The 55,507-nt window shown below is 59.7% G+C and carries 58 protein-coding genes and 2 tRNA genes (1 of these 60 cut by a window edge); 34 read left to right on the plus strand and 26 right to left on the minus strand.

Annotated elements, in window-relative coordinates; all coding sequences use genetic code 11:
• Positions 1–997 precede the first annotated feature (997 nt).
• Both fdxA and mutS read right to left on the minus strand, forming a co-directional pair.
• Complete coding sequence (gene fdxA / locus PMI32_RS13420; RefSeq protein ID WP_007908827.1) at positions 998–1,321, minus strand: ferredoxin FdxA; 324 nt, start codon at positions 1,319–1,321, stop codon at positions 998–1,000.
• Positions 1,322–1,463: 142 nt separating this feature from the next.
• Complete coding sequence (mutS, locus tag PMI32_RS13415) at positions 1,464–4,043, minus strand: DNA mismatch repair protein MutS (protein ID WP_008029969.1); 2,580 nt, start codon at positions 4,041–4,043, stop codon at positions 1,464–1,466.
• Between the two features lie 201 nt (positions 4,044–4,244).
• Here mutS and PMI32_RS13410 point away from each other — a divergent pair, with 201 nt between their 5' ends.
• From PMI32_RS13410 to recX, 23 genes are all read left to right on the plus strand, one after another.
• The gene (locus PMI32_RS13410; RefSeq protein WP_008029972.1) at positions 4,245–4,979 is read left to right on the plus strand and encodes an XRE family transcriptional regulator; all 735 of its coding nucleotides are present in this window, start codon (positions 4,245–4,247) and stop codon (positions 4,977–4,979) included.
• Between the two features lie 518 nt (positions 4,980–5,497).
• A complete protein-coding gene (locus tag PMI32_RS13405; protein ID WP_008029974.1) occupies positions 5,498–6,073 on the plus strand; it encodes a DUF642 domain-containing protein in 576 nt (191 codons plus the stop codon).
• A 70-nt stretch (positions 6,074–6,143) separates the two neighbouring features.
• Positions 6,144–6,491 carry a phage holin family protein gene (locus PMI32_RS13400; RefSeq protein ID WP_008029976.1) on the plus strand — a complete coding sequence of 116 codons (348 nt, stop codon included), beginning with the start codon at positions 6,144–6,146 and terminating at the stop codon, positions 6,489–6,491.
• Positions 6,492–6,578: 87 nt separating this feature from the next.
• Positions 6,579–7,103 carry a hypothetical protein gene (locus PMI32_RS13395; protein ID WP_008029979.1) on the plus strand — a complete coding sequence of 175 codons (525 nt, stop codon included), beginning with the start codon at positions 6,579–6,581 and terminating at the stop codon, positions 7,101–7,103.
• A 3-nt stretch (positions 7,104–7,106) separates the two neighbouring features.
• Positions 7,107–7,718: a phage baseplate assembly protein V gene (locus tag PMI32_RS13390; protein ID WP_008029980.1), complete on the plus strand. Its 612-nt coding sequence runs from the start codon at positions 7,107–7,109 to the stop codon at positions 7,716–7,718.
• A gap of 10 nt (positions 7,719–7,728) precedes the next feature.
• Positions 7,729–8,061 carry a hypothetical protein gene (locus PMI32_RS13385; protein WP_008029983.1) on the plus strand — a complete coding sequence of 111 codons (333 nt, stop codon included), beginning with the start codon at positions 7,729–7,731 and terminating at the stop codon, positions 8,059–8,061.
• Positions 8,058–9,053 carry a baseplate J/gp47 family protein gene (locus tag PMI32_RS13380; protein ID WP_008029985.1) on the plus strand — a complete coding sequence of 332 codons (996 nt, stop codon included), beginning with the start codon at positions 8,058–8,060 and terminating at the stop codon, positions 9,051–9,053. The genes PMI32_RS13385 and PMI32_RS13380 overlap by 4 nt, the downstream gene beginning before the upstream one ends.
• A complete protein-coding gene (locus PMI32_RS13375; RefSeq protein WP_008029987.1) occupies positions 9,050–9,685 on the plus strand; it encodes a phage tail protein I in 636 nt (211 codons plus the stop codon). The genes PMI32_RS13380 and PMI32_RS13375 overlap by 4 nt, the downstream gene beginning before the upstream one ends.
• Positions 9,686–11,548: a phage tail-collar fiber domain-containing protein gene (locus PMI32_RS13370; RefSeq protein WP_008029988.1), complete on the plus strand. Its 1,863-nt coding sequence runs from the start codon at positions 9,686–9,688 to the stop codon at positions 11,546–11,548. It begins immediately after the preceding gene.
• A gap of 8 nt (positions 11,549–11,556) precedes the next feature.
• Positions 11,557–11,994 carry a phage tail assembly chaperone gene (locus PMI32_RS0128880; protein ID WP_008029990.1) on the plus strand — a complete coding sequence of 146 codons (438 nt, stop codon included), beginning with the start codon at positions 11,557–11,559 and terminating at the stop codon, positions 11,992–11,994.
• 102 nt (positions 11,995–12,096) lie between these two features.
• Entirely contained in the window at positions 12,097–12,306 is a 210-nt protein-coding gene (locus tag PMI32_RS13365; protein WP_008029992.1) for a hypothetical protein, read from the plus strand.
• A 2-nt stretch (positions 12,307–12,308) separates the two neighbouring features.
• Positions 12,309–13,475 carry a phage tail sheath protein gene (locus tag PMI32_RS13360; protein WP_008029994.1) on the plus strand — a complete coding sequence of 389 codons (1,167 nt, stop codon included), beginning with the start codon at positions 12,309–12,311 and terminating at the stop codon, positions 13,473–13,475.
• A complete protein-coding gene (locus PMI32_RS13355) occupies positions 13,475–13,981 on the plus strand; it encodes a phage major tail tube protein (protein ID WP_008029995.1) in 507 nt (168 codons plus the stop codon). Before PMI32_RS13360 ends, PMI32_RS13355 begins: the two co-directional genes overlap by 1 nt.
• A 164-nt stretch (positions 13,982–14,145) precedes the next feature.
• Positions 14,146–14,730, plus strand: a complete 585-nt coding sequence (locus tag PMI32_RS13350) for a phage tail assembly protein (protein WP_008029996.1) — start codon at positions 14,146–14,148, stop codon at positions 14,728–14,730.
• A 128-nt stretch (positions 14,731–14,858) separates the two neighbouring features.
• Positions 14,859–16,337: a hypothetical protein gene (locus tag PMI32_RS13345; protein ID WP_008029998.1), complete on the plus strand. Its 1,479-nt coding sequence runs from the start codon at positions 14,859–14,861 to the stop codon at positions 16,335–16,337.
• Positions 16,337–16,720, plus strand: coding sequence for a phage tail protein (locus PMI32_RS13340; RefSeq protein ID WP_008030000.1), 384 nt, complete (start codon positions 16,337–16,339; stop codon positions 16,718–16,720). Before PMI32_RS13345 ends, PMI32_RS13340 begins: the two co-directional genes overlap by 1 nt.
• Positions 16,713–16,925 (plus strand): tail protein X, encoded by a 213-nt coding sequence (locus PMI32_RS13335; protein WP_008030003.1) that lies wholly within the window; start codon positions 16,713–16,715, stop codon positions 16,923–16,925. The genes PMI32_RS13340 and PMI32_RS13335 overlap by 8 nt, the downstream gene beginning before the upstream one ends.
• Before the next feature lie 9 nt (positions 16,926–16,934).
• On the plus strand, positions 16,935–17,948 hold the full coding sequence (locus PMI32_RS13330) for a hypothetical protein (protein ID WP_008030004.1): 1,014 nt from the start codon (positions 16,935–16,937) through the stop codon (positions 17,946–17,948).
• A 60-nt stretch (positions 17,949–18,008) separates the two neighbouring features.
• Positions 18,009–18,572, plus strand: coding sequence for a glycoside hydrolase family 19 protein (locus PMI32_RS13325; protein WP_008030005.1), 564 nt, complete (start codon positions 18,009–18,011; stop codon positions 18,570–18,572).
• Positions 18,554–19,090: a lysis system spanin subunit gene (locus PMI32_RS13320; protein ID WP_008030007.1), complete on the plus strand. Its 537-nt coding sequence runs from the start codon at positions 18,554–18,556 to the stop codon at positions 19,088–19,090. Before PMI32_RS13325 ends, PMI32_RS13320 begins: the two co-directional genes overlap by 19 nt.
• A gap of 79 nt (positions 19,091–19,169) precedes the next feature.
• Positions 19,170–19,670, plus strand: coding sequence for a CinA family protein (locus PMI32_RS13315; protein ID WP_008030009.1), 501 nt, complete (start codon positions 19,170–19,172; stop codon positions 19,668–19,670).
• An 83-nt stretch (positions 19,671–19,753) separates the two neighbouring features.
• Positions 19,754–20,812, plus strand: a complete 1,059-nt coding sequence (gene recA, locus PMI32_RS13310) for a recombinase RecA (RefSeq protein WP_008030012.1) — start codon at positions 19,754–19,756, stop codon at positions 20,810–20,812.
• 8 nt (positions 20,813–20,820) lie between these two features.
• Positions 20,821–21,288, plus strand: coding sequence for a recombination regulator RecX (gene recX / locus PMI32_RS13305; protein ID WP_008030014.1), 468 nt, complete (start codon positions 20,821–20,823; stop codon positions 21,286–21,288).
• 214 nt (positions 21,289–21,502) lie between these two features.
• Here recX and PMI32_RS13300 read toward each other — a convergent pair whose 3' ends face one another.
• Positions 21,503–22,621: an LOG family protein gene (locus tag PMI32_RS13300; RefSeq protein WP_008030016.1), complete on the minus strand. Its 1,119-nt coding sequence runs from the start codon at positions 22,619–22,621 to the stop codon at positions 21,503–21,505.
• A gap of 132 nt (positions 22,622–22,753) precedes the next feature.
• Between PMI32_RS13300 and PMI32_RS30875 the strand changes: the two genes are divergently transcribed.
• Positions 22,754–22,879 (plus strand): hypothetical protein, encoded by a 126-nt coding sequence (locus tag PMI32_RS30875; protein WP_259331695.1) that lies wholly within the window; start codon positions 22,754–22,756, stop codon positions 22,877–22,879.
• A 108-nt stretch (positions 22,880–22,987) separates the two neighbouring features.
• On the plus strand, positions 22,988–23,182 hold the full coding sequence (locus PMI32_RS13295) for a hypothetical protein (RefSeq protein WP_008030018.1): 195 nt from the start codon (positions 22,988–22,990) through the stop codon (positions 23,180–23,182).
• Here the strand turns inward: PMI32_RS13295 and PMI32_RS13290 are convergent, their stop codons facing one another.
• Complete coding sequence (locus PMI32_RS13290; RefSeq protein ID WP_008030019.1) at positions 23,183–23,611, minus strand: PA3611 family quorum-sensing-regulated virulence factor; 429 nt, start codon at positions 23,609–23,611, stop codon at positions 23,183–23,185.
• 186 nt (positions 23,612–23,797) lie between these two features.
• On the opposite strand from PMI32_RS13290, the gene PMI32_RS13285 reads away from it, so the two are divergent.
• From PMI32_RS13285 to PMI32_RS13275, 3 genes are all read left to right on the plus strand, one after another.
• Positions 23,798–24,541 carry a tRNA-uridine aminocarboxypropyltransferase gene (locus PMI32_RS13285; RefSeq protein ID WP_008030022.1) on the plus strand — a complete coding sequence of 248 codons (744 nt, stop codon included), beginning with the start codon at positions 23,798–23,800 and terminating at the stop codon, positions 24,539–24,541.
• Positions 24,542–24,750: 209 nt separating this feature from the next.
• Complete coding sequence (gene erdR / locus PMI32_RS13280; RefSeq protein ID WP_008030024.1) at positions 24,751–25,401, plus strand: response regulator transcription factor ErdR; 651 nt, start codon at positions 24,751–24,753, stop codon at positions 25,399–25,401.
• A 75-nt stretch (positions 25,402–25,476) separates the two neighbouring features.
• Complete coding sequence (locus tag PMI32_RS13275; RefSeq protein WP_008030027.1) at positions 25,477–25,839, plus strand: diacylglycerol kinase; 363 nt, start codon at positions 25,477–25,479, stop codon at positions 25,837–25,839.
• On the opposite strand, the gene PMI32_RS13270 is transcribed toward PMI32_RS13275, so the two are convergent.
• On the minus strand, positions 25,836–26,762 hold the full coding sequence (locus PMI32_RS13270; protein WP_008030029.1) for a LysR family transcriptional regulator: 927 nt from the start codon (positions 26,760–26,762) through the stop codon (positions 25,836–25,838). The genes PMI32_RS13275 and PMI32_RS13270 overlap by 4 nt on opposite strands.
• A 122-nt stretch (positions 26,763–26,884) precedes the next feature.
• Here PMI32_RS13270 and fpr point away from each other — a divergent pair, with 122 nt between their 5' ends.
• The gene (fpr, locus tag PMI32_RS13265) at positions 26,885–27,664 is read left to right on the plus strand and encodes a ferredoxin-NADP reductase (RefSeq protein WP_003443014.1); all 780 of its coding nucleotides are present in this window, start codon (positions 26,885–26,887) and stop codon (positions 27,662–27,664) included.
• A gap of 185 nt (positions 27,665–27,849) precedes the next feature.
• Here fpr and tsaA read toward each other — a convergent pair whose 3' ends face one another.
• The 6 genes from tsaA to rimO all read right to left on the minus strand — a co-directional run bounded on the left by tsaA (position 27,850) and on the right by rimO (position 33,074).
• Entirely contained in the window at positions 27,850–28,548 is a 699-nt protein-coding gene (tsaA, locus tag PMI32_RS13260; protein WP_008030030.1) for a tRNA (N6-threonylcarbamoyladenosine(37)-N6)-methyltransferase TrmO, read from the minus strand.
• A 186-nt stretch (positions 28,549–28,734) separates the two neighbouring features.
• Complete coding sequence (locus PMI32_RS13255) at positions 28,735–29,505, minus strand: SDR family oxidoreductase (RefSeq protein WP_008030032.1); 771 nt, start codon at positions 29,503–29,505, stop codon at positions 28,735–28,737.
• 190 nt (positions 29,506–29,695) lie between these two features.
• A complete protein-coding gene (locus tag PMI32_RS13250; RefSeq protein ID WP_008030033.1) occupies positions 29,696–30,166 on the minus strand; it encodes a YehS family protein in 471 nt (156 codons plus the stop codon).
• Positions 30,167–30,241: 75 nt separating this feature from the next.
• Positions 30,242–30,952, minus strand: a complete 711-nt coding sequence (locus PMI32_RS13245; RefSeq protein WP_008030035.1) for an rRNA pseudouridine synthase — start codon at positions 30,950–30,952, stop codon at positions 30,242–30,244.
• A gap of 197 nt (positions 30,953–31,149) precedes the next feature.
• On the minus strand, positions 31,150–31,623 hold the full coding sequence (locus tag PMI32_RS13240; RefSeq protein ID WP_008030037.1) for a GNAT family N-acetyltransferase: 474 nt from the start codon (positions 31,621–31,623) through the stop codon (positions 31,150–31,152).
• Positions 31,624–31,736: 113 nt separating this feature from the next.
• Positions 31,737–33,074 carry a 30S ribosomal protein S12 methylthiotransferase RimO gene (gene rimO, locus PMI32_RS13235; protein ID WP_008030039.1) on the minus strand — a complete coding sequence of 446 codons (1,338 nt, stop codon included), beginning with the start codon at positions 33,072–33,074 and terminating at the stop codon, positions 31,737–31,739.
• Between the two features lie 287 nt (positions 33,075–33,361).
• Here rimO and PMI32_RS13230 point away from each other — a divergent pair, with 287 nt between their 5' ends.
• Entirely contained in the window at positions 33,362–35,263 is a 1,902-nt protein-coding gene (locus PMI32_RS13230; protein WP_008030040.1) for a potassium transporter Kup, read from the plus strand.
• Positions 35,264–35,795: 532 nt separating this feature from the next.
• On the opposite strand, the gene PMI32_RS13225 is transcribed toward PMI32_RS13230, so the two are convergent.
• From PMI32_RS13225 to PMI32_RS13210, 4 genes are all read right to left on the minus strand, one after another.
• Positions 35,796–37,091 (minus strand): virulence factor family protein, encoded by a 1,296-nt coding sequence (locus PMI32_RS13225; protein ID WP_008030041.1) that lies wholly within the window; start codon positions 37,089–37,091, stop codon positions 35,796–35,798.
• Complete coding sequence (gene mprF / locus PMI32_RS13220; protein ID WP_008030043.1) at positions 37,091–39,733, minus strand: bifunctional lysylphosphatidylglycerol flippase/synthetase MprF; 2,643 nt, start codon at positions 39,731–39,733, stop codon at positions 37,091–37,093. Before mprF ends, PMI32_RS13225 begins: the two co-directional genes overlap by 1 nt.
• A gap of 278 nt (positions 39,734–40,011) precedes the next feature.
• A tRNA-Met gene (locus tag PMI32_RS13215) sits at positions 40,012–40,088 on the minus strand.
• 394 nt (positions 40,089–40,482) lie between these two features.
• Positions 40,483–40,559, minus strand: a tRNA-Met gene (locus PMI32_RS13210).
• Between the two features lie 301 nt (positions 40,560–40,860).
• On the opposite strand from PMI32_RS13210, the gene dinB reads away from it, so the two are divergent.
• Positions 40,861–41,922: a DNA polymerase IV gene (gene dinB, locus PMI32_RS13205; protein ID WP_008030047.1), complete on the plus strand. Its 1,062-nt coding sequence runs from the start codon at positions 40,861–40,863 to the stop codon at positions 41,920–41,922.
• Positions 41,923–42,016: 94 nt separating this feature from the next.
• On the opposite strand, the gene PMI32_RS13200 is transcribed toward dinB, so the two are convergent.
• The 4 genes from PMI32_RS13200 to PMI32_RS13185 all read right to left on the minus strand — a co-directional run bounded on the left by PMI32_RS13200 (position 42,017) and on the right by PMI32_RS13185 (position 46,790).
• Positions 42,017–42,970, minus strand: a complete 954-nt coding sequence (locus tag PMI32_RS13200; RefSeq protein ID WP_008030049.1) for a hypothetical protein — start codon at positions 42,968–42,970, stop codon at positions 42,017–42,019.
• Positions 42,971–42,987: 17 nt separating this feature from the next.
• Complete coding sequence (locus PMI32_RS13195) at positions 42,988–44,703, minus strand: proline--tRNA ligase (RefSeq protein ID WP_008030050.1); 1,716 nt, start codon at positions 44,701–44,703, stop codon at positions 42,988–42,990.
• Positions 44,704–44,833: 130 nt separating this feature from the next.
• Entirely contained in the window at positions 44,834–46,393 is a 1,560-nt protein-coding gene (locus PMI32_RS13190) for an AmpG family muropeptide MFS transporter (protein ID WP_008030052.1), read from the minus strand.
• 43 nt (positions 46,394–46,436) lie between these two features.
• On the minus strand, positions 46,437–46,790 hold the full coding sequence (locus PMI32_RS13185; RefSeq protein WP_008030054.1) for an MGMT family protein: 354 nt from the start codon (positions 46,788–46,790) through the stop codon (positions 46,437–46,439).
• A gap of 253 nt (positions 46,791–47,043) precedes the next feature.
• Between PMI32_RS13185 and PMI32_RS13180 the strand changes: the two genes are divergently transcribed.
• Complete coding sequence (locus PMI32_RS13180) at positions 47,044–48,051, plus strand: DUF481 domain-containing protein (protein ID WP_008030056.1); 1,008 nt, start codon at positions 47,044–47,046, stop codon at positions 48,049–48,051.
• Between the two features lie 110 nt (positions 48,052–48,161).
• On the opposite strand, the gene PMI32_RS13175 is transcribed toward PMI32_RS13180, so the two are convergent.
• Positions 48,162–48,371: a cold-shock protein gene (locus PMI32_RS13175; RefSeq protein WP_002554837.1), complete on the minus strand. Its 210-nt coding sequence runs from the start codon at positions 48,369–48,371 to the stop codon at positions 48,162–48,164.
• Positions 48,372–48,724: 353 nt separating this feature from the next.
• On the opposite strand from PMI32_RS13175, the gene dcd reads away from it, so the two are divergent.
• Positions 48,725–49,291, plus strand: coding sequence for a dCTP deaminase (gene dcd, locus PMI32_RS13170; RefSeq protein WP_008030058.1), 567 nt, complete (start codon positions 48,725–48,727; stop codon positions 49,289–49,291).
• A gap of 107 nt (positions 49,292–49,398) precedes the next feature.
• Entirely contained in the window at positions 49,399–49,608 is a 210-nt protein-coding gene (locus tag PMI32_RS13165; RefSeq protein WP_008030060.1) for a hypothetical protein, read from the plus strand.
• Between the two features lie 103 nt (positions 49,609–49,711).
• Here PMI32_RS13165 and PMI32_RS13160 read toward each other — a convergent pair whose 3' ends face one another.
• The 6 genes from PMI32_RS13160 to PMI32_RS13135 form a co-directional block, all read right to left on the minus strand.
• The gene (locus tag PMI32_RS13160) at positions 49,712–50,476 is read right to left on the minus strand and encodes an ABC transporter ATP-binding protein (protein WP_008030062.1); all 765 of its coding nucleotides are present in this window, start codon (positions 50,474–50,476) and stop codon (positions 49,712–49,714) included.
• Positions 50,477–50,489: 13 nt separating this feature from the next.
• Complete coding sequence (locus tag PMI32_RS13155) at positions 50,490–51,608, minus strand: succinylglutamate desuccinylase/aspartoacylase family protein (protein ID WP_008030064.1); 1,119 nt, start codon at positions 51,606–51,608, stop codon at positions 50,490–50,492.
• Between the two features lie 12 nt (positions 51,609–51,620).
• The gene (locus tag PMI32_RS13150; RefSeq protein WP_008030066.1) at positions 51,621–52,331 is read right to left on the minus strand and encodes an ABC transporter permease; all 711 of its coding nucleotides are present in this window, start codon (positions 52,329–52,331) and stop codon (positions 51,621–51,623) included.
• Positions 52,328–53,056, minus strand: coding sequence for an ABC transporter permease (locus PMI32_RS13145; protein WP_008030068.1), 729 nt, complete (start codon positions 53,054–53,056; stop codon positions 52,328–52,330). Before PMI32_RS13145 ends, PMI32_RS13150 begins: the two co-directional genes overlap by 4 nt.
• Positions 53,057–53,112: 56 nt before the next feature.
• Positions 53,113–53,895 (minus strand): transporter substrate-binding domain-containing protein, encoded by a 783-nt coding sequence (locus PMI32_RS13140; RefSeq protein WP_008030070.1) that lies wholly within the window; start codon positions 53,893–53,895, stop codon positions 53,113–53,115.
• Positions 53,896–54,215: 320 nt separating this feature from the next.
• Positions 54,216–55,507, minus strand: partial view of an ATP-dependent DNA ligase gene (locus tag PMI32_RS13135; RefSeq protein WP_008030072.1) — the 3' portion only. The gene runs 397 nt beyond the window's last position; the window shows 1,292 of its 1,689 coding nt (coding positions 398–1,689); the start codon falls outside the window, past its right edge; its stop codon occupies positions 54,216–54,218.

Raw genomic sequence — 55,507 nt, forward strand, 5'->3', positions numbered from 1 at the left:
ACTGCGCAGAACCTCCACTCGGCCTCTCGAGGGGGCGCTCAGATCAAAAGCTGAAGGCGAGCTAACGCTCGGCCTGATGAGTGGTGAGAATCAAAAGCGTACGTGCCCCTCTGTAGGAGCTGGCTTGCCAGCGATCATCGTCAACGATAACGCGTGCTGTCTGGATAGACGCGGCGTACTTGAATCCATCGCCAGCAAGCTGGCTCCTACAGGGGGGGGCGTGATCCCGGTTCTGTCTCACGACACAGAATCTGCAGGAGCTGGCTTGCTGGCGATGGTCGTCAACGATAACGCGTGCTGCCTGGATAGACGCGGCGCACTTGAATCCATCGCCAGCAGGCAGGCTCCTACAGGGGGGGCGTGATCCCGGTTCTGTCTCACGACACAGAATCTGTAGGAGCTGGCTTGCCGGCGATGGTGGTCAACGATAACGCGTGCTGCCTGGATAGACGCGGCGCACTTGAATCCATCGTCAGTAGGCTGGCTCCTACAGGAGTGGCGTGATCCCGGTTCTCTCTCACGACACAGAATCTGCAGGAGCTGGCTTGCCAGCGATCATCGTCAACGATAACGCGTGCTGTCTGGATAGACGCGGCGCACTTGAATCCATCGCCAGCAGGCTGGCTCCTACAGGAGTGGCGTGATTCCGGTTCTGTCTCACGACACAGAATCTGCAGGAGCTGGCTTGCCAGCGATGGTCGTCAACGATAACGCGTGCTGTCTGGATAGACGCGGCGCACTTGAATCTATCGCCAGTAGTCTGGCTCCTACAGGGGTGGCGTGATCCCGGTTCTGTCTCACGACACAGAATCTGTAGGAGCTGGCTTGCCAGCGATGGTCGTCAACGATAACGCGTGCTGCCTGGATAGACTCGGCGCGGCGCACTTGAATCCATCGCCAGCAGGCTGGCTCCTACAGGTTTTTGCGTTATCTAACTTTTTTGCCTGTAGAAAAGCAAAAAGGCCCGCAAGGGGCCTTTTCGGGAACGCAGGGTCAATCAGCGTTCGAGATCTTTGATCTTGCCTTTGACGCCATCCCACTCTTCGGCATCGGGCAACGATTCTTTCTTCTCGGTGATGTTCGGCCAGATTTCGGCCAACTCAACGTTCAGCTGAATGAATTCCTGCATCTCTTCCGGGACTTCATCTTCGGAGAAGATGGCCACGGCAGGGCATTCTGGTTCGCACAGTGCGCAGTCGATGCACTCATCCGGGTGAATCACCAGGAAATTCGGGCCTTCGTAAAAGCAGTCCACCGGACAGACTTCTACGCAGTCGGTGTACTTGCACTTGATGCAGTTGTCGGTGACGACGAAGGTCATTTCTAATTTTCTCCTCAGGCGGCGGCAGCGGAGCCCCTTCACGTTGGGGTCGCCAGGTTTGGGAGCGATAGTCTGCAGGCCAGGCTATTAGCCTGCAGCATCCCAAACCGCGCGAGATTCTAACAGCTTGCAGGCAAGTGCGTTAGATCCGTGTCTTTAGTGTATAGAGCATTTCTAGTGCACGACGCGGTGTCAGGTCGTCCAGATCCAGTTTGGCCAGCTCTTCGAGTACCGGATGCGGGAGGCTGGCGAACATGTCGCTTTGCTGCGGCGCGGCCGATTTACCTTTGGCGGCCTTGGGTACTTCATGCGGCAGCGCGGTGGCTTCCAGTCGACCCAGATGCTCGCGAGCGCGCACGATCACTTCGCTCGGCACGCCGGCCAGTTGTGCAACGGCCAGACCATAACTCTGGCTGGCAGGCCCGGGCAGCACGTGGTGCAGGAACACAATGCGCTCGTTGTGCTCAGTGGCATTGAGGTGCACGTTGGCCACCAGCGGTTGCGCTTCCGGTAGCACCGTCAGTTCAAAATAGTGCGTGGCGAACAGCGTGTAAGCCCGCAGCTGCGCCAGGCGTTCAGCCGCAGCCCATGCCAGGGACAGACCGTCGAAGGTGCTGGTGCCGCGACCGACTTCGTCCATCAGCACCAGGCTGCGCTCGGTGGCGTTGTGCAAAATGTTGGCGGTTTCGCTCATTTCGACCATGAAGGTCGAACGTCCACCGGCCAGGTCGTCGCTGGAACCGATCCGGGTAAAGATCCGGTCCACCAGCGACAATTCGCAACTGGCCGCCGGCACGAAGCTGCCGATGTGCGCCAGCAGTACGATCAACGCGGTCTGGCGCATGTAGGTGGATTTACCGCCCATGTTCGGACCGGTGATCACCAACATGCGTGTGTTGTCGTCGAGACTCAGGTCGTTGGCGACGAACGGCGTGGTCAGAACTTGCTCGACCACCGGGTGACGACCCTGGCTGATGCGCATGCACGGCTCGTCGACGAAGCGCGGGCAGTTCAGGTCGAGGTTCAGCGCGCGTTCGGCGAGGTTGCTCAGCACGTCCAGCTCGGCCAGGGCTGCAGCGGTGTCTTGCAGCGGCGGCAATTGGCTGATCAAGTCTTCGAGCAGCGCTTCGTAGAGCATCTTCTCGCGGGCGAGGGCGCGGCTCTTGGCCGACAGCGCCTTGTCCTCGAACGCCTTCAGTTCCGGCGTGATAAAGCGCTCGGCGCCTTTGAGCGTCTGGCGACGGATATAGTCGGCCGGTGCCGATTCAGCCTGCTTGCTCGGCAGTTCGATAAAGTAGCCGTGAATGCGGTTGTACCCGACTTTCAAGTGCGACAGACCGGTACGGGCCTTCTCGCGTGCTTCCAGATCGATCAGGAACTGCCCGGCGTTTTCGCTGAGCGATTGCAGGTCATCGAGTTCGCTGTCGTAACCGGTTTTCAACACGCCGCCGTCACGGATCACGGCAGGCGGGTTGTCGATGATGGCTTTTTCCAGCAGGGCCGCCAGTTCCGGGTAGGTGCTGGTGGTTTTCGCCAGTTGAATAATGTGCGGCGCTTCCAGCTCGGCCATCGCCACTTGCAGCTCGGGCAATGCACCGAGGGCATCGCGCAGGCGCGCCAGGTCGCGAGGACGCGCATTACGCAAACCGATCCGCGCGAGAATCCGCTCGATGTCACCGATTTCCTTGAGCTGCGGTTGCAGCTTTTCGAAACGGTAGCCGTCGAGCAGGCACGTGATCGAGGTCTGGCGCGCCAGCAAAACGTTCAGGTCCCGCAGCGGACGATTCAACCAACGGGTCAGCAAGCGGCTGCCCATGGCGGTCTGGCAGCGATCGACCACCGATTGCAGCGTGTTGTCGCGGCCACCGGCCAGGTTGGTGTCCAGTTCCAGGTTGCGACGGCTTGCGCCATCCAGCACCACGGTGTCGTCCAGGCGCTCATGGCGCAGGCTGCGCAAATGGGGCAGGGCGGTGCGCTGGGTTTCCTTGGCGTAGCTGAGCAGGCAACCGGCAGCGCCGATGGCCAGGGTCAGGTTCTCGCAGCCAAAACCCTTCAGGTCCTGGGTCGAAAACTGCTGGCACAGACTTTTCAGCGCCGAGTCGCGCTCGAAATCCCACGGCGCACGACGACGAACCCCACGACGTTTCTCCGCCGGCAAATCCTTTGGCCAGTCATCCGGGATCATCAACTCTACCGGATTGACCCGCTCCAGTTCCGCCAGCAGGTTTTCCCAGCCCTTGATCTCCAGCACGGAGAAGTTGCCGCTGGTGATATCCAGCACTGCCAGACCGAACAGACGCTCGTCACCCAGCACCGCCGCGATCAGGTTGTCCCGACGCTCATCCAGCAGCGCTTCATCACTGACCGTGCCCGGCGTGATGATCCGCACCACTTGCCGATCAACTGGCCCTTTGCTGGTCGCCGGATCGCCGACCTGTTCACAGATCACCACCGATTCGCCGAGCTTCACCAGTTTCGCCAGGTAACCTTCCGCGGCGTGGTAAGGAATCCCACACATCGGAATCGCCTGGCCAGCCGACTGCCCACGGGCGGTCAGGGTGATGTCCAGCAACTTGGCGGCCTTCTTCGCGTCTTCATAGAAGATTTCGTAGAAGTCACCCATGCGATAGAACATCAACTGGTCGGGGTGCTGGTTCTTCAGGCGCCAGTACTGCTGCATCATTGGCGTGTGAGAGGACAGATCGGAGAGTGCTTTATTCATCGGATAATCAGGCAAATTCGTTGAAAGGTGTAGGGCAAAGGAGGGACATCGGCCCGGCTTTTCCGCGATGGGCGCAAGGTTACCATGGGCGGTCCGCCCGACGCAGGCAACTAAAGCTGTGCGATACATTTCTGCTGTCTATGCACGATTTATGCAATTCTGCATTTGCCTCCGTAAAAAAGATCAAGCACTATGCGCGTTATGCAAAAACGCAATGTTTCTACCGTCTTAAGAGCGCTGCTCGATCAGCACGGGATCTCCCCCACGGAGCTTCACCGTCGCACCGGCGTGCCTCAATCCACTCTCTCGCGGATCCTCGGCGGGAAGATTGTCGATCCTTCGGATAAGCACATTTCGAAGATCGCCGAGTACTTCGCCGTGAGCACCGATCAGTTGCGTGGCCGCGCGGATGTCGCGCCTGCCGCCAATTCCGCTCGCGATGAATTGCATTCCGAACTCAAGGACATAAGCCTGTGGGACGACGATACGCCTGTTGATGACGACGAGGTGTCGGTCCCCTTTCTTCGCGAGGTTGAATTGGCTGCTGGATCAGGAAGATTCGTCATCGAAGAAAGCGAGCGCTCTAGCTTGCGCTTCGGCAAGCGCAGTTTGCGCCACAACGGTGTGCAGTTCGACCAGGCCAAATGCGTAACGGTACGTGGTAACAGCATGCTGCCGGTACTGCGCGACGGCGCCACTGTGGGGGTCAATGCCGGCAAGTGCGGGATCGGCGATATCGTCGATGGCGACCTTTATGCGATCAACCACAACGGTCAGCTGCGGGTTAAACAGCTTTATCGCTTGCCCACGGGGATTCGCCTGCGCAGCTTCAATCGCGATGAACATCCGGACGAGGACTACACCTTCCAGGAGATCCAGGAAGAGCAGATTGTCATCCTCGGCCACGTCTTCTGGTGGGGCATGTACGCCCGCTAACCTCATCGCTGTCAGATAAAACCCGCCACCGAGCGGGTTTTTTTTCGTCTGCTGAAAACCGTCAACGCCTTTGTCTGCGGGGCTTCCATGCGCCAGTGCATTTGTTGTGCATAAATAAATGCATTTATGCATTGACTGTATATGCATCCATGCATATTCTTTGTCTCAAGCCGCTCAACAAAGCAGCTCGAAACGAAGTTCTTTAGTTCCACCACAAAGGCAGCGATGAACCGGCCTCAACGGTTCAGAGGGTTGGCAACTGACCCGGGTGTGCAGCGTAAAGCACCGAAAGCAGTTATCCGGCGGGCAGGGACCGCGGTCGGAAAAACAATCTGAATGGACCCGTACCGCGCCAGTAGCGCCGAAAGGTCAACGCGAAGGATCGCATTACTGAAAAGCCTGGGTGACCGGGCTTTTTGGAATGCCTGCCTGACGTCAGGCATATCAACCCCGCATTTGGGGTCTGCCTGTGCAGCAACTGCTGCGCAATCAATACATCTCACTCAATAGGTACAACCATGAACGGAATCAAAAAAATCATTGCCCCGCTGATGCTGGCTCTTGTCGGTGCTGCCGGTAGCGCTACTGCGGCGAACCTTCTGGTCAACGGCAGCTTTGAACAACCCGGCTGCAGCGACAGCTGCGTGCTGGACACGACCGCGAAAGCCAACTTCATCACGGGCTGGACGACCTTTCTGTCGGGTGCCGAGTACTTCAACATGCGCGCTTCGATCCCTGGCTCTGCTGCAGCGGAAGGCGCAGTGATCGTCGATCTGGCTAACAACGTTTACAGCAATGGCGGCGGGATTCAGCAGAACTTTGCCACCGTGCCAGGGGCCAAGTACCGATTGACTTTCAGCATGGGCAATTCGCTGTACGCCAACCGATCCGGTGATGGTGTCGTGCAAGTGAAAGTGGCCGGTCAGACCGCGCTCTTCAACACGCCGACGGCCAAGGGTGGCGTCGTCGAGTGGAGCACTGTGACTTATGACTTCACGGCTATCACGTCTCAAACGACCCTGGCCTTTTCCAACGAGCAGAACCCGTACGTCAACTTCGCTTTCATCGACAACGTGATCGTTGAAAAGCTGTAGTTCTTCGTCGATCAAAACCAGCCGGCTCATTTCCGAGAGGCCCATCTCATCGATCCCAAGGAGGCGTGACATGACAAACGAGCAACAAGCGTTGCTGGACATGCCGATCTGGCTGGTCATCGTGCTCGCCCTGGTGGGCGGGGTAACCGGCGAAATGTGGCGTGCCGACAAGGAGGGCGCTCGCGGCTGGTCATTGCTGCGGCGTCTGGCCTTGCGTTCCGGGGCCTGCATGATCTGCGGGGTCTCGGCCATCATGCTGCTGTACGCCGCCGGCATGTCGATCTGGGCGGCCGGCGCGTTCGGTTGCCTCACGGCGATGGCCGGCGCCGATGTCGCCATTGGCCTTTATGAGCGCTGGGCGGCCAAGCGGATCGGCGTGTGTGAAGTACCGCCGCGTGATTCCCGCCCGGATCAATAAAACCGGGCCCATTGCCGTTCTGGCATCCCCGGTCCGCTGCATGAACCCACGCAGCCGGACGCCTCGAAATTTGAATGGAAGCCACTTATGTCCCTCGACATCGATAAGCCGTCGCGTCTGTTTTTTGCCATTGCCGACGCGCTACGTGCAGTTGGCCCGGGTTTGAAGGTCGGAAGTCGTCAGGACTTCGACGGCACGTTCGATCAGGCGTGGGTCCTGATCGCTATCGAACGCAATGCAGCCGGCGACCGCGCCCATGACGGGCGCATCGCCCATGTTTTGACGGTCTCGCTGCAAATCATTGTGCCGCCAACGCTGAACAACCCGGGATTGGCCGCTGTTGATCTGGCGAGCGTCCTCAAGGGATTGGTCACGGATAACCGCTGGGGCCTGCCGGGTAGTCAATGCGACCTGCCCATGAATATCGATGCCTTGCCGTCGACGCTCATCAGCGGTTCGCAGGAGTACCTCGCCTGGACCCTTTCCTTCACCCAGACGATTTACCTCGGCGCATTGCTGCTGGACGACCCGCTGGGCATCCCGAAATTCGCCAAAACCTGGGAAGTCTCGAACATCGACGACCCGGACCAATACACCGCACTTGAGGACTGAGCCATGTTCGATGCGCTTTTACGTCAGCAGCTTGGCCCGATCATTGAGCGTCTGGCCGAGATGGAGGCCGAGCTTGAAGACGTGCACCGGCGCACCGACAGCCTGTGTCGTATCGGCGTGTGCCAGGAAGTCGATGCGGCCAGCAATACCTGCCGGGTCAGTCACGGTGAATTACTCACGCCGGCCATCCGTTTTTTCAACCCCAGCGCCGGGGCGCAAAGCGAGTCGCGTATCCCCTCGGTCGGCGAGCAATGCCTGTTGCTGAACCATGGCGGCGGCGAGGGCGGCGCTCAATCCGTGGCGTTGTTCGGGCTTAACGGCAATCGGTTTCCACCCGCTTCGACCCAGGCTTCGCTGACGCGTCGCCTCTATCTGGACGGTACGGAAAGCGGTTACGACGACGCCCTCCATGCCTTGCACTGGAAGAACGGCCCGGCGGCGTTCAATGGCTCTCGCGAAGCGCTCGAGTTGAATCTCGGGCCGGCGAGACTTGCGATCACGCCTGAGGTCATCGAACTGCAACTGGGCGCGGTCGGCTTGCGACTCGACGCTTCCGGTGTGCACCTGAGCGGCCCGGTGGTGGATCACCAGGGACGCGTCATCAGTACCGCATAAAGAGTTTCCCATGATCGGAATCGAAAGAAACACCGGGGCGGCGGTCGATGACTGGCCGCAGTTTGTACAGCGCGCAACCCGAGCGCTGACTACGCCGTTGGGCACCCGGCAGAAGCGTCCTTTGTATGGCTCGCTGATCCCGGAACTGCTGGGCCGCAACCTCGGCGACGACCTGCTGATGCTTGCCCAGAGCCACGCGGCACAGGCGTTCTACAACCCGCAGAACGGCATCGATGATTTCCAGCCGCAGGTCATTGTGGCCAGCCGGCAAGGCGCCGGGCTGGTCCTGCGATTCGCCGGCACCTGGCAAAACCGCAAACAGACCTTCGAGGTGGTGACATGAGCATGTTGATACCCGGCCAGAACCAGTTGGCCGAACCTTCGATCGTCACCGTCGAAGCGTTCGAGGATTTGCTCGCCGAATTCAAGACGTTTGTCGTCGAGTACGTCGGCGCCCGCGCTCCGGAGTCGGCGGCAAAGATCAAGGTCAGCCTCGAAAACGAAAGCGAGTTGCTGACCCTGGCCCTTGAGGCCTTTTGTGTGCGCCTGCAAATCCACGAACGCAAATACAACGCCCGCATCAAGCAGATGCTGGCCTGGTGGGCGACTGGCAGCAACCTCGATGCCCGCCTCGCGGACATGGGGCTTGAGCGTCAGTTGCTGGACCCTGGCGACCCGGCGGCATTCCCGCCGATTGCGCCCGTGTACGAAAGCGACGACGACGCCCGGTTGCGTTATTACCTGGCGCCGCACGCACCGGCCGCCGGTTCACGCATGCAATATCGCCGCGAGGTCTTCACCCTCGGCGAGCGTCCTGTGGTGAAGGTGGACACTCATGCACCGGGCGAGGTGACGGTCACGTACACCTTCGATCCGGACGGCTACGCGGCGCAGGTCAAGGACGGCAATGGACGCCGCACCGCGCCCGGTGAGGTGATGGTCACGGTGCTGGCTCGGGAGGGCGATGGCACCGCGTCCGATGACCTGCTCGACGGCGTGCGCCGGCACTTCGCCCGGCCCGACGTCCGACCGGAAACGGATCGGGTCACAGTGCAAAGCGCCCATATCAAAAACTACAAAATCCGCGTCGTCGCCCGAATCAACGCCGGCCCTGATTCGGGGCTGACCAAGGTTGCCGCGCAACAGCAACTGCAAGCGTATGCCCAGAGCTGTCATCGACTGGAAGGGCGGATCGATCCGAGCTGGATCGACTACACGCTGCATAACGCCGGCGCGGTTCAACTGGACATTCTCGAACCGGTCGAGCCGATTGTGACGACGGCGTTTGAAGCGCCTTACTGCACCGGGGTCGAGGTCGAGGTACTCACGCTATGAGTGACCAGACGCCGCGCCCGAGTCTGTTGCCAGCCAACAGCTCACCGTTGGAAAAAGCCCTCGATATTGGCTTCGGTGCATTGCTTGACCGCATTGCGCCGCCGTTCCCCGAGCTGATGAACCCGACCTCGACGCCTCTGGCATTTCTGCCTTATCTCGCAGCGGATCGTGGTGTTAGTGAATGGAGCGCCGAGGCCGCCGAGGCGGAAAAGCGTTTAACCGTTGAACTGGCCTGGCCCACCGCGCGACAGGCCGGGACACGTCAGGCCCTGGAAAACGCCGCGAAAGGATTGCGGTTAATGCCCGAGGTACGTGCCTGGTACGAGCAGACACCGCCGGGCGCGCCTTACAGCTTTTCCGTCCGGGCATTTACCGAGCAACCCTACAGCGAAGAAATCGACGCTCGCCTCGACCGGCGTCTGGCGGACGCCAAAAGCGAGCGCGACGTTCTGTCGGTGTCCGTCGGCTTGAGCGCATTCGGCAGTCACGTCATCGGCGCGGCGACGGTGTGCGGCGAACTGACCACGGTTTATCCGATTGTCATCGAAGGGCTTGAAGCCTCGGGGCAGACCGTCATGGCCGCCGGGCTCTACGCCGTTGAAACATCCACTATTTATCCTCAGGGGTCCTAAATGGCCGACTATTACACCCTGCTTACCAATGCGGGGATCGCCTATGAAACTGCCTGCAAGGCGGCGGGCGTGCCGATCAAACTGTCGCAGATTTCGGTCGGCGACGGCGGCGGCGCGGTTTACAACCCGGCGGCAACCGCCACGGCGCTTAAACGAGAAGTGTGGCGCGGGCCACTGAATGCGCTGTTCCAGGACGAGAAAAATCCGAGCTGGCTGCTCGCCGAAGTGACCATCCCGCCAGAAGAGGGTGGTTGGTATGTGCGTGAGGCCGGGCTCTGGACCGACACTGGCATCCTCTACGCCATCGTCAAATACCCGGAGTCGTTCAAACCGGTGCTGGCGACGTCGGGTTCGGGCAAAGAGTTCTACATCCGTTCGATTTTCGAGACGAGCAATGCGTCGCTCGTCACGTTGCTGATTGACGACACGGTGGTCAAAGCGACGCGGGCGTGGGTGATGGGGTATCTCGCCGACGAACTGGCGAAGCTGGATGGCAAGCAATCAGTTCGCGTGGCCACCACTGAAAACATTGTGCTCAGTAGTGCGCAGCAAATCGACGGCGTCGCAGTGCTGTCCGGGCAGCGCGTGCTGGTGACGGCGCAAACGCTGGCGAAGGACAACGGCATTTATGTTGCGGCCAACGGCGCTTGGGTGCGGGCGACTGATGCCAACACCAGCGCCAAGGTGACGCCGGGCCTGACCGTGATGGTCGAGGAAGGCGCGGCGAACGGTGATTCGCTTTGGCACCTGGTGACGAACGGGCCGATCACGCTGGGCACTACGGCGCTGAGCTTTGAAATGCTTGCGGGTCGGACGGGGATTCAGGCGGGGACGTACAAGAGTCTGACGGTCGATAAGTATGGCCGCGCGACGGGTGGTACGAACCCGGAAACACTGGCAGGTTTTGGGATCAAGGACACTTACACCAAGCCTGAAGTCGAAGCGCTGATTGCGCAGGTCTCGGCGCTGCCGGTCGGGAGTATGGTCGGGTTGCCGGTGAACAAGGTTCCGCCCGGCTTTCTTGAGCTTGACGGCAGTGTTCGGAGCATTGCGACCTACCCTGACTTGGCCGCGTTCCTTGGGACGGCGTTCAATCAGGGCAACGAAGGTGCAGGGAATTTTCGCCTTCCTGAATCGCGTGGCGAGTTTTTGCGCGGTTGGGACCATGGGCGCGGGGTGGACGTTGGTCGTGTCTTGGGTAGCGGCCAGCTTGGTCAACTGGAAGAGCACGAACACGGGGCAAGGTCCGGCTTGGGGATTACCGGAACAGGAAGCAATGCACTCGTAGCGTTCGCAAATACTTCCGTCGGTAGCTCGCTGCCTGCCGGTGCGGTTTCTAAATATGGAGGAAGTGAAACCCGGCCGCGGAACCTGGCGGTGATGTGGTGCATCAAGGCCTGGAACGCGCCGATTAATCAGGGAAGCATCGACATTGCAGCGCTGGCTGCACTCGCAGCTCAAGCAACCGAGGTCAATCAGGGTACAGCGAAGGTTGCCTCTCAGGTCCAGGTCGAAACGGGAGTTGATGACAGCACGATCGTCACACCGAAGAAAATGCGCTTTGGCTTCCAGTTCATCAAGGGGGGCAACGGAGCCATTGTGTTGCCCACTTGGCTTGGCGGTTTCATCATCCAGTGGGGCGTGTCAACCTCAATTGCCAACGGTGGGACTGCATTATTCAACTACCCCATCGCTTTCCCTGTAGCGGCTGTATGCCCTGTGGCGATAAGGCGCGGAACGGGAAATAACTCGGCCACGGTCGATACAACTCTCACTCAGGTTTCAATTAATAACCGTCCTCATTACTCACCTGATTCTTCAGGGACCGCCAACGTCTATTTCTTTTTTTGCATCGGCTATTGAGAGGGAGCATGGGTAAATATCTGGTTTTGAATAGCGAACGTGAAGTGATTACGCAGTTGATTGAGGGCGTGCATGACATCCCTTCGAACGCGGTGTTGATCGATAACGAGCGCTGGTATGAAGTAACACAAGACATCAGTTGCGATTGGCAGATGAGTGAAGCCGGAGAGCTAATCAAGCGACCTAAACTCCCGCCCACGGATGGACAACTGCCTGGCGCGTTTGAACGGGAATGGCGTGATCAGGTATTGCAATCCACTGAGTGGCTTGTCTCGCGGCAACGCGATGAGCAGGAAATGGCACGCCAGGCCACGCTGACGGCTGAACAGTTTGCAGCGCTGCTGGCGTATAGGCAGGGTCTGCGCGACTGGCCTCAATCGTCTGACTTTCCGGATGTGCAGCATCGGCCAAAGCCACCGGCATGGATCGCCGACCAAACCCAATAAACGCCCCGCACCGCCGGGGCGTTTTCTTTCCCGCAATACAAACAAACACAACACCCGACAGCCCCTTACCCAAGGGGCTTTTTCGTTTATGGAGAAACAGAAATGGCAGAACGCCAAACGTACACCGTGCTCCTTCCATTCCCTACCGGGGGTGGCCACTGGTCGAGTATCGGTCAGGAACTGCAACTGCTCGATGTGGAGGCCAGTGCGCTACGCAGCGCTGGTCGTCTGGAGCTGAAAAAAGCCGAGGCTGCCGATTCGGCCTCTCCATCCACCGCAGCGAAAAAAGCTGCTGCCAAGAAGGCTGAATAACCATGGCTGAGGTTTTGAACTTCGAGCACAACGGCATTACCGTCAATGCCACCGAATCCCCCGAGGCCATGGGTGGCCTGGGTGACAACGTCATCGGTCTGATCGGCACCGCGCCGAAGGCAGACCCGTTGATTCCACGCAATGCGCCATTCCGCATCAACAGCTTCACCACCCAGGCGCTGCTCGACCCGACCGGCACCGAGGCAGGCACGCTGTATCACGCGGTCTTCCAGATCCTGAAAGTGGTCAAGGTGCCGGTCTACGTGGTCATCGTCGAAGAAGGCGCGACCCCGGCGGACACGCTGAACAACGTCATCGGCGGTGTCGATCCGCTGACCGGCCGCAAGCTCGGCCTCGCGGCACTGGGCAGCGTGCCGGAAGACCTGACCATCATCGGCGCGCCGGGCTTCACCAGCACCAAAGCCGTGGCCGGTGAATTCGCCTCGTTCGGCAAACGCATCAAGGCCCGTGTGGTGCTCGACGGCAAGGATGCCGCGGTCGCCGATCAGGTGACTTACAGCCAGGAACTGGGTGGCGCGGAACTGGGTTTCGACCGCTGCCTGCTGGTGCACAACATGCCATCGGTTTACTCCAAGGCAGCGAAGAAAAACGTGTTCCTGTCGCCTTCGAGCCTGGCCATCGCGGCTTTGGCCAAGGTCAAGCAATGGGAGAGCCCGGGCAATCAGGTGACCTTTGCCGAGGACGTTTCGCGCGTCGTGGAATACAACATTCTCGACAAATCCACCGAAGGCGATCTGCTCAACCGCTACGGCGTCAGCTACTACGCCCGCACCATCCTCGGCGGCTTCTCGCTGCTGGGTAACCGTTCCATCACCGGCAAGTTCATCAGCTACGTCGGCCTGGAAGATGCGATCAGCCGCAAGCTGGTCAAGGCCGGCCAGAAAGCCATGGCCAAGAACCTCACCAAGTCGTTCATGGACCAGGAGGTCAAGCGCATCAACGACTGGCTGCAAACCCTGGTCGCCGACGAAACCATCCCCGGCGGCAGCGTGTACCTGCACCCGGAATTGAACAGCGTCGAGAAGTACAAGAACGGCACCTGGTACGTGGTCATCGACTACGGCCGCTACGCGCCGAACGAACACATGGTTTATCAACTCAATGCCCGCGATGAAATCATCGAGCAGTTCCTGGAGGACGTTCTCTAATGTTTACCAACCGCGTAAGACAGGCCATCGCGGCCACCCTGCAAGGCCTGCCGTTGTCGGCGACGGTGGAAGAGTTCACCCCGCCGAAGATCGAATTCGATATGGAACCGATGGCGGGCGGGCGCTTCATCGTCGAAGAAATGATCAAGAGCGGCAAAGTGCTGGGCGCGACCCTCATTTTGCAAGGCGTCGGTGCCGAAGTGATGCTCTCCCTCGGCGTGAAGCTGGGCGACGACATTTTGTTGAACGTCCGTGAAGCCGGTCAGGATCAGGATGGCAACACCTGGTTCACCTACCACACCGTCGGCGGCAAGCTCAAATCGCTGACCGAGGCCAAGCTGAAGATGGGCGAAAAACCCCTCACCACGCTTGAGCTGTCCTGCCGCACCTACAACCGCCTGGAAAACGGCATCCCGGTGATCGACATCGATGTGCGCACGCAGAAGTTCGTGCTCAACGGCGTCGACATTCTTGGCGGCGCCCGTCGCGCGGTGTTGATCCCTTAAGTCGCACTGCGAGCACCGATTTGTAGGAGCGAGACCGGCTTGCCGGCGAATGCGGATTCACATTCAAAAGTGATGTCGACTGACACAACGCTTTCGCGAGCAGGCTCGCTCCCACAAAGAACAGTGCTCAACGCCTTTCCATGATTCATCAAGGAATTCATTTCATGTCCTGGACTCCACCTGTTCACGCCTTGTTGTCGCCGATCACCGCCGACAATCAGTCGGAGATCGAACAGATTCAACTCAAACCGTTGTATTACGCCGCACAGAAAGAAGCCCTGGCCCGTGCCGGCGATGATGAGGACGATCAGTTCTTCGAGCTGGCGCTGCTGGCCACCGGTTTGTCGGTCAAGGAACTCGATCAACTCAAACGCCCGGACTACGTGAGCATCGCGCAGTACGTGCATGAGATGTCGACCTTGCCGACGTCGCATTTCCTTGAACAAGCGGACGAGGGTGAACAACCGTCGGCCGATCCCGACGAAGTGAGCTTGCTGCAACCGCTCATCGTGGCGGGTCGAACCCTGACCACGCTGACCCTGGAAATGCCGGTGCTGCGTGCGACCAAGGCGATGAAAAAACTCAAGACCGCCAAGGAACGCGCCGAATTCATCACGGCCCATTGCACCGGCCTGATGCTGCCCGATCTGGCCGGTTTGACCGTGCCTGACTGGACACAATTGCAGGTGCGAATCGACGATTTTTTAAACAAACCGGCGGCCTTCTTTCGGAGCGCGACATCGAAGTAATCCTCGATGTGGTGCCGCTCATTTATCTGATAAGTGAAGCGGACATTCTGGAATGGGACGTCGGCAAGGCCTTGCGCCGCTACGACATTGCGATCACTCGCCTTGGCGTCAAACAGGAGTAGAGGGGGATGGCGGACGATAAATATTCGCTCAAGAACACAGCCATCAATGAAGACTGGCTGAAGTTTCGCGAGGTAGGCCTGAGCAGTGCCGTGTCATCGCTGGTGACGGGGGAGGGCACAGAGGATCTGGCGCCCGGTTTCAGCCAGGTGCTGGCCACACTGAGTCTCAAAATCAGTCTGCTGACCACGGCACTGGAATCGTTGAACCTGACGTTTTCCTCGCCGCGCTCGTTGATGCCGGCAACAGGTTCCAGCGCGAAGACGGCGTTGGCCAGCGGGCAAAATAATGTGGGCGAAATGGGTGGTGCCATTGAGCGGCCGACGCTGCTGAAGTCGGTCGGCGTGAAGAGCGCTGGTGAGGCTGATCGATCACCCGAGCGTCGGCGCGAGACGCTGATGGAGTCAAACCAGAGTGTCGCCAGTGTCCCGCTGATGGCTGCCGCAATCTCTGCGTCGGCGTTCAGAACGCCGGCCATGATGGAGGCAGAGAAGCAGGCCGGCTGGCGCGTACCTTTGAAGTTCGACAGTCACGAGGTTTTTGATCAGCCGCAGATCATCAATCACCCCGCGAAACTGACCGGCGAGCCGCAGTCGAACACCGGCAATACACCGCCCGTGGCGGCAGAAAGCACACCTGCCTCCCTCAGCCCTCGGCTCAGTGGTCTGAAGGACACTGCCACGGCAGTCTTTCCGTATTTGGTAGCCCTGTTCACACCCGTACTCGACGAGATGAAAAATCAGATGGCCAAGCGGCTTTTGGGAGCGGTATCTGCCCGGCTTCCAAAACAGTTCGGTCAGGTGTTTTCCGAAGACTTCAGAGATAAGGCTCGGGCGAACAAAGAGGACGCAAGCGAGGTAACCCCGCGTCCTGGACCTAGAGATGGCCCGACCGTGCGTGTCAGTCCACGAGGCTCGCGCGGCGCTTCACGTCTGATGGCGATGGGGGCCTCGATGCGTTCGCTGACCCGCCGTGCACCCGGACCATTGAAAGCCGTCGGTGCGGCGATGGACGTCGTCGGCGGCGTAATGACCGGCAATCGCCGCATGCTCGGTGCCGGTCTTGGTGCAGCTGGTGGCGGCTGGGCGGGGGCGACCGCCGGTTCTGCGGTGGGCGCCACGTTAGGCAGTGTTGTTCCGGTGATCGGCACCGCCATTGGCGGCGTTCTGGGTGGCCTGATTGGAGGCTGGCTGGGCAGTGAGTCGGGTGCCGCACTGGGCGAAAAACTCGCCGCCCCGACAACCGACCGCCTGGCCTCGCCAGAACAGGTCAACAAAGAACTGACCAGCGCACCAGCACAAAACCAGCAGATCAATTATTCACCGTCGATTCAGGTCACCTGCACCGGTGGGGAGAGCTCCGAGCACATCCGGACGATCGTGGCGCAGCAGCTGCAAACGCAGTTCCACGGCGAGTTTGTTCCATTGATGACCACCAACGCCCTCGCCACCCGACGTGGTGCGGCCCTGACCGATGGAGGCAGGTAATGCGCCAGCAAATGATCCTGGGCAGTTTCATTTTCGGCCTGTCCCGCAACTTCGCCTACCACAGCATCGTGCACACATCGGACGGTGGCTGGGTGGAGCTGGACATCGTGACCGGCAAGCCGAAATCCAGTCAGACCGGGCAAAAGGCCCAGACGCTGAAAATTACGGGGACGTCGATGTACGCGGTGGCCATGGAGCGGCTCAATGAGCTGCGCACCCTTCAGGAGCAGCGCAGGCCGGTGCCGTTGGTGGATGGCATCGGACGCAACTGGGGGCTTTGGCGAATCAACACGGTGACGGAAACCCAAAGCGTGATCATCGATGACGGCACGGCGATGGTCGTCGGTTGGGCAATAGACCTGTCGGAGTTCATCCATGCGTAGAGTTCGAAGTGTGGCCGGAGATTCGGTGAACCTGTTGCTGTACCGCGAACTGGGTCGCTGTGACGACGCCGTCGAAGAGGCACTGTGGCGGCTCAACCCCACGCTGGCAGAACAGGGGGCGGTATTACCTGCGGGTATCTGGGTAGTCCTGCCGGAAATTGACTCACAACCCGTTGTGACCACGCCGGTTTCCGCGTGGGATTAAGGAGGTTCCATGGCATTGGGTTTTACGCCAGAGGTAGAGATTTATGGGGCCAATAAGGACTTGATCAACAAGCGCCTGATCAGTTGGGAGCACATTGATGCCGCCGGTACCGAGTCCGATCAATTGACATTGACGCTCGATCTGGAAGGGCTTGAGGGGCTGCCGATCCTGGGCGGCAAGATTGGCCTGAAGGTCGGTTACGCGGAGTCCAGTCTGGTGGATAAGGGCCAGTTCACGGTGTCTCGCCTGACGCCGACGTTGTTCCCGCTGCGCTTGACGCTGGTGGCAACCGCAGCGCCGTTCAGTGCCGATGACAAGACCGGCTTCCTGCAGCGTCGATCGGCCAGTCATGGGCCGACCACCCTGGGTGCGCTGTTTCGCGAGATCGCTGAGCGGCATGGTTTTTCGCCACGGGTGGCACCCCAACTGGCACTGAAAAAAATCGACCACATCGATCAGTCCAACGAAAGTGACATGGCGTTTTTGACTCGCCTCGCCGGCATATACAAGGCCATCGCCAAACCGATGAATGAGCTGTATGTGCTGGCGCTCCCAAGTCAGACCAAGTCACTGTCGGGCAAGGTGTTGCCCCAGGTGAAACTGTCGGTGACCACCAACAATCGACCCGGCGATCGCGCCTTCATTTCCGCCACGCTCGATGACTCCGTCCGGGCGAAAAACCAGGGCTGCAAGACGAGTTGGTGGGACGCGGCAGCGGGGGTGGTGCGGGTGATTGAAACCGGTAGCGCGCCGTTCAAGGTCATCGGTCGGCTCTGCCAGAATGAAACGGAGGCCAGGGATATCGGCGAGGGTGAAGTACGCAAATTGCTGCGTGAAAAGCTCAAGGTGAAAATCAGCTGTCCGGGCAATCCGGCGTTGTCCGCCGAGGGTGTCTTGTTGCTCGACCAGTCCTGGCCGGATTTCCTGCGCGGGTACTGGTCGATCGAAAAGGTCATTGCCAGCGGTGACAAATATCAAAGCTATCGCTGCATGATCGAGGCGAAGTGTCCGGATGCCACGTAATAACGCAATCAAATGCACTGGCGCCGGTCTGGCGGATCAATGGCGAACGGAACATCACTCATGCCGCTTACTGTCCTGCAATTACAGCAAATACTTCCCAACGCCCGCAGCCAAGCGGGCGTTTTCATTTCTGCTCTCAATAGCGCCATGGATGGCCATGACATCAACACGCCCAAACGCAGCGCCGCTTTCCTTGCGCAAGTCGGTCACGAATCCGGGCAGTTGCACTACGTGCGCGAACTCGGCGGTGATCAGTATTTGAGCAGGTACGACACCGGCACCCTGGCTGCTCGTTTGGGCAATACACCCATGCCCGACGGTGATGGCCAAAGGTACCGAGGTCGTGGGCTGATCCAGATTACCGGCCACCATAACTACCAACAGTGCAGCCTCGGATTGTTCGGCGACGAGCGACTGCTGCAGTTGCCGGAACTGTTGGAGCAACCGCAATGGGCAGCCGAATCCGCCGCCTGGTTCTGGGCGCAAAACGGCCTCAACGAGCTGGCTGATCGTGACCAGTTCAACAGCATCACCCGCCGGATCAACGGGGGGCTGAACGGGTTGCAAGACCGTTTGCAACTCTGGGCGCGGGCGAGGGCGGTGTTATGCCAGCCTTCGGTTTGATCCCGGGGTCGTGGCGGGTGGTTGGCGTTGTTGTGTTGCTGGCTGTGTTGGCTGGTGGCTCGGCAACGCTGGCCTGGCGATTTCAGGATGGGCGTTATGGGCGGCAACTGGCGGAACAGGCCGGGGCGCACGCCGAGATGCTCAACCAACTGACCCTGGCGGCGGCCGCTCGACAACAGACCGAGCAAGATAAACGGCTGGCGCTGGAACAGCGGCTATCGGCCAGCGAACAAACCCATTATCGAGCGCTTAGCGATGCCCAACGTGATCAAGGTCGCTTGCGCGATCGTCTTGCCACTGCTGATGTGCGGCTGTCAGTCCTCCTCGATGCCCATGACGCTGCCTCAGCCTGTGCAGTGCCAACCGCCGCCAGCACCGGCAGCGTGGATCATGGCGCCGTTCGAGCCCGACTTGACCCGGCGCATGCTCAACGAATTATCGCCATCACCGACGCCGGCGACCGTGCACTGATTGCGTTGCAGGCCTGTCAGGCCTATATCAGGGCGCTCGGTCGCTAACATTTTGATCGATCCTGTAACTTGCAAGCGTGATCCGCTCGTGTACGGTAGTCCCATTCCGCCCGCTCAGGAGATGACCGTGAAAGAAATCACCCAACTGGCCGCTGAACTGGGCAGACGCCTGCAGCTTCTCAATGCTCACGTCACCGCAGCCGAATCCTGTACCGGCGGCGGCATTTGCGAGGCGATCACCCGGATTCCGGGGAGTTCGGCGTGGTTCGAGGCCGGTTATGTGACGTACTCCAACCGGCAGAAGACCGAGCAATTGAATGTCCCGGTCGGGTTGTTTGCGACGGTGGGGGCGGTCAGTCGCGAAGTGGTCGAGGCCATGGTCCGTGGCGCCCAGGAAAAAAGCCGGGCGTATTTCGCCGTGGCGGTCAGCGGTGTGGCGGGGCCGGATGGCGGTTCGCCGAACAAGCCGGTCGGCACGGTCTGGCTGGCCTGGGGTGTGGGGGATCGGGTGTTCAGCGAGGTGCAGCACTTCCCCGGCAACCGCGATGAGGTCCGCCGACAAACGGTGAAGGCCGCGCTAGAGGGGCTGCTGCGCCATGCCTCGGGAGAAATCTCAAATCAGGGGTAGGCGATCCTGAATCGCTGTGGAATAATACTGGCTACTTATACAGGTGTTGGCCGTCAGGCCTTATTGATTACGTGAGGACTTTAATGGACGACAACAAGAAGAAAGCCTTGGCTGCGGCCCTGGGTCAGATCGAACGTCAATTCGGCAAGGGTGCCGTAATGCGTATGGGCGATCAGGACCGTCAGGCGATCCCGGCTATTTCCACTGGCTCTCTGGGTCTGGACATCGCGCTCGGCATTGGCGGTCTGCCAAAAGGCCGTATCGTTGAAATCTACGGTCCTGAATCCTCCGGTAAAACCACGCTGACACTGTCGGTAATCGCCCAGGCTCAAAAAGCCGGCGCGACCTGCGCATTCGTCGACGCCGAGCACGCCCTCGATCCTGAATACGCCGGCAAGCTTGGCGTCAACGTCGACGACCTGCTGGTTTCCCAGCCGGACACCGGTGAGCAGGCCCTGGAAATCACCGACATGCTGGTGCGTTCCAACGCGGTTGACGTGATCATCGTCGACTCCGTAGCCGCCCTGGTTCCAAAGGCTGAAATCGAAGGCGAAATGGGTGACATGCACGTTGGCCTGCAAGCCCGCCTGATGTCCCAGGCGCTGCGTAAAATCACCGGTAACATCAAGAACGCCAACTGCTTGGTGATCTTCATCAACCAGATCCGTATGAAAATCGGCGTGATGTTTGGCAGCCCGGAAACCACCACCGGTGGTAACGCGCTGAAGTTCTACGCATCGGTTCGTCTGGACATCCGTCGTACTGGCGCGGTGAAAGAAGGTGATGAAGTCGTCGGTAGCGAAACCCGCGTCAAGGTTGTGAAGAACAAGGTCGCTTCGCCGTTCCGTCAGGCCGAGTTCCAGATTCTTTACGGCAAGGGCATCTACCTGAACGGTGAGATGATCGACCTGGGTGTTCTGCACGGTTTCGTCGAGAAGTCCGGTGCCTGGTATGCCTACGAAGGCACCAAGATCGGTCAGGGCAAGGCCAACTCGGCCAAGTTCCTGGCGGACAACCCGGAAATCGCGGCGAAACTTGAGAAGCAATTGCGTGACAAGTTGCTGTCTCCGTCATCGGTAGCGGAATCCAAAGCTTCTGCGGTCAAAGAGACTGAAGATGACCTGGCTGACGCTGATATCTGATTGATCCGATGACCGCCGTACTCGATACACTCGTCGCGGTGCGGCGAACCGCAATGGACCTGCTCGCGCGACGCGAGCACGGTCGAGTCGAGCTGACGCGTAAACTGCGTCAGCGCGGCGCTCTCCCTGAAATGATCGACATAGCACTCGACCGCTTGACGGAAGAGGGCCTGTTGTCCGAATCCCGTTACCTCGAAAGCTTCGTCTCCTACCGTGCCCGATCCGGCTATGGCCCTTTGCGTATTCGCGAAGAGTTGAGCCAGCGTGGCTTGCAACGCAATGACATCGAACTCGCACTGCGTGAGAGCGGTATCAACTGGCAGGAACAACTGGAAGATACCTGGCGGCGCAAGTTTGCCGGGCATTTACCGATAGACGCCCGGGAACGCGCCAAGCAAGGGCGGTTCCTCGCTTATCGGGGGTATTCCATGGAAATGATCAACCGCTTGTTCAGCAGTCGAGGAATGGATGATTAAACAAAAACGGCCCGCTATTTCGATAGCGGGCCGTTTTTTTTGCCTCTTCATAAAGTTCCGGGAAACTCAGGCAACTCAATAACCTGTAGGAGCCGGCTTGCTGGCGATGGTCGTTAACGATGACGTGTGCTGTCTGAATCAACGCGTCGCACTTGAGTCCATCGCCAGCAAGCCGGCTCCTACGGGTGGGGCGAGTACGCTGCCGTGCTTTTCCTCATGTAACCTTTGACGGTTCCCGCGTGCGTTGTTGCGCCTGGGGTTTGGACTGCGCCCAGTTTTCCGGCAGGTTGATGTAGTCCACCAGTTCGCGCAGTCGTCCATGATCACGGGCGTTAAAGGTGAAGGCCAGGCGAGCGAGGTGGCTGAACTGCGGTTCGTCGTGCTCCTCGCCGCTGTAGGCATGCTGATGGAAGTGATCGCTCAGGCACAGGTCGGCGAACGCTTGTTGCATGTGTTCGAGCGCAGCGTCACTGAGCTTGTGGTTCATGCGGATCACGAATTGATGCTTGAGCCAGCGGCTGGAGTGGAAGTTGCTGTAGAACTGATTGATCTGCTCAACCGCCTCCTCGGCGCTGTAGACCAGGCTCACCAGCTTCATGTCGGTCGGCAGGATGTAGCGGTTCTCCTCCAATTGGTTGCGGATGAAATCCAGTGCGCCTTGCCAGAACGTGCCACCTGGAGCGTCCAGCAGCACCACCGGTACCAGCGGGCTTTTACCGGTTTGAATCAGTGTCAGCACTTCCAGCGCTTCATCAAGGGTGCCGAAACCGCCAGGGCACAAGACCAGCGCATCGGCTTCCTTGACGAAGAACAGTTTGCGGGTAAAGAAAAAGTGGAACGGCAGCAAGTTGGTGGTGCCGTTCACGGTGGGATTGGCATGCTGCTCGAAGGGCAGGGTGATGTTGAATCCCAGGCTGTGTTCAAGGCCGGCACCTTCGTGGGCGGCCGCCATGATGCCTCCGCCTGCGCCGGTGATCACCATCAGGTCGGAGCGCGCCAGTGCGGCGCCGAGTTCTCTGGCCAGGCCATACAGCGGGTGTTCTATCGGTGTGCGGGCCGAGCCGAATACCGTGACTTTGCGCCGTCCCCGGAACTGTTCGAGCACACGGAAGGCATGTTCGAGTTCGCGCAGGGCTTGCAGGGTGATCTTGGCATTCCAGCGGTTGTGATCGTCCTGGGCCATGCGCAGCACGGTCAGGATCATGTCGCGGTAGATCGGGATGTTCGGGCTGTTGGGTGAAACCAGGTTGAGTTGCTCTTCGACCTTGCTGATGAGGTCGTGGCCGCTTTCTTCGAAATGACGGCTGAGGAGGTCATTCGGTTGGTAAGGCATCAACTTCTCCTTCCGTACAGGCTCTGTTGTTCCTTTGGATGAAAGAAACATTCGCATCGGAAAACGCAAACCAGGCAGCCCCTTTTCTGCCCTGAAAAGTGAACGGGAACACTATGAATCTAGACCCTCTAGATGGTTTTCGCTGACTTGATCATTGCGCTGCAAAGTCTTTCCTGGCAACCGCTTATTGACGATTTGCAAGGTGATTTCACCGCTCGTCTGAACCTGCGCCAAGTGTCCGGCACTCTGATTTACTAAATTACAGACGTGACACGACAGCTTTGCGTCAAAGGCAGGGCGCACGGTACAAGCGGTTCAAGGATTTTGTCGCTCAAGCAAGGGCGAAGTGCAAGGAGGCGGGATGCTATGGCCAGAGTCATTCTGGAGATCGATACGCAACTGTATCGATTATTGAAGTCATCGGCCGAGACCAATCATTTGAGTCTCGAAGAGGAGTGTTGCCGGCGTCTGGAGGGAGCCGAGCGGCGCTCGCGCTATTTACAGGCGTTGTTGGCCGAACTGCGCGCCGAGGATGAACAGCGGCGCGCCAATTCCCATTGATTACTTTTTCTTTGCCGGCGGCGTGGCTTTCGGGCAATCCGATTCCTCGAAGCTGGCGGAGCCGACCGCGCGATTGGTTTTCACCTCGGTAAAGTCGTAACGCATGATCGCGCCCTTCTTCATCAGCTTGCGGAACCCCTCGTTTCTGCAGACGGAGGCGCCAAGCTGGAAGTACACCGCTTTCGGATCAGCCCGCATCTTGTTGGCGTGGCTGCTTTGCACGCTCAAGTGGTTGATCAGAACATTGCCTTCGGCGGTGTAGCCCTGATCGAGAATGTCTTCGTTGATCGCCCGTGGCGTGCCGACGCTGCTTTGTGCGGCGACGTTTCGCAGCTCTCTGTTGAGATTCTGCTCACTCAAGGACGCAGCCTGAGCGCTGAAGGACGACGCCAGCAGGATGGCAGCGGTGGGAACGATAAGGCGCAGCATGAAACTCTCCTGGTTCAGTGACTGGTGGTTCGACCAGCCACATGGCTGTGCGTTCATTGGCGGCGAATTATAGGGGAGCCCGTCTGGACGGTACAGGCTTGTGCCGGCCGCTCTGGTAAACTGCCGGCCTTTATCGCCCTGAGTGCCGTTCGTGTCGAGTTTTCCTGTCTGCCGGTGTTGCCCACGATGAACCACGCCCCCAACGCCGTAGCCCGCTTGCGCGACCAGCGCGAAGAGGAGGGCATCAAGCCGATTCAGGCCCGAGGCTGGAGGGCGACGCGTTGCCGTGCCTGCCGCGTGATCGAGAGCCATTGCCTGTGTGCCTGGCGTCCGCAGGTCGAGACCCGCTCGGGCGTGTGCCTGATCATGACCAACAAGGAAGTGTTCAAACCGAGCAACACCGGTTGGCTGATCGCCGATGTGGTGCGCGACAACCATGCGTTCATCTGGTCGCGCACAGAAACCGATCCGCAGCTGCTGGCCTTGCTCGCCGACCCGCAATGGCAGCCGTATCTGGTGTTTCCGGGCGAGTACGTCGAGCCTGAGCGCGTGACCAACACCGTCGAGGTGGATAGCAGCAAGCGACCGCTGTTCATTCTGCTGGACGCGACCTGGACCGAAGCCCGGAAGATTTTCCGCAAAAGCCCGTATTTTGAAACATTGCCGATTCTGAGCCTGCTGCCCGAGAAGCTGTCGCGCTATCGTCTGCGCCGGTCGACCCGCAGCGAGCATTTGTGCACGGCGGAAGTGGCGGCGTTGTGCCTCGATCTGGCGGGCGATGTCGACGCCGCGTCGGCACTGGACGCTTATTTCGACGTGTTCAGCCAACATTACCTCGATGCCAAGCATCAGCTGGAAATGAACGTCGCAACACCGGCACATGCCGAGCTGATGCCTTTCGTACCGAAAACGGCCGCCGTCACGGCCTGATTGTCGCCCATACTGCAAAGAACTGTAGCGGCCAGGCACCTTGACCACCCCGGTTTCGCTGGGCATGCTTGGCGCCGATTGGGGCGCGGCTGTAGTTTCAGACGCCGTATTCTTTACGTGATTGCCACGTCATTGGCGTTGAACGTGCCCTGTTGGTGCAGCTCCGTGGCTGCGCCTTGAGCTGTTAGAAGAACAGGATCATTTGAAAAATGGCCACATACGAAATCCTGATTGCCGATGACCACCCTCTTTTTCGTAGCGCCTTGCATCAAGCGTTGACCCTGGGCCTTGGCCCGGAAGTCCGTCTGGTGGAAGTGGCGAGCATCGCCGAGTTGGAAACCCGCCTCGACGAAAAATCCGACTGGGACCTGGTGTTGCTGGACCTGAACATGCCGGGCGCCTACGGTTTTTCCGGGCTGGTGCTGCTGCGTGGTCAGTACCCGCAAATTCCGGTGGTGATGGTGTCGGCCCAGGAAGAAGCCACGATCATGGTCAAGTCCCGTGAGTTCGGTGCCAGCGGTTTCATTCCTAAATCGAGTGACCTGAGCGTGATCCAGAAAGCCGTACGTTCGGTACTGGATGGCGATGTGTTCTGGCCGCCTCAGGCGTTCGAAGCGGTCAGCGTTTCCGATGAAGCCAAGGCCGCCAGTGAAGGTCTCGCCAGCCTGACACCGCAGCAATTCCGGGTGCTGACCATGGTCTGCGAAGGCCTGCTGAACAAACAGATTGCCTACGAACTGAGCGTGTCCGAAGCGACGATCAAAGCCCACGTCACGGCGATTTTCCGTAAGCTGAATGTGCGGACCCGAACCCAGGCGGCGTTGCTCCTGCAACAACTTGAGTCAATTTCAAGCCACTAAAGGCTGGCGTCTTCACGCTTTTTTGACTTTGGTTGATCTAGCTTTCCCACTCCTTTTTGGTCAGTTGCCACGCTTATGTCCCCTTTCAAAGGCCAGACCGGCCTGAAACGCATCCTCAACGCCTCCGGTTACTCGCTGGACGGCCTGCGCGCAGCCTTCACCGGCGAAGCGGCCTTCCGGCAACTGGTGTTGCTCAATGTCATCCTGATTCCGATTTCGTTCTTTTTGAACGTCAGCCGCGTCGAGCAGGCGCTGTTGATAGCCGTCTGCTTGTTGGCGTTGATCGTCGAGTTGCTCAATTCAGCGGTGGAAGCGGCCATCGACCGCATTTCCCTGGAACTGCACCCACTGTCCAAGAACGCCAAGGACATGGGCAGCGCCGCGCAGCTGGTGGCGTTGACCATGATCGCGCTGGTGTGGGCGGTGATCCTGCTTTAAGCGATGGTGGGCAGCACGATCTCGTCGCTGCGCTGAACCCCGGCGGTGAAAGCGCGGCACAGGTCGAGGAATTCGCGCATCGCCGGCGTCTGAAATTTCTGTTTGTGCCAGATGAAATAGAACTGCCGCGCCAGATCGAGATCTGGCGTCTCCACCGGCACCAGACTGCCACGGCGAAACGCGTCGCGCAGTGCCAGCCGTGAAATGCAGCCAATCCCCAATCCTGATTCCACCGCGCGCTTGATCGCTTCGGTGTGTTCCAGCTCCAGGCGGATATTCAACGCGCTGCGATGATGACGCATGGCTTGGTCAAAGGTCAGGCGCGTGCCTGAGCCTTGTTCACGCAGAATCCACGCCTCGTGGCTCAGTTCTTCCATGGTCGCCGTGCCGCGCAGGGCCAACGGATGCTGTGGCGCGCAGAACACCACCAGCTCATCCTCGACCCAACTCTGCACTTCGATGTCCGGATGGCTGCAGTCGCCTTCGATTAGACCCAGATCAATTTCATAATGGGCAACTTGTTGCACGATGTTGGCAGTGTTTTGCACGTGCAGCTTCACCTGGCTTTCCGGGTGGCGCTGCATGAAGCTGCCGATCAGCAACGTGGCCAGGTAGTTGCCGATCGTGAGGGTCGCGCCGACCGCCAGCGAGCCGAAACCGGATTTGCCGTTGAGCAGGTCTTCGATTTCCTTGGCCTGGTCGAGCAACGCCACCGCTTGCGGCAATAGTTGCTTGCCGAGGGCGTTGAGGCTCAGCCGTTTACCGGCGCGGTCGAACAGCTGGCAGCTGGACTGGCGCTCCAGTTCGGTGATCGAGGTGCTTGCCGCCGATTGCGACAGGTTGAGCAGGCCCGCAGCACGGGATACGCTTTCCTGCTGGGCGACGGCGACGAAGACTTGAAGTTGACGGAGAGTAAATCGCATATCGATATAACCGATAACCCTTATCTTAATAATCCATTTAACAGATATTGTCGCTGCCATTAGAATGCGATGCAATTGCGCAGACCAAAGGCGCAGGCAAAATCTCCAGGAGTCCCACGTACATGAGCAACATGAACCACGAGCGTGTCCTCAGTGTTCACCACTGGAACGACACTCTGTTCAGCTTCAAGTGCACCCGCGATCCGGGCCTGCGCTTCGAGAACGGTCAGTTCGTGATGATCGGCCTGCAACAGCCCAACGGCCGGCCGCTCATGCGCGCTTACTCGATTGCCAGCCCGAACTGGGAAGAGCATCTCGAGTTCTTCAGCATCAAGGTGCCTGATGGCCCGCTGACTTCCCAGTTGCAGCACCTGAAGGAAGGCGACGAGATCATCATCAGCAAGAAGCCTACGGGCACGCTGGTACTGGACGACTTGAAGCCTGGCAAACATTTGTACCTGCTCAGCACCGGTACCGGTCTGGCGCCGTTCATGAGCGTCATCCAGGACCCGGAAACCTACGAGCGTTTCGAAAAAGTGATCCTGTGCCACGGCGTACGTTACGTCAACGAAGTCGCTTACCGCGAATTCATCACCGAGCACCTGCCGCAGAACGAATTCTTCGGCGAGGCCCTGCGTGACAAGTTGATCTACTACCCGACCGTGACCCGCGAGCCATTCGAGAACGAAGGTCGCCTGACCGACCTGATGCGCAGCGGCAAGCTGTTCAGCGACATCGGTCTGCCACCGATCAACCCGCAGGACGACCGCGCCATGCTGTGCGGCAGCCCGAGCATGCTCGACGAAACCAGCGAAGTGCTGAACAGCTTCGGCCTGAAAGTTTCGCCGCGGATGCGCGAGCCGGGTGATTACCTGATCGAGCGTGCGTTCGTCGAGAAGTGACCGAAGGTCACTTGTGTAGGAGCCGGCTTGCTGGCGATGGTCGTTAACGATGACGCGTTTCTCCCAGGATAAACGCGCTGAGTTCCAGTCCATCGCCAGCAAGCCGGCTCCTACATTAATCGCGTAGCGCATAGAAAAGCCCGCATGACCTGAGAAGGTCATGCGGGCTTTTTCGTTTCTGGCGTTTAAACCTGTGCGGGAATGACCTCAAGGACGCAGATCGAATCCGGCGTCGGATAGTGCCAGCGCACATCCACATCCCAGAATTGCGCGCCATATTCCCGCTCAGGCGCGGGCGTCTGATAAGCCGGCCGCGGATCCTGCGCCAAGCACTGCTCAACCAGCGCCACCAAAGGCTCTTCCAGCCGCTGAGCGTGCCCATGCGCCTGTTGCAACGCCGAGTCCGTCCACTGCACGGGAATCAGCTGCGGCGCAGCGCTGGCGATGCTATTGGACGCCGTGTCGATGATGTCGGCATAAGGCACGTAGGGTTTGATGTCGAGAATCGGCGTGCCATCCAGCAAGTCGATGCCGGATATCCACAGGCGATTGGCCTCGACCTTGTCCAGCTTCACCACGGATTGGCCGATGCCGTTGGGCCGGTGCGTCGCGCGGGTGGCGAACACGCCCATGGATTTGTTGCCGCCGAGGCGAGGCGGGCGGACTTTCAGGCGTGGCTTTTCTTCCAGGGCCTGATGAAACAGGAACAGCAGCCAGACGTGGCTGACCTGCTCCAGACCCTGCACGGCGTCACCTTGATCGAACGGCGCCACCAGTTCCAGCACGCCGCGAGCGGCGGGTGCCAGTTGCGGCTGGCGCGGGATGGCGAACTTCTCCTTGAAACAGGAGCGCACGAAGCCGATGGGGGAAACGCTGTAGGTCATTGGTTTAGGGTCGAAGCAGGATTGAGGCGGGCATGATAACCCGACGGGCCTCAAGACTGGTGGTGGCTGAGCGGGCCTATTCGCGGGCAAGCCTCGCTCCTACAGGGTTCTCGAGCGAACACAGAGTTTATGTACGCCAAAGAACCTGTAGGAGCGAGGCTTGCCCGCGAAGGCCGCACCGCCGATCTAGAGACTGAACCCACCATCAAGAGGAATGATATTCCCGGTCATGTAAGCCCCCGCCGTACTCGCCAGACTGATCGCCAACGCTGCCATCTCTTCCTCCCGGCCCCAGCGCTTCATTGGAATCAACGCCGTATCCTCCGCCAGCGCCTGCTCATCGTTCTCGATGTGCTGGGTCATCTTGCTCGGAAAGCGCCCCGGCGCGATTACGTTGACGTTGATGTGCTGGCTCACCAGTTCTCGCGCCAGAATCCGCGACAATTGATGCAGGGCCGCTTTACTCGGCCCGTAGGCATAAGCCTGTTCGCCGAAGGAAGAAATCCCCGCCACCGAGCCGATGTTGATGATCCGCGCCGGATTGGCTTCTGACCCGGCCTTGCGCAGCAGCGGCAAGAACTGCTGGATGCAGTTGAACACCGATGTCACGTTGAGCTGCATGACCTTTTCCCAGCCCCTGACCGGGTAGCTTTCCAGCGGCGCGCCCCAGGTGGTGCCAGCGTTATTCACCAGGATATCCAGATGGGTGATCTGCTCGGCCAACCCCGTGACCAGTTGCAGCACACCTTCTTCAGTGGCCAGGTTGGCGGCCACCGCGCGGCACGTTCCGAAGGCGCTCAACTCGTCAGCCGTTTGCTGACACGCTTCGGCATCGCGCGCGCAGACGTACACGGTGGCGCCGGCTTCGACATAGGCCTTGGCGATCATTTTGCCGATACCACGGGTGCCGCCGGTCACCAGAGCGGTGCGGCCTTGCAGGGAAAAGTACGGGTGCATGGCGAATCCTGAGAGCTGAGGGTGCATACACCCTAGTCGTCAGCCGCCGGAAGCGGAGCCACTATTTTTGCGCGGAATGGGGATTCATACAGCCAGACCTGCCACCCTCACCTGTAGGAGCCGGCTTGCTGGCGATGGCGATTTTGAGGGCGCCATCGCCAGCAAGCCGGCTCCTACAGAAGCGGGGCGGTTACTGCGGGCGAACGCGCAGGGTCAGGCCCTTGAGGAAGTTGCGCAGCAACTGGTCGCCGCACGGGCGATAGTTGGTGTGGCCGAACTTGCGGAACAGCGCGCTCAGCTCAGGCTTGGACACCGGGAACTCGGCGGCCTTGAGGATCGCGTGCATGTCGTCTTCTTTCAGCTCGAAGGCCACGCGCAGTTTTTTCAGGATGATGTTGTTGGTCACCGGCACTTCGATTGGCTGCGGCGGACGGCTTTCGTCCTTGCCGCGCTTGAAGATCACCAGGCCGTCGAGGAAATGCGCCATGACCTCGTCCGGGCAGCGTACGAAGCCTTCCTCGTCCTCTTCTTTCTTGTCGAGGTAGGTCAGCAGGGCTTCCAGGGACACGTCCATGCCGCCGAGCTTGATGATCTCGATGACTTTCTTGTCGCTGATGTCGAGCATGTAGCGCACGCTGCGCAGTACGTCGTTATGAATCATGGTGTGCAATCCTGATAGTCGGCAGTGGGCGCCGCATAAGCCGCGGCGCCAGAATGTGTGGCGGCGTGAAAAGTCTTAGAACTTCTCTTTGCCGGACAGGTAGCGCCATTGGCCCAACGGCACTTTGCCGATGGACACGCCGCCGATGCGGATGCGGCGGATAGCGACGACCTTCAGGCCGACGGCCTGGCAGAACAGGGCAATCACGCCCGGTTGTGGGTTCTTCATCGCAAAACGCAGGCGGTTTTCGTTCTGCCAGCTGGCCTTGACCGGCGGCAGTTCCTTGCCCTTGTAGGTGAGGCCATGGTTCAGGCGGTTGAGGCCGTGAGCCACCATCTCGCCTTCAACCTCGACCACATACTCTTGCTCGATTTTCGCGGAGTCGGCGGTGAGTTTGCGCAGGATCTTCCAGTCCTGGGTGAACACCAGCAGACCGCTGGCGTTGGCCTGCAGGTCGGTGCTGGCGGTCAGGCGCTGGAAATGGCCCTTGAGCGGGCGTTTGCTGAAGCGATGTTCTTCGCTCAGGGTTTCGGCGCTGAGGGTGGCCATCGCGGTGTCCGCGTCCATGCCTGCCGGCACGTTGAACAGGATGGTCACCGGCTCTGGCGCGGTGGCCTTGGCCTCCGGGTCGAGCTCGACTTTCTGGGTGTCGACCTTGAACTGCGGCTCGTCGATGACTTCGCCGTCCACGGTGACCCAGCCGCCCTCGATGAACAGCTCAGCCTCCCGACGGGAACAGCCGACGAGTTCGATGAGGCGTTTGGAGAGACGTATCGGGTCAGTCATGACAGGGCCGTAACAAAAAAGGGGTGGGCATTGTACCTGCTGGGCGCCGGTTAATCCCGGCTCCATTTACGCCGTACAGCTTTTTGTAGGAGCCGGCTTGCTGGCGATGGAGCCCGGAACGCCGCGGTTATCCAGAAAGGACGCGTTATCGTTTACGTCCATCGCCAGCAATCCGGCTCCTACAGTTGCGTGGTGTGTTAGCCGTTGCTCGACTGTTGCCGGGTTTGGCGCAGCCGCATATGCAACAACGGATAAGGCTGCCCCATGCCGTCATGCTCGGTGCGGCCGATCACCTCGAAGCCCTGTTTGAAGTAGAACCCCAGCGCCTGCGGGTTCTGTTCATTGACGTCCAGTTCATCGGCGTTCAGGTGTTCCATGGCATAACGCAGCAACTGCTTGCCCAGGCCCTGGCCACGGTGGGCCGGGTCGATGAAGAGCATTTCGACTTTGCCCGCTGCCACGCCGGCGAACCCGGTGATGCGCTGGCGCGAGTCTTTGGTACAGATCAGCATCACCGCGTCGAGGTAGCGCGTCAGCACCAGATTCTTCAGCAGTTCGATGTAACTGTCCGGCAGAAAGTCATGGGTGGCGCGCACCGAGTCTTCCCAGACCCGAGTCAGTTCCTGGTAGTCGCTCTGTTTCGGCGTGTGGATGACCGAATGTTGGCGCATGGCCGAATGCCCCTTTTGCAGTGGATGGCGCGAGTCCTTTCTCCCACAAAACGATAGACGTAAAAAAGCCCCGCATCTCGTCAAGAGAGCAGGGCTTTGCGTATTTTTTGCGTTTAGATCTGTTCAGCCCACAAGTCGTATTCGTCGGCGTCGGTAACCTTGCACCAGACTTTGTCGCCCGGTTTCAGGTTGCTTCCGTTGTCGATGAACACGTTGCCGTCGATTTCCGGAGCGTCGAAGAAGCAGCGGCCAACCGCGCCTTGCTCGTCGACTTCATCGACCAGCACTTCGATTTCACGGCCGACGCGCATTTGCAGGCGCGCCGAGCTGATGGCTTGCTGGTGCGCCATGAAGCGGTCCCAGCGGTCTTGCTTGACGTCGTCCGGGACGATGTCCAGGTCCAGGTCGTTGGCCGGTGCGCCTTCAACCGGCGAGTACTGGAAGCAGCCGACGCGGTCGAGCTGGGCTTCGGTCAGCCAGTTCAGCAGGTACTGGAAGTCTTCTTCGGTTTCGCCGGGGAAGCCGACGATGAAGGTCGAACGGATGATCAGGTCCGGGCAGATCTCGCGCCAGTTCTTGATGCGCGCCAGGGTCTTGTCTTCGAACGCCGGGCGTTTCATCGATTTCAGGACTTTCGGGCTGGCGTGCTGGAACGGGATGTCCAGGTACGGCAGGATCTTGCCGGCGGCCATCAGCGGAATCAGCTCGTCGACGTGCGGGTACGGGTAAACGTAGTGCAAACGAACCCAGACGCCGAGAGTGCTCAGGGCTTCGCAGAGTTCGGTCATGCGGGTTTTCACCGGCGCGCCGTTCCAGAAACCGGTGCGGTACTTCACGTCGACGCCGTAGGCGCTGGTGTCTTGCGAGATCACCAACAGCTCTTTGACGCCGGCCTTGACCAGGCGCTGGGCCTCATCGAGGACGTCACCGACCGGGCGGCTGACCAGCTTGCCGCGCATCGACGGGATGATGCAGAAGCTGCAGCTGTGGTTGCAGCCTTCGGAAATTTTCAGGTACGCGTAGTGGCGCGGGGTCAGCTTGATGCCTTGCGGCGGCACCAGGTCGATCAGCGGGTTGTGATCCTGACGCGGCGGCACGACGTCGTGCACGGCGTTGACCACTTGCTCGTACTGCTGCGGACCGGTCACGGCCAGCACGCTCGGGTGTACGTTGCGGATGTTGCCTTCTTCGACGCCCATGCAGCCGGTCACGATGACCTTGCCGTTTTCCTTGATGGCTTCGCCGATCACTTCCAAAGATTCTGCCTTGGCCGAGTCGATGAAACCGCAGGTGTTGACCACCACGACATCGGCGTCCTGATAAGTGGACACAACGTCATAACCTTCCATGCGCAGCTGGGTAAGGATGCGCTCGGAGTCGACCAGTGCTTTGGGGCAACCCAGGGATACGAAGCCAACCTTTGGATTGGCCGGCGCAGGAGTGGTGGACATGTCTAACCTCGGTATTTGTGACGCCTCCAGCCGAAGACGGCAAGGCGACAGACGGGCGCTTGTTGCGCCTCTGATCAAAAAGTGCGCAATTCTAGCGATGAGAGACGCACTTGACCAGCTTTATGGAGGGAAATACGACGAGTGCTGCGCTATGCTTCGCGCCGTTACGCGTTACCGATTTTTTACAGTCAACAAAACGTCTGTAACGTCATGTAAAACAGCGCATGCTGCGTGACAAAGCATAGTGCTTCTTCCAAGAAGTCCGGTCTGGGTAGTAGGAGTGTTGGATGGGTCAGGCAAGTAGTCAGGCGGCGGGTGCCGAGCATTCGGCGGCGAAGCCGATCGGTATGCTGGTCGCGGCGGTCGGGGTGGTTTACGGCGATATCGGCACGAGCCCGCTGTATACCCTCAAAGAAGTGTTTTCCGGTGGTTACGGCGTACCGGTCAACCATGACGGCGTGTTGGGCATCCTGGCGCTGATCTTCTGGTCGCTGATCTGGGTCGTCTCGATCAAGTACATGATGTTTGTCCTGCGCGCCGACAACCAGGGCGAAGGCGGGATCATGGCGTTGACCGCGCTGGCGCGGCGGGCAGCGGCGGGGCACAAGAAGTTGCGCACGTTGCTGGTGGTCTGCGGGCTGATCGGCGCGGCGCTGTTCTATGGCGACAGCATGATCACTCCGGCGATCTCCGTGCTTTCGGCGATTGAAGGTCTGGGGCTGGCCTTCGAAGGCATCGACCATTGGGTGGTGCCGCTGTCGTTGATCGTGCTGGTGGCGCTGTTTTTGATCCAGAGCCACGGCACCGCGCGAATCGGCATCCTGTTCGGGCCGATCATGGTCACCTGGTTCCTGGTTCTGGGCGCGCTGGGCGTCTACGGCATCATGCAGCATCCGGAAGTGTTGCAAGCGATGAACCCGGTCTGGGGCGTGCGCTTCTTTATCGTTCACCCAGGCATGGGCGTGGCGATCCTCGGCGCGGTGGTGCTGGCGTTGACCGGTGCCGAAGCGCTGTACGCCGACATGGGCCACTTCGGACGCAAGCCGATTGCCCGCGCCTGGTTCATCCTCGTGCTGCCGGCGCTGGTGCTGAACTACTTCGGCCAGGGCGCCTTGCTGCTCGGTGACCCGGAAGCGGCGCGTAACCCGTTCTATCTGTTGGCGCCAAGCTGGGCGTTGATTCCCCTGGTCGGCCTGTCGACCCTGGCCACGGTGATTGCTTCGCAAGCAGTGATTTCCGGCGCGTTCTCCCTGACCCGCCAGGCGATCCAGCTCGGCTACATTCCGCGCATGCACATCCAGCACACCTCCAGCGCCGAGCAAGGCCAGATCTACATCGGTGCGGTGAACTGGGCGCTGATGGTCGGCGTGGTGCTGCTGGTGCTGGGTTTCGAATCTTCCGGCGCCCTGGCCTCGGCTTACGGCGTTGCGGTGACCGGGACCATGCTGATGACCAGCATTCTGGTGTCGGCAGTGATACTGCTGCTATGGAAATGGCCACCGGTCCTTGCGGTGCCGGTCCTGTTGGGATTTTTGCTGGTCGATGGCGTGTACTTCGCCGCCAACGTGCCGAAAATCGTGCAGGGCGGGGCCTTCCCGGTGATCGCCGGTATTGCGCTGTTCGTGCTGATGACGACCTGGAAGCGCGGCAAACAACTGCTGGTGGAGCGCATGGACGAAGGCGGGCTGCCGCTGCCGATTTTCATCAGCAGTATCGCCGTGCAACCGCCGCATCGCGTCCAGGGCACCGCCGTGTTCCTCACCGCGCGGCCAGACGCCGTACCCCACGCGTTGTTGCACAACTTGCTGCATAACCAGGTGCTGCACGAGCAAGTGGTGCTGCTGACGGTGGTGTACGAAGACATCCCGCGAGTACCGACGACACGGCGATTCGAGGTGGAATCCCACGGCGAAGGGTTCTTCCGGGTGATCCTGCACTTTGGCTTTATCGACGAACCGGACGTGCCGCAAGCGCTGAAGTTGTGTCACCTCGATGATCTGGATTTCAGCCCGATGCGCACCACCTACTTCCTCAGCCGCGAGACGGTCATCGCCTCGAAACTTGAGGGGATGGCGCGCTGGCGCGAGGCGTTGTTTGCGTTCATGTTGAAGAACGCGAATGGCAATTTGCGGTTCTTTAATCTGCCGCTGAACCGGGTGATTGAGTTGGGGACGCAGGTCGAGATGTAAGGCCGCGACATCAAAAGCCCCCGTTGCCAATGCGGCAGCGGGGGCTTTTTTGTGGCCAGGTGCATAACGTAAGCACGATGAAGAATCAATGTAGGAGCAAGCTTGCTCGCGATGGCGGATTAACATGCACCATTAATGTTGCCTGACAGACCGCTATCGCGAGCAAGCTGGCTCCTACAGGGACCGTGTTGCTGGCTTTTTTGTGTATCAAGAAACGCTCGACGAGCTGGATGACATTCGGACTGAAGCAGCCGTTCTGGAGCGCCTGACCGGTTTTGATGAGACCTGCGCAATCGGCCACGACGATATGCGAGGACGGCACGCCAGGAAAGGCTGAAGCATTGTAGGAGCCAGCTTGCTGGCGATGGACTCAAGTGCACCGCGGTGAACCAGTCCGTACGCGTAATCGTTAACGACCATCGCCAGCAAGCTGGCTCCTACAGGTTCTGTGTTTCCCGGTAATCGGTGAAGAACTATAAAAAAGCCCCCGCTACCGTAAGGCAGCGGGGGCTTTTTTGTGGGCGGGTTCAGGTCACTCCTGAGCCGCCGTCTCCTTCGCCTGGCGCTTCTCGATCACATCCACCAACCGTTGGGCCAGTTTCGGGTAGTTCTCGTCGAAGTGGTGGCCGCCGGGCAGTTTGATGGCTTCGCCTACGGCGGTCTTGTCGGTGCAGCCGCTTTCGTCGATTTCTTCTTCACCGAAGATGCACACCACTTTCTCCGGCGGCAGCTTGGCCATTTCCGGGCCGGTGGCGGCTTCCTTGCCGGCGTTGCCGAGCCAGCCTTCGACTTCGATTTCGAAGCTGCCGGTGCGGGCGAAGGCCAGCAGGATGATTGCGTCGACGCGCTGCTGTTCCGAGGCTTCCAGGCGGTTGTAGATTGCCGGCAGGACGTCAGCGCCGAACGAGTAGCCCGTCAGGATGAAGCGCTTGGTCCCCCATTTCTGCCGGTAGTGCTGCATCAGTTCAGCGAGGTCCAGGGCGCTTTGCTCCGGGCTCTTGTGCTGCCAGTAGTAGCGCAGGGTGTCGATGCCGACGACCGGGTAGCCGATCTTGGCCATTTCGCCCGCTACGTCGCGGTCGAGGTCGCGCCAGCCGCCGTCACCGGAGAGGAACAGGGTGACGGTGTCCTTGGCCTGGCCGGCCGGGACTTCAACCACTGGAATCTGCAGGCCGCCAGCGGCTTTGTCGCCACCGACGAGAAGCTTGCGCAGTTCGTTGTTCAGCACTTGCGGCAGGTTGATGTCGTAGTCGCTGATGCTGGTTTCGGCGTTGGGTTGGTCGCGCACGAAGCCGGCGCTGGTGTCGTCCGGGTTGTCGTTCCATGCCACCAGCCAGTGACCGTGAGCGGCGCTTTTCGGCAGCAGGTGGGTGCAGCCGGGTTTTTCCAGGGCCAGGTCCACCGAAACGGCCTGGGACTTGTCGTCCTTCTGCTCGGACAACCAGCGCCATGCCAGCACGGCGCCAGGGCCGATGCCGCTGACCAGCGTCGCCGGGCCTTTGAGTTCTCTCAGGCCGGATTGCAGGGCGCGGCTTTGCAACAGGCAGTCCTTGGGCAGGATCACCTGAACGATCTGCGCCGAGCCGCTGCGGCTCAGGGTCATCAATTGTTTGTCGCTGAGCTTCTGGTCGTCATTGACCGCCACCAGCACCTGGGCGCGCGGCGTGTTGCCGGGGATGACGCGGGTCATCGCGGCGCCGTCGGCCGGTGTCAGCCGTTCGAGCGTCGGTTCTGGCGCCGGGCGTTTGAGGTACCAGTAACCGCCACCGAGAATCAGGGCCAGCACTACCAGTGTGCCCAGTACGTACCGCAAGGAGCGTTGAATCATCAGCGTTTCACCAATCCAGTCAAGCCGCCCGCAATCAGGGCAGCAGTGTCGGCCAGGGCAACCAGCGGATCGAGTCCGGCGGGCACAGCCATATAACGGGGTTCCCAGTCAGGCTGGAACTTGTCTTTGAAGCGGCGCAAGCCTTGGAAGTTGTACAGCTGCTCACCACGGCGGAAAACCATCGAGCCCAGACGCTGGGTCAGTGGTGCGCCACGACGGGGTTGCAACCCCGACAGCGGCACCATGCCCAGGCTGAAACGCGCGTATCCATGATTTTTATAATGTTGAATCAGGCCGACCATCATGAATTCCATGGTCAGTTTGGGGGCGTCCGGGTGTGCGCGCATCAGGTCGAGGCTGGCCAGGTCATGGCCGAAAGTCTCGAGCAAATTGGCGAACGCCACCGGGCGCCCTTCGAAACGGATGACAGCGATGCGGAAATGCTTGAGGTAGTCATCGCCGAAACGACCGAGGGAGAAGCCTTTCTCGCGCACGTTCTTGCCGGTCAGCCAGGCATCGGAAATCACCTTGAGCTCATCCATCGGCGCATGCCCTGGCTCATGGATCTCCAGCGACAGGCCATCACGGGTGCCACGGTTCCAGGTGTAGCGCAGGTCTTTCATCTCTTTGCCCTTGGCTTCGAGATCAAAGCGCTGCAGATCGACCCGGGCTTCTTCGCCGAGCTTGATCGCAGTCAGGCCGATGTCCATGTAGTACGGCAGGTTTTCGGCGCGTACTTGGTAGAACACGGGGCGGGCGTGGTGGATGTCACAGAGGTCGCGGAACTGCCAGATCATTTCCGCCCGTTGCTGGGTCGGGCCGATCGGGTCATACAAGGCCACCAGGCTGCGTCCACGGCGGGCGTACATCAGGAACGCTTCGTCGTTAGGGTGAAACAGCAGCGCCTTGTCACCGGTCAGGGCGAGGCCACCGTCCGGTTGTGCGGAAGCCATCAGGATTTTTACCGCGCGGTCCAGTTCGTCCGGCGTGGGCAGGTGGATCACCGGGCGTGCGGTGCGCAGCAGCCAGGTCAGGGACACCACCACCAACAGCACGGCGGCGCCGAGCAGCGAGCGCAAGCCACGCGGGGCGTCGGCATCGAGGGTGAACTGCCACCAGAGTTGATGGCTGTAGGGAACGTCCTGATAAGCGAACAGCAGCAGCCAGATCGACGCACCGAGTACACAAAGGCTCGACACCAGATACAGCGGCGAAAACGGCAGTTCGGTCAGGCGGCTCGGGCGATAGAACGAGCGCCGGAAAACCCCCAGCAGGCTCGCGGTCAAGGTCATCAGGCAGGCTTCTTCCCAGTCGAAACCCTTGAGCAGCGAGAGCACGGCGCCGACCAGCAACAGAATGGTGGTCAGCATCCACGCGGCCGACAGGCGTCGACGCAGGCCTTGGGCCAGCAGCAGGCAAAGCACGCCGACCAGGCTGGCGCCGAAGTGCGAAGCGTCGACCAGTCGATGAGGAATCAGGAAACCGATGTGTTCCAGGCGCGTATCGATTTCCGGGGTCACGCCGGAGAACAGCAGCACCACGCCGGACAGAAACACCAGCACCGCCAGAATCGGCGCGGCCAGGCCGGAGGCTGCACGCAAAGACTGGCGCGTCTGAAACAAACGCTGGCCTTCATTGACCAACAGCAGCAAGCACGCGACCAGCAGCGGCAGCACCACGTAGATCAGGCGATAGAGCAGCAACGCGGCGGCCAGCGGCGCGGCGCCAAGTTTGTCGGCGAAGGCGGCCAGCAGAATCGCCTCGAACACGCCGACTCCACCGGGAACATGGCTGAGCACGCCAGCGGCCAACGCCAGCAGGTACACCAGCAGGAATGCACCGAAGGGCGGAGCTTCCGGCAGCAACAGATACAGCACGGTCGCGGCGGCAGCTACGTCGAGGGCGGTAATGACCAGTTGCAGGAACGTCAGGCGACGGCCAGGAAGGCGCAAGGTGCGACGACCGACCTTGACCAGCAGGTTGTCTGCATAAGGCTGCTCTGGCAGGCGCCGGCGATAGATGCCGACGGCCAATACGGTAAACAACAGCAATACAGCGGCGGCAATCGCACCCAGCAGCATCTGAGAGAGACCCAGGGCGGCAGAGGCGGCAGGCAGGTTGCTGAGCGTGGCGAGGGCGGCCAGCGGGGGCAGGGCGCAGCCGAGCGAGAGGCTGGCGAACAGCGTCATGTGCGCGACATCGGAAGCCCCCAGGCCATGACGCGCATATAAACGGTAGCGAACCGAGCCTCCCGAGAGCATCGACAGGCCAATGGCATTACCGATGGCAAATGCCGTGAACCCGCCCAGGGCAAGAAGCCGCGGCGCCAGGGTCACGCCGGCATAGCGGCTGGCCGACCACTCGTAGCCAAGCAAGATGATGAAGCCGACCACAGTTGCGGCCAATGCGCCGAGCAGTGCCGGTTTCGGTACGTCGAGAATGGAGTCGTGCAGAGCGTAAAGATCGAGTTCGCTCAACAGGTGGCGACAGGCAATCAGCGCGATAGCGAACAACAGCAGGGTGACCGCCAGGCCAATGGGCTGACGGTACTTGCTGACCAGATCAAGCAAGCGCAGACGCTCGGCCTTGATCGGTTGTGTCGCTGTGACGGTGTCTTGTGAATCAGACGAGTTGGCGCGCATCAATCACCTCTTGGATTGTGCGCGACAGGATGGGGGTATCCAGCCAAGTTACCAATCCCTGTAGAAAAAAATAATCACAAATATTAACGCCTCTCGCCGATCAGCGGCGATGGCATGGTATCCGTCGTAGGGGGTTCGGTCTGCGATTCAGCATAGTCTGAACTCAGAACTCAGGTGATCCCGAACGCTTCCCTACACAGTGACAGGTCATTGTTGCGAAAGGACTTTTTCAACAGATACAAAAAAGGCCACTCTTTCGAGTAGCCTTTTTTGATGTTTGGTTGCGGGAGCCGGATTTGAACCGACGACCTTCGGGTTATGAGCCCGACGAGCTACCAGACTGCTCCATCCCGCGTCTGTGTGGCGGCATTCTATAGAGATACGCTGGTGTGTCAACCGTTAATCCGGCGCTGGGTCAAATAAGCGTAAATAAGCGGCGAACGGTCGCAGGGGAGCGTTAAGTTTCGGAATCAGAACGATTTCTCCGTGCTGTCAAAAAACAAATTTCTCACGGAATGTTGGGGGACGCACCGATGCGCATTACCTGTAGGAGCCGGCTTGCTGGCGATGGACTCGAGTGCGCCGCGTTGATTCAGGCAGCACGCGTTATCGTTAACGACCATCGTCGGAGCGCCGCCCGCAGACAAGCCGGCTCCTACAGGAAAGCGTGCATGAATTGAAATCGAATCGCATGGCAAAACACGCGCGCACAAAAAAGGCCACTCTTTCGAGTAGCCTTTTTTGATGTTTGGTTGCGGGAGCCGGATTTGAACCGACGACCTTCGGGTTATGAGCCCGACGAGCTACCAGACTGCTCCATCCCGCGTCTGTGTGTCGGCATTCTACAGAGGAACGCCGGGCTGTCAACCTTCAATCCAGATAAAACCTGTTCTGGTTCAATCGCTTAGCTCTGAAAGAGGGCGGTGTGATCGGCTGTGAGTCAGGCCTGGCAAGGCTTGCAGCTCTATCGCAGGGGCGCTTTCGATTGAGAAAATAAATTCATCTGTAACTTTTCCTACCATTGGGTAAGAACATTCAGACTACTGGTGCTATATACAGGTGTCGGTGAGATACTGCAGATCCGGCACGCCTTGACTCCAATTCTACGCCATGAACACCGCTTTTATATGAGCCAGCGAAAAATCATCCACGTCGATTGTGACTGCTTCTACGCTGCCATCGAGATGCGCGACGACCCGCGCCTCGCCGGAAAACCTCTGGCGGTGGGTGGTTCGGCGGATCGGCGCGGGGTGATCGCCACTTGTAACTATGAAGCGCGGGCGTATGGCGTGCGTTCCGCGATGTCGTCGGGGCACGCCTTGAAGTTGTGCCCTGACCTGACCATCGTCAAGCCGCGCATGGACGCCTACCGGGAAGCCTCGAAGGAAATTCACACGATCTTTCGCGATTACACCGACCTGATTGAGCCGCTTTCCCTCGATGAGGCTTACCTCGACGTGTCGGACAGTGCGCACTTCGGCGGCAGCGCCACGCGAATTGCCCAGGACATCCGTCGTCGGGTGTCCAATCAGCTGCACATCACGGTTTCAGCCGGCGTGGCGCCGAACAAGTTCCTGGCCAAGATTGCCAGCGACTGGAAGAAGCCCAATGGCTTGTTTGTCATTACGCCGGATCAGGTCGAGGATTTCGTCAGCGGTTTGCCCGTCAGCAAGCTCCATGGCGTTGGCAAAGTAACTGCCGACAAACTGGGCAGGCTCGGCATTGTCGATTGTTCGCATTTGCGCGAATGGGACAAGTTGGCGTTGGTGCGTGAATTCGGCAGTTTTGGCGAGCGGCTTTGGAGTCTGGCCCGTGGGATCGATGATCGGTTGGTGCACAACGACAGTCGGCGGCAATCGATCAGTGTCGAAAACACCTATGACGTGGATCTGCCGGATCTGGTGAGCTGTCTGGATAAATTACCCGAGTTGCTGGAAACCCTGGCGGGCCGCATGGCGCGAATCGACAACAGCTATCGGCCGGGCAAACCGTTCGTCAAAGTGAAATTCCATGACTTTACCCAGACCACGCTGGAGCAGGCCGGGGCAGGGCGGGATCTGGGGAGTTATCAGTTGCTGCTGACCCAGGCGTTCAATCGCGGCGGGAAACCGGTGCGGTTGTTGGGGATCGGGGTGAGGCTGGAGGATTTGCGCGGAGGGTTTGAGCAGATGGAGTTGTTTGAGCGGTAGTTTAGCGGTGAATGTGATGGCCTCTTCGCGGGCAAGCCTCGCTCCTACAGGGACTATGCGAGACCTGTAGGAGCGAGGCTTGCCCGCGAAGCTTTTAGTTCGGTCCCGGATCCGCGACGAGTCGCCCGGCATCCTTGGTCAGCGACTTGAGGAATTCGGTCTGCAACTCAGGATCGTTACGCGTCAGCTCAATCAAACTCTGTTCAAGCTCACTGGCTTCTTCTTCCAGACCCAGCTCCGACAGACGCTTGACCCGGTGTACCCACTGGCTCACTTCGTCGTCTTCAAGATCGTCGTAAATCAGCCCGTGGGCTTCGAGCAATTTGCCGCGCAACGAGCTGCTGACCGCCAGGGTCGAATCCGTGTGTACATCGTCCTGACTATCTTCGACCTTGATCAGCAGTCGACTCAGGTGATTGATGTCATGTTCAGCGAACGGGCTGTCCAACAGGTTCAGGCGCAACACACCGTTTTTGTCGGTGCTCAGCTCGAACGTTTCCTTGCCGGCCTTGACCTCCACCGGGCGCTCGCTCCAGGGCAGGCTCGAGTATTCGGTGCGCTTGTCGAGCTGGACTTCGTCGATACCGGCGAGGTTCTGCTGCGCACGACCGTGGGACGGCGCGTTCATGAACGGGTTGAGCCCGGCGAAACCGTAGCTGAACCAGTCCTTGGTCACGCTGTCCGGCAGGTTGCCGAGGGCGAACACGTTGACCACGTTCGCGCCGACACCGGCCACCACGGCCACCGCGCCCAGCGGGATCTCGTAGACCTCCCGCCAGGGTTGGTAAGGCGTGTAGCGATCGTAATGACGGGTGACTTCGAACTCGGTGACTTCGAAGGTCTTCTGCTCGTGGATCTTCACCCGACGTTGCGGCAGCTCAAGCACCTTGGGCTCACCGACATCGATCTGCAGGCTGTGATCGAGCAATTTGCGCTCGACACGAGCCTCGTGCTCGCTGCGTTGCGACATGTGATTGGCGCAGCCGCTGACCAGCAGGGTGCCGCACAGGGCGGCACCACCGAGGCCTAAGGTGTTTCGCTTGAACATGACTTCTCTATCTGGTGTCAGCGGCGGATACGGGCCTGGAGGAAGGACAGCACGTCAGCGACCGGCAGCGCTTGCGCCTCGGGCTCGGTGCGGCTCTTGTATTCCAGATTGCCTTCGGCGAGGCCGCGGTCACTGACCACGATCCGGTGAGGAATGCCGATCAGCTCCATGTCCGCGAACTTGATGCCCGGGCTGGTTTTCTTGTCGCGATCGTCCAGCAGCACTTCGAAGCCGGCCGCAGTCAACTCGGCGTACAGCTTGTCGGTCGCTTCGCGAACCTGTTCGGTTTCGTAGCGCAGCGGCACCAGCGCGATCTGGAATGGAGCCAGTGTGTCGCTCCAGATGATCCCGTTGGCGTCGTTGTTCTGCTCGATGGCCGCAGCCACCACGCGGGAAACGCCGATGCCGTAGCAACCCATTTCCAGGGTGACCGGCTTGCCGTTCTCGCCCAGCACTTCGCACTTCATCGCTTTGCTGTACTTGTTGCCCAGCTGGAAGATGTGCCCGACTTCGATGCCGCGCTTGATTTCCAGGGTGCCTTTGCCGTCCGGGCTCGGATCACCGGCCACGACGTTACGCAGGTCGGCAACGGTAGGAACCGGCAGGTCACGCTCCCAGTTCACGCCGAAGTAGTGTTTGTCGTCGATGTTCGCACCGATACCGAAGTCGCTCATCAGCTCGACGGAACGGTCGATGATGATCGGCAGCGGCAGGTTCAACGGGCCCAGGGAGCCGGCACCGGCGCCAATGGCGTCGCGCAGTTCGCTTTCGGACGCCATGACCAGCGGGCTGGCAACGCCAGGCTGGTTGGCGGCCTTGATTTCGTTCAGCTCGTGGTCGCCACGGATGATCAGGGCAATCAGCTTGCCTTTCTCTTCAGCGTGAACCACGAGGGTCTTGATGGTCTTTTCAATCGGCAGATTGAATTTTTCCACCAGCGCGGCGATGGTCTTGGTATCCGGCGTGTCGACCAGGCGCATCTCTTCAGCCGGCGCGGCGCGGGAGGTTTCGCGCGGTACCGCTTCGGCTTTCTCGATGTTCGCGGCGTAGTCGGAACCGTTGCTGAAGACGATATCGTCTTCGCCGGATTCGGCCAGCACGTGGAATTCGTGGGAGCCAGCGCCGCCGATGGAGCCGTTATCGGCTTCAACCGGGCGGAACTTCAGGCCCAGGCGGGTGAATACGTTGCAGTACGCCTGGTGCATGCGGTCGTAGGTGACCTGCAGCGAAGCCTGGTCAGCGTGGAACGAATAGGCGTCCTTCATGATGAATTCGCGGCCGCGCATCAAACCGAAGCGTGGGCGGATTTCGTCACGGAATTTGGTCTGGATCTGATACAGGTTGATCGGCAGCTGCTTGTAGCTGCTCAACTCGTTGCGCATCAGGTCGGTGATCACTTCTTCGTGGGTCGGGCCGGCGCAGAAGTCGCGACCGTGGCGATCCTTGAAGCGCAGCAATTCAGGGCCGTATTCTTCCCAGCGACCGGATTCCTGCCACAGTTCAGCCGGTTGTGTACTCGGCATCAACACTTCAAGAGAGCCTGCGGCGTTCATTTCTTCACGAACGATGGCTTCGACCTTGCGCATCACTCGCAAGCCCATCGGCAGCCAGGTGTACAGGCCCGAGGCGAGTTTGCGGATCATGCCGGCGCGCAGCATCAGCTGATGGCTGATGACGACCGCGTCGGAAGGCGTTTCTTTCTGTGTGGCGAGCAAAAATTGACTGGTGCGCATGGTTGGCCGTTGTCGGTTGCTGATGACGAGAAATGACGGAGCATTGTACGGGCGAGATCTGCTGGCGTACAGGCGCGCGGTCGGTGGTGTGGCAGGAGGGCGGGAATCTCCACGCCCTTTGCGATGCTTCCTACGATTCTTCTGCGACCTGGGCTGGAACCGGTTCAGGCTTTGGGGTCGGGCCTTCGCGGCGGCTCTCCTGGAACCAGTGCAAGGCGATCAACACCAGCGTCGGAACGCCCAGCAACGCGGTGATCAGGAAGAAATCATGGTAACCGAACTTTTCCACCATGACCCCGGAATAGCCACCGATCAGGCGCGGCAGCAGGAGCATGATCGAGCTGAGCAGGGCGTATTGGGTGGCGGAGAACTTGAGGTTGGTCAGGCTCGACAGGTAGGCGACGAACGCGGAGGTCGCCAGTCCCGAGCTGAAGTTGTCCAGGGAAATGGTCAGGATCAGCATGTTCAGGTTGGCGCCCATGTCGGCGAGCATCAGGAACAGCAAATTGGTGCCCGCTGACGCCACGCCGCCGATGAACAGGATCGGCAGGATGCCGAAACGCACGATCAGCAGGCCGCCCATGCCGGCGCCGACCAGCGTCATGATCAGGCCGAAGATTTTGCTGACGCTGGCAATCTGATCCTTGGTGAAGCCCTGGTCGATATAGAACACGTTGGCCATCACGCCCATCACCGTATCCGACATCCGATACGTGGCGATCAGCCCGAGCAGCAGCAGCGCTTGCCAGCGGTAACGCAGAATGAAGTCGTTGACCGGTGTCAGCACCGGCGCCAGGCCACGACGGCCCATGGCCGACAGGCACATCGCAGTCAGCGAGGTGTAGAGGATCGCCCGCAGGAATGCGCGGTCCTGGAGCAGCAGGTCGAGCAGGCTGACGCCGTCAAACAGCACGCTGGCGAAGTCGGTGTTGTAGAGCTGGGTGAACATGGCCGGCACGGAAACCAGCAGCACGATCAGTACGAACACCGAGGCCAGTTGATGCACGAAGCTGTAGCGCCCGGCCTGCAATTGCGTGCGCAACGGCACCGGCGGTTCGCGCATGAAGAAAGAGGTCAGCAACGCCGGAACCATCAGGGCGCCGAACAGCAGGTAAGTGCCGGCCCATGCCGAATGCTTGTAGTTGAAACCGGTGGAGCCAAAGCCTTCGGCGAAGAACAGGGCGCCGGCGGTGGCCAGCAGTGCCGCGATCCGATAGCCGGACATGTAGCTGGCGGCCAGGGCAGCCTGTCGGCTGTCTTCGGCGATTTCCAGTCGATAGGCATCGACCGCGATGTCTTGCGTCGCCGAGGCGAAGGCCACGACTACGGCAATGGCGATCAGCCAGGACAAGTGTTTTTGCGGGTCGCAGAAACCCATCCCGATCAAGCCGAGGATTACCAGTGCCTGGGAAAGTACCAACCACGAGCGACGGCGACCGAGCTTGCCGAGAAATGGCAGGCGCCATTGGTCCAGCAACGGTGACCAGACCCATTTAAAGGCGTAGGCCAGACCGATCAGGCTTGCATAGCCAATGGTTTCGCGAGCCACACCGGCTTCACGCAACCAGACTGACAGTGTCGAAAACACCAGCATGTAGGGCAGGCCGGCGGCGAAACCAAGCAACAACAGCACAAGTGTCGATGGGCTGGCATAGGCGGCGAGCGCGGCGCGCCAGGTTTTACGGGGCATGGGCTGAAGTCTGCCTCAAGATTACGGAAACAAAGCGCGCACTCTAACCGCTGTGCTCTACCGGGCGCCAGCCATGGCGCTGAATATCAACACGATTGTTCAGGACACTGACGCCTTCGGAGCGCAATCGTGCGCGTTGCTCGTCCCCGGAAGGACTGCCCACGGGTAGGCTGATCCGACCGCCGGCACCGAGCACCCGGTGCCAGGGCAGTTTGGTGTCGCCGGGCAACTGGCTGAGCGTACGACCGACCCAGCGCGCGGCGCGACCCAGTCCTGCGAGTTCGGCAAGTTGACCATAACTCACGACTTTGCCCTCGGGCACCTGCGCCAGAGTGAGGTACAGCGCCGTGCGTCGGATTTGCGCAGGGCTTTCGGTTTCTGCATCGGCGTCGGTCACATCCGGGATCCCTTTAGGTGCCAGCGAGCTCGCGATGGTCGTTAACGATAACGCGAGCTGTCTGGGAAAACGCGTCGATCCTGAGTTTATCGCGAGCAGGCTCGCTCCTACAGTGGCCGACCGTCTGTAGGGTAAATCCTCGATCAGTAATTGAGAAATGAACTCAATAGAGATGGGCGGGTCAGTCCTTGTTAGGGCCTTATTCCTATGGATAATGCCGACTTTTTTCGCAAACTTGAGCCTGTCTTTGCTTATGGTGTCCAGAACCCTGTTGTGCCTCGCTGTCCTGAGTGCTTCCACGCCCTTGCTCGCCGACACCGTGTGGTTGAAGAACGGTGACAAGCTGAGTGGCAAGATCACTCTGTTCGACGGCGGCAAGCTGGTGATCCAGACCGAATACGCCGGTTCGGTTCCGATCGACTGGAAGCAGGTCAAAACCCTGGAGAGCGATCAGGAGTTGCTGGTCAAGCAGGATGCCTACAGCGGCGAGAAGGCCAAGTCGCTGCGCGCGGCGGACGATGGCAAGGTGACGCTGGAAAACGGCGAAGCACCGAAGACCGTCGAGCTGGCGAGTATCCAGCAGATTCTCAAGCCCAAGCCGGTGGTCGAAGATCTGGTCTGGAAAGGCAATATCGATGCGGCGCTGGATTACCAGCGGGCGGAAAAGGACACCGACGACTACGACATCGACTTCAAGACCACTGCGCGCCATGGCAGATGGCGGCATATCGCCGAAGGCGAGTACAACCGTGAATTCCAGGATGACGTGGTCACCACCGACAACTGGCGGGGCGAGTACTCGCTCGACCGCTTCCTGACCGAGAAGTGGTTCTGGCAGGGCCGTGCGGTTTATAAACGCGACAAGGTTGAAGAGCTCTCCCGTCAGCGCACCGTCGGTACCGGTCCGGGTTACCAATTTTGGGATGACGAGCTAGGCGCATTCTCGCTGGGTTCGCTGGTCAACCATACGGACTACCAGTTCTCCGACGGCAGCAAGGACAACTTCTATTCCCTGGCGATGAAGTGGGATTACAACCGCTACCTGATCGGCAAGAAGGTGGAATTCTTCACCAATGGCGAAGTGGGCAAGCCGTTGTCAGGTGTGGCGGATTATGCGCTCGACGCCGAAATGGGCTTGCGCTACAAAGTGACCGAGTGGGCGTCGCTTAACCTGAAGGCCGAGCGAGACATCATCAGCGGTACAGACGATGCCGATCTGGACAAGACCCGCTACACCGCTGGGTTTGGTGTGGCCTGGTAAGACGCAAAAAATCGCAGCCATGGGCTGCGATTTTTTTGTGCCTGCAAAACACACAGGCACAAAAAAGCCCCGCTTTTAAAGGCGGGGCTTTTTACTAAAGCAAGTACAAGTTAGATAACTTGAACTTCTTCAGCTTGCATGCCTTTCTGACCGCGGGTAGCGATGAAAGAAACCTGTTGGCCTTCTTTCAGGCTTTTGAAGCCGTCGGATTGGATAGCTTTGAAGTGAACGAACAGGTCGTCACCGGATTGTGGAGTGATGAAGCCGAAGCCTTTTTCATCGTTGAACCACTTAACGGTACCAGTTTGGCGATTAGACATGGTGTAACTCCTTGAACAAAGATAACTGCGACTCAGGAAGAACCCTGGCCGAGACTGAGTGCAAAGAGCAGGAAAAATTCTTGTAGATGGTTGGATCGAAATTCAACATATCGTGTAGAGATTCTCAGTGACACAAGCAGCACAGTGGCGCCACCTTAACCCTTTTTCCGGAACGTGCCAATGCTTCCTGCGAAGGTTTCTCTGTTTTCGTGACTGACGGTGCATTGTATTGCCGTCGAGGTCCGGAATTTAAGGGGGATCGCCAAGAATTGTGCCCCGGACTTTGAACCGGCGGCGCGCCCCGGTAAGATGCCGGACAGATTTTTTCCACCTCGCTATTCAGGACACCCGCCATGAGCATCAAATCGGACAAGTGGATTCGCCGCATGGCGCAAGAGCAGGGCATGATCGAACCATTCGTCGAGCGCCAGGTGCGCGGCAGCGACGACAGCCGAGTGATCTCCTACGGCGTGTCGAGTTACGGCTACGACGTTCGCTGCACCAATCACTTCAAAGTGTTCACCAACATCAATTCGGCCATCGTCGACCCGAAAAACTTCGATGCCGGCAGCTTCGTCGATATCCACAGCGACGTCTGCATCATCCCGCCGAACTCCTTCGCCCTGGCCAGCACCGTCGAATACTTCCGTATTCCGCGCAACGTATTGACCATTTGCCTGGGCAAAAGCACCTATGCCCGCTGCGGCATCATCGTCAACGTCACCCCGCTTGAGCCTGAGTGGGAGGGCCACGTGACCCTGGAATTCTCGAACACCACCAACCTACCGGCGAAGATCTACGCCAACGAAGGCGTGGCGCAGATGCTGTTCCTTGAGTCCGACGAAGAGTGCGAAGTGTCCTACAAGGACCGTGGCGGCAAGTATCAGGGCCAACGCGGCGTGACGCTGCCACGCACCTGAGTCAACCGTCTGACAAACCGTGGGAATTCCTGGGCGAGCGTACACTCTATGGGGTGTACTGTTCCGATCCGCGCAAGGCGGATCGGGCCATCGCTCAGGAGTGCTATATGAAGATCGACCCGCGTATAAGTGCCGAACTGGCAAGGCTTGAGCCCAATCAGGTTGGCGTTTTGGCCTGGTCGTTGCTGGCACATCCGCCTATCAGCATGGCGGGTGGCATCCCCGGCCAGCCTGATCCCGATACCCCCAACGAACAACCCTCCGAACCTGGTGAGCCGACCCTGCCGGATGAGCCGCCTCCCGCGCCGGTTGTGTGATCATGTGGGAGCGGGCTTGCTCGCGAATGGGGCGTGTCAGTCACCGATGATTTGACTGACACGCCCCATTCGCGAGCAAGCCCGCTCCCACAGTGATTGATGTTTACTTCAGGTTGCCGCTGAGGAACTGCTTCAGCCGTTCACTCTTCGGATTGCCCAGCACGTCTTCCGGCGCGCCTTCTTCCTCGACCAGGCCCTGGTGCAGAAACAGCACCTGACTCGACACTTTGCGGGCGAAGCTCATTTCGTGGGTCACCATGATCATGGTCCGGCCTTCTTCGGCGAGGCCCTGGATCACTCGGAGCACTTCACCCACCAGCTCCGGGTCGAGCGCCGAGGTCGGTTCGTCGAACAGCATGACTTCCGGCTCCATGGCCAACGCACGGGCAATGGCCACCCGTTGTTGCTGGCCCCCGGAAAGAAACGCCGGGTACTGGTCGGCCACGCGTGCGGCCAGGCCAACCTTGTCGAGGTAACGACGTGCGCGGTCCTCGGCTTCCTGCTTGCTGCAACCCAGCACCCGGCGCGGAGCCATGGTGATGTTTTCCAGCACGGTCATGTGGCTCCACAGGTTGAAGTGCTGGAACACCATGGCCAGGCGGGTGCGGATCCGTTGCAGTTCATCGGCGTCGGCCACGTGCATGCCGTGGCGATCCTTGATCATGCGGATGTTCTGGCCGTCCAGGCTCATGGCGCCGTCGTTGGGCTGTTCGAGAAAGTTGATGCAGCGCAGAAAGGTACTTTTGCCCGAGCCGCTGGCGCCGATCAGGCTGATGACGTCGCCGGTGTTGGCCTTGAGTGAAACGCCTTTGAGCACATGATGATCGCCATAGCTTTTATGCAGGCCTTCGATGGTCAGTTTGTACATGGGGCATGCATCCTCAAGGCGAAAGTAGGTAGCCGCTGCGATAGGCTTCGGTGCCCGCGACGTGGGCGATCACCATGCCGGCAGTGGCCATGCGCCGTAGCGAGCGGGCGTACATCAGCCCGGCGACGGTGCAGTGAACGGGGGTGACGAGATCGTTGATCGGGTCGACGATTTCGGCGATCAGTTGCCCGGCCTCCAGGTATTCCCCCGGCAGCGCGGTGAACACCAGCAAACCGCCCACGGGCGTGGCCACCGGTTCGACGGCCGCCAGCGGCGTGGCGGGATACGGCAGTTCCGGCAGTGGCGCCGGTTCGCCGGCAATCGCGCCGAAGTGAATCAGGTAATCGATCAACGCCTGGCAGTCGAGGCTGGCCAACGGGTGATTGACGTCGCCCTGGCCACGCAATTCGACGGTGACCGAGAAGCTGCCGAGCGGAATGTCGAAGTGTTCGCCGAAGCGCTCTTTCAACTGCCACCAGAGCAGGGTGAAACATTCGTCGAACGACTGACCGCCGGAATCGGTGGCCAGCAGACTCGCTTCGGCACCGATGTAGCGGGCCAGCGGCTCGACCTGTGGCCAGGCCTCGGGCGTGGTGTAGAGGTGCGCGACCGCTTCGAAGTCGCAATGCAGGTCCAGCACCATGTCCGCGTCACAGGCCAGTCGTTGCAGGATCAGGCGCTGGGATTGCAGTTGAGTGCTGGCAGTCTGTCGCGCCAGAGCCTGGCGCAGGCTGTTGCGGATCAGTTCGAGGTTGCGCTGCGGATCGTCGCCGAGCTGGCCTTCGATCTCATTGCCGACTTCCTCGCTCAAATCGACGAACCAGCGGTTGAAGTTCTGCCCGCTTTCGAGCTCGTAGCGGCCCAGCGGTACATCCATCAGCACTTGTTCGAGACCGACCGGGTTGGCAATCGGCACCAGCACGATTTCGCTGCGCAGGTGGCCGGCGGCTTCCAGCTCGGCCAGGCGTTGTTTGAGGTGCCAGGCGACCAACATGCCGGGCATTTCATCGGCGTGCAGGGACGCCTGGATGTAGATCTTGCCCTGGGCCGACGTCGGGCCGAAGTGGAAGCTGTGAATCTGTCGTGCGGTCCCCGGCAGGGGGGCCAGCAAGTCATGTATCTGGTGGCGCATGTGCGAAAAGTCCTAGTGGGTCGGCCCGAGGAAGGCCAGCCATCGGCGTTCGGCGAGGCGGAACAGGCCGACCAGCGCAAAGGTGACGGTCAGGTAGATCAGCGCGGCGATGCCGAACGACTGGAAGGTCAGGAAGGTCGCCGAGTTGGCGTCCCGCGCGACTTTCAGGATGTCCGGGATGGTCGCGGTGAACGCCACGGTGGTCGAGTGCAGCATCAGGATCACTTCGTTGCTGTAATAAGGCAGCGAGCGACGCAGGGCTGACGGCATGATCACGTAGGCATACAGCTTCCAGCCGGTCAGGCCGTAGGCTTTGGCCGCTTCGACTTCACCGTGGGCCATGCTGCGAATCGCCCCGGCGAAAATCTCCGTGGTGTAGGCGCAGGTGTTCAGGGCGAAGGCGAGGATGGTGCAGTTCATCGCGTCGCGAAAGAACGCATCGAGTATCGGCTGCTCTCGCACGGCGGCCAGGCTGTAGATGCCGGTGTAGCAAATCAGCAGCTGGATATACAGCGGCGTCCCGCGAAACAGGTAGGTGTAGAACTGCACCGGCCAGCGAATGTAGAAGTGCGGCGACACCCGGGCGATGGACAGCGGGATCGACACGAGGAAACCGATGAAGATCGACGCACTGAGCAGCCACAGGGTCATGGCCAGGCCGGTGATGTTGTAGCCGTCGGTGTAAAGGAAGGGTTTCCAGTATTCCTGCAGGAGTTCGATCATCGTACGGCCTCCCGGGAGCCAGCGGCGTAGCGGCGTTCAAGCCAGCGCAGGATGACGTTGGAGGCGCTGGTGATCAGCAGGTAAATCAGCGCAGCCAGCACCAGGAAATAGAACAGTTGATAGCTGCTTTTGCCGGCGTCCTGGGCAGCCTTGACCAGGTCGGCGAGGCCGATGATCGACACCAGCGCAGTGGCCTTGAGCATCACCATCCAGTTGTTACCGATACCCGGCAGGGCGAAACGCATCATCTGCGGGAACACCACGATCCAGAACCGCTGGCCACGTTTGAGGCCATAGGCGGTGGCCGCTTCGACCTGGCCCCGTGGCACCGCGAGAATCGCGCCACGAAAGGTTTCGGTGAAGTACGCGCCATAAATGAAGCCCAGGGTAATGACCCCGGCGCTGAACGGGTTGATCTCGATGTATTCCCATTCCATGAAATCGGTGAACGACGTCAACCAGGTTTGCAGGCTGTAGAAAATCAGCAGCATCAGCACAAGGTCCGGCACGCCGCGAATCAGCGTGGTGTAGACCTGCGCCGGGACGCGCACGAGTTTGACTTTTGACAGTTTGGCACTGGCGCCGAGCAGGCCGAGCAACACGGCCACCAGCAGCGACAACGCCGATAATTTGATGGTCATCCAGGTGCCTTCCATCAGCAACGGACCGAAGCCCTTGAGGCTGAAGGCTGAGAGCCCCAGATTTTGTAATAGGTTTTCGAACATAAATCAGCAACCTGATCGGATGAAAAAAGCGCCCATCGCGAGATGGGCGCCGGGCATTATTTGCCGCTGTACAGATTCAGATCGCCAAAGTGTTTCTTCTGAATGGTGGCGTAGGTGCCATCATCGTGTAACGCTTTGATACCTTTATCCAAAAGTGCCTTGAGGTCTTTGTTACCTTTAGAGATACCGATAGCTGTTTTGGCTGGCAGCAATTCGCTGTCAACCGGCTTGCTGACTTCGTAGCCTTCGCCCTTTGGCGACTTCAAAAAGCCCAGTTCGGCTTGCAACATGTCCTGGATCGCGGCATCGAGGCGACCGGACATCAGGTCCGAATACACCTGATCCTGGTTCTGATAGGCCTGGGTTTTCACGCCAGCCTTGTCCAGCACGGCCTTGGCATAGGCTTCCTGGATGGTGCCTTGCTCGTAGCCTACGGTCTTGCCTTTCAGGGACGCGACGTCTTCGGTCAGGCCGGAACCTTTCTTGAACACATAAGCGGTTGGGCCGGAGAATAGCTCGCTGGAGAAGTCGATGACTTTTTCGCGGGCCGGGGTGACGGTCATCGAAGAGATCACACCGTCGAATTTGTTGGCCTTCAGGCCCGGAATCATGCCGTCGAAATCGCTTTCGACCCATTTGCACTTGACCTTCAGCTCGGCACAGATGGCATTGCCCAGATCGATATCAAAGCCCACCAGGCTACCGTCGGCCGCTTTCGACTCGAACGGAGCATAGGAAGGGTCAACGCCAAAACGCAGTTCTTTGTATTCCTTGGCCAGCGCGGAGCCGGCAGCCATGCACAACGCCAGTGCAGAAAGGGTCAGCAATGCTTTTTTCATTATTCAATCCCTAAGAACCAATATGAGCGCTTGTGGCGCAGAATTATTGTTACTGGAAAGCGTAAGACCTATTGAAAGTAGCAATTTCCGAACCAGAGTCCCGAACAAGCGTTTTAAAAGGTGATTCAAGAAATGGCTGGACGGGATTTATGCACGAAAACGGGCGCCGGGAAATAGCTGCACCGTCATTGAGCGCACGGTCCTGCTTTTTGTAGGAGCTGGCTTGCCAGCGAAGAATCTGAAAGCACCGCGTTTCTTCAGAGAGAACGCGTCATCGTTAACGTCCATCGCCAGCAAGCTGGCTCCTACAGGGGCTGCGTTCAGCCGAGTAAATTCTGCAGGGTGGCGAGATTGTCAGCCTCGTCAACGCTCTTGTCTTTGCGCCACCGCAACATCCGCGGAAACCGCACCGCAATCCCGCTCTTGTGGCGCTTGGACAAGGCGATCCCCTCAAACCCCAATTCAAACACCAGGCTCGGTTTTACACTGCTCACCGGGCCGAATGTCTCCACCGTAGTCTTGCGTACGATGCTGTCGACCTGGCGCATTTCCTCGTCGGTGAGCCCTGAATACGCCTTGGCGAATGGCACCAGCGTGCGCTCGTTGGCGCCGGGCGGACTGTCCCACACCGCGAACGTGTAATCGCTGTACAGACTGGCTCGGCGACCATGGCCGCGTTGTGCGTAAATCAACACGGCGTCGATGCTGAACGGGTCGACTTTCCACTTCCACCAGACGCCCATGTCCTTGGTCCGGCCGACGCCATACAGCGCATCCCGGGCCTTGAGCATCATGCCTTCGACGCCGAGGCGGCGCGAGGCTTCGCGTTGGCGGGCGAGGTCGAGCCAGTCTTTGCCGGTCAACACCGGGGAGGGCAGTAACACCGGGTTATTGCACTGGGTGATGACCTGTTCCAGTTGGTTGCGCCGCATGGCTTGAGGCTGGTTGCGCCAGTCAGCGCCTTGCCATTCCAGCAAGTCGAAAGCCAGTACAACCACCGGCACTTCATCGAGGATTTTCTTGCCCAGGGTCTTGCGGCCGATCCGCTGTTGCAGCAGGGCGAACGGTTGCACCGTCGGTGGGTTCGGCGCCAGTGGATCGAAGGCATCTTCGGTGCTCGGTGGTGCGGTTTTCCACGCAACGATCTCGCCGTCGATCACCGTGCCGTCGGGCAAACCGTGAACCAGGCTGTCAAATTCGGGAAAACGCTCGGTGACCAATTCTTCACCGCGCGACCAGATCCACAGTCGCCCATCGCGCTTGACCACTTGGGCGCGGATGCCGTCCCACTTCCATTCCACTTGCCAGTTGCTGGCGGGGCCGAGCAGGGTTTCGAATTGCTCTACCGGTTGCGACAACGCGTGGGCGAGAAAAAACGGATACGGCTGGCCGCCCCGTTGTGAATGTTCATCGGCCGACTCGGCGGCGATCAGTTTCAGGTAACTGGCTGCGCTGGGACGGCTGGACAGGTCGGTGTAACCCACCAGCCGCTGGGCCACGCGTTTGCTGTCGAGCCGCGCCATCGCTGCCAAGGCGCGGGTTACCAGCAACTTGGAGACGCCGACGCGAAAACTGCCGGTGATCAGTTTGATGCAGAGCATCAGGCTGGGGC

It is taken from the genome of Pseudomonas sp. GM60 (genome assembly GCF_000282415.1).
In the GTDB taxonomy this organism is placed as follows: Bacteria; Pseudomonadota; Gammaproteobacteria; order Pseudomonadales; family Pseudomonadaceae; genus Aquipseudomonas; species Aquipseudomonas migulae.

Excerpts from the sequence above, each read along its gene's own strand:
- dinB (WP_008030047.1), top strand. The coding sequence starts at position 40,861 with ATGAGCCAGCGAAAAATCATCCACGTCGATTGTGACTGCTTCTACGCT.
- recX (WP_008030014.1), top strand. The coding sequence starts at position 20,821 with ATGACCGCCGTACTCGATACACTCGTCGCGGTGCGGCGAACCGCAATG.
- PMI32_RS13245 (WP_008030035.1), bottom strand. The coding sequence starts at position 30,952 with ATGACTGACCCGATACGTCTCTCCAAACGCCTCATCGAACTCGTCGGC.
- recA (WP_008030012.1), top strand. The coding sequence starts at position 19,754 with ATGGACGACAACAAGAAGAAAGCCTTGGCTGCGGCCCTGGGTCAGATC.
- PMI32_RS13330 (WP_008030004.1), top strand. The coding sequence starts at position 16,935 with ATGGCATTGGGTTTTACGCCAGAGGTAGAGATTTATGGGGCCAATAAG.
- PMI32_RS13145 (WP_008030068.1), bottom strand. The coding sequence starts at position 53,056 with ATGTTCGAAAACCTATTACAAAATCTGGGGCTCTCAGCCTTCAGCCTC.
- PMI32_RS13275 (WP_008030027.1), top strand. The coding sequence starts at position 25,477 with ATGTCCCCTTTCAAAGGCCAGACCGGCCTGAAACGCATCCTCAACGCC.
- PMI32_RS13230 (WP_008030040.1), top strand. The coding sequence starts at position 33,362 with ATGGGTCAGGCAAGTAGTCAGGCGGCGGGTGCCGAGCATTCGGCGGCG.
- PMI32_RS13300 (WP_008030016.1), bottom strand. The coding sequence starts at position 22,621 with ATGCCTTACCAACCGAATGACCTCCTCAGCCGTCATTTCGAAGAAAGC.
- PMI32_RS13400 (WP_008029976.1), top strand. The coding sequence starts at position 6,144 with ATGACAAACGAGCAACAAGCGTTGCTGGACATGCCGATCTGGCTGGTC.
- PMI32_RS13140 (WP_008030070.1), bottom strand. The coding sequence starts at position 53,895 with ATGAAAAAAGCATTGCTGACCCTTTCTGCACTGGCGTTGTGCATGGCT.
- PMI32_RS13180 (WP_008030056.1), top strand. The coding sequence starts at position 47,044 with ATGGTGTCCAGAACCCTGTTGTGCCTCGCTGTCCTGAGTGCTTCCACG.
- PMI32_RS13225 (WP_008030041.1), bottom strand. The coding sequence starts at position 37,091 with ATGATTCAACGCTCCTTGCGGTACGTACTGGGCACACTGGTAGTGCTG.
- PMI32_RS13270 (WP_008030029.1), bottom strand. The coding sequence starts at position 26,762 with ATGCGATTTACTCTCCGTCAACTTCAAGTCTTCGTCGCCGTCGCCCAG.
- PMI32_RS13195 (WP_008030050.1), bottom strand. The coding sequence starts at position 44,703 with ATGCGCACCAGTCAATTTTTGCTCGCCACACAGAAAGAAACGCCTTCC.
- PMI32_RS13390 (WP_008029980.1), top strand. The coding sequence starts at position 7,107 with ATGTTCGATGCGCTTTTACGTCAGCAGCTTGGCCCGATCATTGAGCGT.
- PMI32_RS13240 (WP_008030037.1), bottom strand. The coding sequence starts at position 31,623 with ATGCGCCAACATTCGGTCATCCACACGCCGAAACAGAGCGACTACCAG.
- tsaA (WP_008030030.1), bottom strand. The coding sequence starts at position 28,548 with ATGACCTACAGCGTTTCCCCCATCGGCTTCGTGCGCTCCTGTTTCAAG.
- PMI32_RS13375 (WP_008029987.1), top strand. The coding sequence starts at position 9,050 with ATGAGTGACCAGACGCCGCGCCCGAGTCTGTTGCCAGCCAACAGCTCA.
- PMI32_RS13250 (WP_008030033.1), bottom strand. The coding sequence starts at position 30,166 with ATGATTCATAACGACGTACTGCGCAGCGTGCGCTACATGCTCGACATC.
- dcd (WP_008030058.1), top strand. The coding sequence starts at position 48,725 with ATGAGCATCAAATCGGACAAGTGGATTCGCCGCATGGCGCAAGAGCAG.
- PMI32_RS13365 (WP_008029992.1), top strand. The coding sequence starts at position 12,097 with ATGGCAGAACGCCAAACGTACACCGTGCTCCTTCCATTCCCTACCGGG.
- rimO (WP_008030039.1), bottom strand. The coding sequence starts at position 33,074 with ATGTCCACCACTCCTGCGCCGGCCAATCCAAAGGTTGGCTTCGTATCC.
- PMI32_RS13325 (WP_008030005.1), top strand. The coding sequence starts at position 18,009 with ATGCCGCTTACTGTCCTGCAATTACAGCAAATACTTCCCAACGCCCGC.
- PMI32_RS13345 (WP_008029998.1), top strand. The coding sequence starts at position 14,859 with ATGGCGGACGATAAATATTCGCTCAAGAACACAGCCATCAATGAAGAC.
- mprF (WP_008030043.1), bottom strand. The coding sequence starts at position 39,733 with ATGCGCGCCAACTCGTCTGATTCACAAGACACCGTCACAGCGACACAA.
- PMI32_RS13150 (WP_008030066.1), bottom strand. The coding sequence starts at position 52,331 with ATGATCGAACTCCTGCAGGAATACTGGAAACCCTTCCTTTACACCGAC.
- PMI32_RS13200 (WP_008030049.1), bottom strand. The coding sequence starts at position 42,970 with ATGTTCAAGCGAAACACCTTAGGCCTCGGTGGTGCCGCCCTGTGCGGC.
- PMI32_RS13295 (WP_008030018.1), top strand. The coding sequence starts at position 22,988 with ATGGCCAGAGTCATTCTGGAGATCGATACGCAACTGTATCGATTATTG.
- PMI32_RS13350 (WP_008029996.1), top strand. The coding sequence starts at position 14,146 with ATGTCCTGGACTCCACCTGTTCACGCCTTGTTGTCGCCGATCACCGCC.
- PMI32_RS13385 (WP_008029983.1), top strand. The coding sequence starts at position 7,729 with ATGATCGGAATCGAAAGAAACACCGGGGCGGCGGTCGATGACTGGCCG.
- PMI32_RS13175 (WP_002554837.1), bottom strand. The coding sequence starts at position 48,371 with ATGTCTAATCGCCAAACTGGTACCGTTAAGTGGTTCAACGATGAAAAA.
- PMI32_RS13395 (WP_008029979.1), top strand. The coding sequence starts at position 6,579 with ATGTCCCTCGACATCGATAAGCCGTCGCGTCTGTTTTTTGCCATTGCC.
- PMI32_RS13405 (WP_008029974.1), top strand. The coding sequence starts at position 5,498 with ATGAACGGAATCAAAAAAATCATTGCCCCGCTGATGCTGGCTCTTGTC.
- PMI32_RS13355 (WP_008029995.1), top strand. The coding sequence starts at position 13,475 with ATGTTTACCAACCGCGTAAGACAGGCCATCGCGGCCACCCTGCAAGGC.
- PMI32_RS13290 (WP_008030019.1), bottom strand. The coding sequence starts at position 23,611 with ATGCTGCGCCTTATCGTTCCCACCGCTGCCATCCTGCTGGCGTCGTCC.
- fpr (WP_003443014.1), top strand. The coding sequence starts at position 26,885 with ATGAGCAACATGAACCACGAGCGTGTCCTCAGTGTTCACCACTGGAAC.
- PMI32_RS13285 (WP_008030022.1), top strand. The coding sequence starts at position 23,798 with ATGAACCACGCCCCCAACGCCGTAGCCCGCTTGCGCGACCAGCGCGAA.
- erdR (WP_008030024.1), top strand. The coding sequence starts at position 24,751 with ATGGCCACATACGAAATCCTGATTGCCGATGACCACCCTCTTTTTCGT.
- PMI32_RS13155 (WP_008030064.1), bottom strand. The coding sequence starts at position 51,608 with ATGCGCCACCAGATACATGACTTGCTGGCCCCCCTGCCGGGGACCGCA.
- PMI32_RS13255 (WP_008030032.1), bottom strand. The coding sequence starts at position 29,505 with ATGCACCCGTACTTTTCCCTGCAAGGCCGCACCGCTCTGGTGACCGGC.
- PMI32_RS13410 (WP_008029972.1), top strand. The coding sequence starts at position 4,245 with ATGCAAAAACGCAATGTTTCTACCGTCTTAAGAGCGCTGCTCGATCAG.
- PMI32_RS30875 (WP_259331695.1), top strand. The coding sequence starts at position 22,754 with ATGGTTTTCGCTGACTTGATCATTGCGCTGCAAAGTCTTTCCTGGCAA.
- fdxA (WP_007908827.1), bottom strand. The coding sequence starts at position 1,321 with ATGACCTTCGTCGTCACCGACAACTGCATCAAGTGCAAGTACACCGAC.
- PMI32_RS13380 (WP_008029985.1), top strand. The coding sequence starts at position 8,058 with ATGAGCATGTTGATACCCGGCCAGAACCAGTTGGCCGAACCTTCGATC.
- PMI32_RS13190 (WP_008030052.1), bottom strand. The coding sequence starts at position 46,393 with ATGCCCCGTAAAACCTGGCGCGCCGCGCTCGCCGCCTATGCCAGCCCA.
- PMI32_RS13165 (WP_008030060.1), top strand. The coding sequence starts at position 49,399 with ATGAAGATCGACCCGCGTATAAGTGCCGAACTGGCAAGGCTTGAGCCC.
- mutS (WP_008029969.1), bottom strand. The coding sequence starts at position 4,043 with ATGAATAAAGCACTCTCCGATCTGTCCTCTCACACGCCAATGATGCAG.
- PMI32_RS0128880 (WP_008029990.1), top strand. The coding sequence starts at position 11,557 with ATGGGTAAATATCTGGTTTTGAATAGCGAACGTGAAGTGATTACGCAG.
- PMI32_RS13320 (WP_008030007.1), top strand. The coding sequence starts at position 18,554 with ATGCCAGCCTTCGGTTTGATCCCGGGGTCGTGGCGGGTGGTTGGCGTT.
- PMI32_RS13335 (WP_008030003.1), top strand. The coding sequence starts at position 16,713 with ATGCGTAGAGTTCGAAGTGTGGCCGGAGATTCGGTGAACCTGTTGCTG.
- PMI32_RS13160 (WP_008030062.1), bottom strand. The coding sequence starts at position 50,476 with ATGTACAAACTGACCATCGAAGGCCTGCATAAAAGCTATGGCGATCAT.
- PMI32_RS13340 (WP_008030000.1), top strand. The coding sequence starts at position 16,337 with ATGCGCCAGCAAATGATCCTGGGCAGTTTCATTTTCGGCCTGTCCCGC.
- PMI32_RS13360 (WP_008029994.1), top strand. The coding sequence starts at position 12,309 with ATGGCTGAGGTTTTGAACTTCGAGCACAACGGCATTACCGTCAATGCC.
- PMI32_RS13370 (WP_008029988.1), top strand. The coding sequence starts at position 9,686 with ATGGCCGACTATTACACCCTGCTTACCAATGCGGGGATCGCCTATGAA.